General features: G+C 59.2%; 50 protein-coding genes and 1 pseudogene (1 of these 51 running past the window's edge). 16 read left to right on the top strand and 35 right to left on the bottom strand.

The window, feature by feature from the left end; all coding sequences use genetic code 11:
* Positions 1-19: 19 nt before the first annotated feature.
* The 6 genes from KRR23_RS17605 to KRR23_RS17580 form a co-directional block, all read right to left on the bottom strand.
* A complete protein-coding gene (locus KRR23_RS17605) occupies positions 20-592 on the bottom strand; it encodes a HupE/UreJ family protein (RefSeq protein WP_216743528.1) in 573 nt (190 codons plus the stop codon).
* A gap of 38 nt (positions 593-630) precedes the next feature.
* On the bottom strand, positions 631-1,245 hold the full coding sequence (gene ureG, locus KRR23_RS17600; RefSeq protein ID WP_054595395.1) for an urease accessory protein UreG: 615 nt from the start codon (positions 1,243-1,245) through the stop codon (positions 631-633).
* A 37-nt stretch (positions 1,246-1,282) separates the two neighbouring features.
* A complete protein-coding gene (locus KRR23_RS17595) occupies positions 1,283-1,957 on the bottom strand; it encodes an urease accessory protein UreF (protein WP_216743527.1) in 675 nt (224 codons plus the stop codon).
* Positions 1,954-2,454: an urease accessory protein UreE gene (ureE, locus tag KRR23_RS17590; RefSeq protein ID WP_216743526.1), complete on the bottom strand. Its 501-nt coding sequence runs from the start codon at positions 2,452-2,454 to the stop codon at positions 1,954-1,956. The genes KRR23_RS17595 and ureE overlap by 4 nt, the downstream gene beginning before the upstream one ends.
* A gap of 212 nt (positions 2,455-2,666) precedes the next feature.
* Positions 2,667-3,299, bottom strand: coding sequence for a TetR family transcriptional regulator (locus KRR23_RS17585; protein WP_054595398.1), 633 nt, complete (start codon positions 3,297-3,299; stop codon positions 2,667-2,669).
* A 157-nt stretch (positions 3,300-3,456) separates the two neighbouring features.
* Positions 3,457-3,975, bottom strand: coding sequence for a hypothetical protein (locus tag KRR23_RS17580; RefSeq protein WP_216743525.1), 519 nt, complete (start codon positions 3,973-3,975; stop codon positions 3,457-3,459).
* Between the two features lie 389 nt (positions 3,976-4,364).
* On the opposite strand from KRR23_RS17580, the gene KRR23_RS17575 reads away from it, so the two are divergent.
* Positions 4,365-6,434: an AsmA family protein gene (locus KRR23_RS17575; RefSeq protein ID WP_216743524.1), complete on the top strand. Its 2,070-nt coding sequence runs from the start codon at positions 4,365-4,367 to the stop codon at positions 6,432-6,434.
* Between the two features lie 86 nt (positions 6,435-6,520).
* On the opposite strand, the gene KRR23_RS17570 is transcribed toward KRR23_RS17575, so the two are convergent.
* Together KRR23_RS17570 and KRR23_RS17565 are read right to left on the bottom strand one after the other, a co-directional pair.
* On the bottom strand, positions 6,521-7,270 hold the full coding sequence (locus KRR23_RS17570; RefSeq protein WP_216743523.1) for a hypothetical protein: 750 nt from the start codon (positions 7,268-7,270) through the stop codon (positions 6,521-6,523).
* Positions 7,271-7,314: 44 nt separating this feature from the next.
* Positions 7,315-8,073: a hypothetical protein gene (locus KRR23_RS17565; RefSeq protein WP_216743522.1), complete on the bottom strand. Its 759-nt coding sequence runs from the start codon at positions 8,071-8,073 to the stop codon at positions 7,315-7,317.
* A gap of 389 nt (positions 8,074-8,462) precedes the next feature.
* Here KRR23_RS17565 and KRR23_RS17560 point away from each other — a divergent pair, with 389 nt between their 5' ends.
* On the top strand, positions 8,463-9,353 hold the full coding sequence (locus tag KRR23_RS17560) for a triacylglycerol lipase (protein WP_216743521.1): 891 nt from the start codon (positions 8,463-8,465) through the stop codon (positions 9,351-9,353).
* Positions 9,354-9,458: 105 nt separating this feature from the next.
* On the opposite strand, the gene KRR23_RS17555 is transcribed toward KRR23_RS17560, so the two are convergent.
* Complete coding sequence (locus KRR23_RS17555) at positions 9,459-10,334, bottom strand: DMT family transporter (RefSeq protein WP_216743520.1); 876 nt, start codon at positions 10,332-10,334, stop codon at positions 9,459-9,461.
* A 96-nt stretch (positions 10,335-10,430) separates the two neighbouring features.
* On the opposite strand from KRR23_RS17555, the gene KRR23_RS17550 reads away from it, so the two are divergent.
* The 4 genes from KRR23_RS17550 to KRR23_RS17535 all read left to right on the top strand — a co-directional run bounded on the left by KRR23_RS17550 (position 10,431) and on the right by KRR23_RS17535 (position 17,448).
* Entirely contained in the window at positions 10,431-11,213 is a 783-nt protein-coding gene (locus KRR23_RS17550; protein WP_216743519.1) for a helix-turn-helix transcriptional regulator, read from the top strand.
* Between the two features lie 189 nt (positions 11,214-11,402).
* Positions 11,403-15,791, top strand: a complete 4,389-nt coding sequence (locus KRR23_RS17545) for a DUF6543 domain-containing protein (RefSeq protein WP_253912150.1) — start codon at positions 11,403-11,405, stop codon at positions 15,789-15,791.
* Positions 15,792-15,952: 161 nt separating this feature from the next.
* Positions 15,953-16,258 carry a PsiF family protein gene (locus tag KRR23_RS17540; protein ID WP_019693799.1) on the top strand — a complete coding sequence of 102 codons (306 nt, stop codon included), beginning with the start codon at positions 15,953-15,955 and terminating at the stop codon, positions 16,256-16,258.
* Between the two features lie 176 nt (positions 16,259-16,434).
* Positions 16,435-17,448 carry an AI-2E family transporter gene (locus tag KRR23_RS17535; protein WP_216743518.1) on the top strand — a complete coding sequence of 338 codons (1,014 nt, stop codon included), beginning with the start codon at positions 16,435-16,437 and terminating at the stop codon, positions 17,446-17,448.
* 128 nt (positions 17,449-17,576) lie between these two features.
* Here the strand turns inward: KRR23_RS17535 and KRR23_RS17530 are convergent, their stop codons facing one another.
* Positions 17,577-18,851, bottom strand: coding sequence for an Hsp70 family protein (locus KRR23_RS17530; protein WP_123583264.1), 1,275 nt, complete (start codon positions 18,849-18,851; stop codon positions 17,577-17,579).
* A 296-nt stretch (positions 18,852-19,147) separates the two neighbouring features.
* Here KRR23_RS17530 and KRR23_RS17525 point away from each other — a divergent pair, with 296 nt between their 5' ends.
* Both KRR23_RS17525 and KRR23_RS17520 read left to right on the top strand, forming a co-directional pair.
* A complete protein-coding gene (locus KRR23_RS17525; protein ID WP_216743517.1) occupies positions 19,148-20,098 on the top strand; it encodes a DnaJ C-terminal domain-containing protein in 951 nt (316 codons plus the stop codon).
* A gap of 23 nt (positions 20,099-20,121) precedes the next feature.
* Positions 20,122-20,427 (top strand): chaperone modulator CbpM, encoded by a 306-nt coding sequence (locus KRR23_RS17520; protein ID WP_216743516.1) that lies wholly within the window; start codon positions 20,122-20,124, stop codon positions 20,425-20,427.
* Between the two features lie 230 nt (positions 20,428-20,657).
* Here the strand turns inward: KRR23_RS17520 and KRR23_RS17515 are convergent, their stop codons facing one another.
* Complete coding sequence (locus KRR23_RS17515; RefSeq protein WP_216743515.1) at positions 20,658-21,797, bottom strand: sensor histidine kinase KdpD; 1,140 nt, start codon at positions 21,795-21,797, stop codon at positions 20,658-20,660.
* Positions 21,798-22,048: 251 nt separating this feature from the next.
* On the opposite strand from KRR23_RS17515, the gene KRR23_RS17510 reads away from it, so the two are divergent.
* On the top strand, positions 22,049-27,337 hold the full coding sequence (locus KRR23_RS17510) for a DUF6543 domain-containing protein (RefSeq protein WP_216743514.1): 5,289 nt from the start codon (positions 22,049-22,051) through the stop codon (positions 27,335-27,337).
* A gap of 71 nt (positions 27,338-27,408) precedes the next feature.
* On the opposite strand, the gene ureC is transcribed toward KRR23_RS17510, so the two are convergent.
* From ureC to cbiE, 23 genes and pseudogenes are all read right to left on the bottom strand, one after another.
* Positions 27,409-29,109, bottom strand: coding sequence for an urease subunit alpha (gene ureC, locus KRR23_RS17505; RefSeq protein WP_216743513.1), 1,701 nt, complete (start codon positions 29,107-29,109; stop codon positions 27,409-27,411).
* A gap of 76 nt (positions 29,110-29,185) precedes the next feature.
* Positions 29,186-29,494, bottom strand: coding sequence for an urease subunit beta (locus KRR23_RS17500; RefSeq protein ID WP_216743512.1), 309 nt, complete (start codon positions 29,492-29,494; stop codon positions 29,186-29,188).
* Positions 29,491-30,024 carry a GNAT family N-acetyltransferase gene (locus KRR23_RS17495; RefSeq protein WP_054595412.1) on the bottom strand — a complete coding sequence of 178 codons (534 nt, stop codon included), beginning with the start codon at positions 30,022-30,024 and terminating at the stop codon, positions 29,491-29,493. The genes KRR23_RS17500 and KRR23_RS17495 overlap by 4 nt, the downstream gene beginning before the upstream one ends.
* Before the next feature lie 6 nt (positions 30,025-30,030).
* A complete protein-coding gene (locus tag KRR23_RS17490) occupies positions 30,031-30,564 on the bottom strand; it encodes a GNAT family N-acetyltransferase (RefSeq protein ID WP_216743511.1) in 534 nt (177 codons plus the stop codon).
* A 9-nt stretch (positions 30,565-30,573) separates the two neighbouring features.
* Complete coding sequence (gene ureA / locus KRR23_RS17485; RefSeq protein WP_019693787.1) at positions 30,574-30,876, bottom strand: urease subunit gamma; 303 nt, start codon at positions 30,874-30,876, stop codon at positions 30,574-30,576.
* Between the two features lie 241 nt (positions 30,877-31,117).
* On the bottom strand, positions 31,118-31,969 hold the full coding sequence (locus KRR23_RS17480; RefSeq protein WP_216743510.1) for an urease accessory protein UreD: 852 nt from the start codon (positions 31,967-31,969) through the stop codon (positions 31,118-31,120).
* Positions 31,970-32,000: 31 nt separating this feature from the next.
* Positions 32,001-32,699: an urea ABC transporter ATP-binding subunit UrtE gene (urtE, locus tag KRR23_RS17475; RefSeq protein WP_216743509.1), complete on the bottom strand. Its 699-nt coding sequence runs from the start codon at positions 32,697-32,699 to the stop codon at positions 32,001-32,003.
* A gap of 13 nt (positions 32,700-32,712) precedes the next feature.
* Positions 32,713-33,555: an urea ABC transporter ATP-binding protein UrtD gene (urtD, locus tag KRR23_RS17470; RefSeq protein WP_216743508.1), complete on the bottom strand. Its 843-nt coding sequence runs from the start codon at positions 33,553-33,555 to the stop codon at positions 32,713-32,715.
* Between the two features lie 38 nt (positions 33,556-33,593).
* Positions 33,594-34,673 (bottom strand): urea ABC transporter permease subunit UrtC, encoded by a 1,080-nt coding sequence (gene urtC / locus KRR23_RS17465; RefSeq protein ID WP_216743507.1) that lies wholly within the window; start codon positions 34,671-34,673, stop codon positions 33,594-33,596.
* Positions 34,673-36,175, bottom strand: a complete 1,503-nt coding sequence (gene urtB / locus KRR23_RS17460; RefSeq protein ID WP_216743506.1) for an urea ABC transporter permease subunit UrtB — start codon at positions 36,173-36,175, stop codon at positions 34,673-34,675. Before urtB ends, urtC begins: the two co-directional genes overlap by 1 nt.
* Positions 36,176-36,395: 220 nt before the next feature.
* Positions 36,396-37,661: an urea ABC transporter substrate-binding protein gene (gene urtA, locus KRR23_RS17455; protein ID WP_216743505.1), complete on the bottom strand. Its 1,266-nt coding sequence runs from the start codon at positions 37,659-37,661 to the stop codon at positions 36,396-36,398.
* A 359-nt stretch (positions 37,662-38,020) separates the two neighbouring features.
* A complete protein-coding gene (locus KRR23_RS17450) occupies positions 38,021-39,031 on the bottom strand; it encodes an iron ABC transporter permease (protein ID WP_216743504.1) in 1,011 nt (336 codons plus the stop codon).
* A complete protein-coding gene (locus KRR23_RS17445) occupies positions 39,028-39,987 on the bottom strand; it encodes an ABC transporter substrate-binding protein (RefSeq protein WP_216743503.1) in 960 nt (319 codons plus the stop codon). Before KRR23_RS17445 ends, KRR23_RS17450 begins: the two co-directional genes overlap by 4 nt.
* Before the next feature lies 1 nt (position 39,988).
* A pseudogene (locus KRR23_RS17440) lies at positions 39,989-40,771 on the bottom strand (ABC transporter ATP-binding protein); the annotation flags it as partial.
* A gap of 226 nt (positions 40,772-40,997) precedes the next feature.
* Entirely contained in the window at positions 40,998-42,380 is a 1,383-nt protein-coding gene (locus KRR23_RS17435; RefSeq protein ID WP_216743502.1) for a PepSY domain-containing protein, read from the bottom strand.
* A gap of 150 nt (positions 42,381-42,530) precedes the next feature.
* Positions 42,531-44,660 (bottom strand): TonB-dependent copper receptor, encoded by a 2,130-nt coding sequence (locus KRR23_RS17430; protein WP_216743501.1) that lies wholly within the window; start codon positions 44,658-44,660, stop codon positions 42,531-42,533.
* Positions 44,661-44,751: 91 nt separating this feature from the next.
* Complete coding sequence (locus tag KRR23_RS17425) at positions 44,752-45,171, bottom strand: DUF2946 domain-containing protein (protein WP_103316991.1); 420 nt, start codon at positions 45,169-45,171, stop codon at positions 44,752-44,754.
* Positions 45,172-45,225: 54 nt separating this feature from the next.
* Entirely contained in the window at positions 45,226-45,705 is a 480-nt protein-coding gene (locus tag KRR23_RS17420) for a copper chaperone PCu(A)C (RefSeq protein WP_216743500.1), read from the bottom strand.
* 47 nt (positions 45,706-45,752) lie between these two features.
* The gene (locus KRR23_RS17415) at positions 45,753-46,154 is read right to left on the bottom strand and encodes a DUF2946 domain-containing protein (RefSeq protein ID WP_216743499.1); all 402 of its coding nucleotides are present in this window, start codon (positions 46,152-46,154) and stop codon (positions 45,753-45,755) included.
* Positions 46,155-46,192: 38 nt separating this feature from the next.
* Entirely contained in the window at positions 46,193-46,600 is a 408-nt protein-coding gene (locus tag KRR23_RS17410) for a DNA-binding protein (RefSeq protein WP_216743498.1), read from the bottom strand.
* A 100-nt stretch (positions 46,601-46,700) separates the two neighbouring features.
* Positions 46,701-47,423 carry a cobalt-precorrin-6A reductase gene (locus KRR23_RS17405; protein ID WP_216743497.1) on the bottom strand — a complete coding sequence of 241 codons (723 nt, stop codon included), beginning with the start codon at positions 47,421-47,423 and terminating at the stop codon, positions 46,701-46,703.
* A complete protein-coding gene (locus KRR23_RS17400; protein ID WP_216743496.1) occupies positions 47,420-48,517 on the bottom strand; it encodes a cobalt-precorrin-5B (C(1))-methyltransferase in 1,098 nt (365 codons plus the stop codon). The genes KRR23_RS17405 and KRR23_RS17400 overlap by 4 nt, the downstream gene beginning before the upstream one ends.
* A complete protein-coding gene (gene cbiE / locus KRR23_RS17395) occupies positions 48,510-49,721 on the bottom strand; it encodes a precorrin-6y C5,15-methyltransferase (decarboxylating) subunit CbiE (protein ID WP_216743495.1) in 1,212 nt (403 codons plus the stop codon). Before cbiE ends, KRR23_RS17400 begins: the two co-directional genes overlap by 8 nt.
* Before the next feature lie 278 nt (positions 49,722-49,999).
* Between cbiE and KRR23_RS17390 the strand changes: the two genes are divergently transcribed.
* The 7 genes from KRR23_RS17390 to KRR23_RS17360 all read left to right on the top strand — a co-directional run bounded on the left by KRR23_RS17390 (position 50,000) and on the right by KRR23_RS17360 (position 57,152).
* On the top strand, positions 50,000-50,653 hold the full coding sequence (locus tag KRR23_RS17390; RefSeq protein ID WP_216743494.1) for a hypothetical protein: 654 nt from the start codon (positions 50,000-50,002) through the stop codon (positions 50,651-50,653).
* 59 nt (positions 50,654-50,712) lie between these two features.
* The gene (gene cobG, locus KRR23_RS17385; protein WP_216743493.1) at positions 50,713-52,092 is read left to right on the top strand and encodes a precorrin-3B synthase; all 1,380 of its coding nucleotides are present in this window, start codon (positions 50,713-50,715) and stop codon (positions 52,090-52,092) included.
* Positions 52,085-52,711, top strand: a complete 627-nt coding sequence (locus KRR23_RS17380) for a precorrin-8X methylmutase (RefSeq protein WP_123423700.1) — start codon at positions 52,085-52,087, stop codon at positions 52,709-52,711. Before cobG ends, KRR23_RS17380 begins: the two co-directional genes overlap by 8 nt.
* Entirely contained in the window at positions 52,711-53,442 is a 732-nt protein-coding gene (locus tag KRR23_RS17375; RefSeq protein WP_216743546.1) for a precorrin-2 C(20)-methyltransferase, read from the top strand. The genes KRR23_RS17380 and KRR23_RS17375 overlap by 1 nt, the downstream gene beginning before the upstream one ends.
* A complete protein-coding gene (cobJ, locus tag KRR23_RS17370; protein WP_216743492.1) occupies positions 53,442-55,142 on the top strand; it encodes a precorrin-3B C(17)-methyltransferase in 1,701 nt (566 codons plus the stop codon). The genes KRR23_RS17375 and cobJ overlap by 1 nt, the downstream gene beginning before the upstream one ends.
* 420 nt (positions 55,143-55,562) lie before the next feature.
* Entirely contained in the window at positions 55,563-56,375 is an 813-nt protein-coding gene (locus tag KRR23_RS17365) for a hypothetical protein (RefSeq protein WP_216743491.1), read from the top strand.
* A 63-nt stretch (positions 56,376-56,438) separates the two neighbouring features.
* On the top strand, positions 56,439-57,152 hold the full coding sequence (locus tag KRR23_RS17360) for a hypothetical protein (protein WP_216743490.1): 714 nt from the start codon (positions 56,439-56,441) through the stop codon (positions 57,150-57,152).
* A gap of 73 nt (positions 57,153-57,225) precedes the next feature.
* Here the strand turns inward: KRR23_RS17360 and KRR23_RS17355 are convergent, their stop codons facing one another.
* Positions 57,226-57,671 carry the 3' portion of a MarC family protein gene (locus KRR23_RS17355; RefSeq protein ID WP_216743489.1) on the bottom strand. 151 nt of this gene lie beyond the right edge of the window, so 446 of the gene's 597 nt are visible here — the last part of the coding sequence; its start codon lies off the right edge, out of view; it ends in the stop codon at positions 57,226-57,228.

Below are 57,671 nucleotides of genomic sequence, written 5' to 3'. Positions count from 1 at the left end.
AAGCCCCCTCGCCACAGAGTCAGCCGGCGAGCAGCCAGACTCCAGTCGCTGCCGAAGCTGCACCCGCAACCCGAACCAGCGGGGCAGCGGACTGAGGCAATACGCGCACCAACGCGTAACCGGCAGCATGCAGGGCTGCGGTCGCGGCGACGAAGCCAGCGGCATACGCCCAAGGGCTGGACATCTCCGGCAGCTCCAGGCCATGCGCCACGCCGTGGAACAAGGCAAACAGTGCCGTCGCGCCAATCGCCAGGCTCAACGGTGGACGCACCGCCAATGCCACCGCCAGGCCCAACGCGAGCACCGAAGCGGCAATCCCGCTTTCCAGCGCTGGCAGGTTCAAACCCTCAAACCCGAGCAGGCCGCCGATCAGCATGACGCCGACGAAGGTACACGGCAGCGCCCAGCGCGCCGCGCCTTTTTGTTGCGCGGCCCATAACCCCACGGCCAGCATCGCCAGCAAATGGTCGAGACCGCCAATCGGATGGCTGATGCCGGCCAGCAAACCGTTGTCGCCATGGCCTGGGTGGGCGAAGGCCAGTGCGGGCGTGAGCAGCAGGGCTGCGGCGGCGAAGATGCGTTTGAGTGTCATGAGTAAGCTTCCTTGTTGATAACGCCTGTGGATAAGTTTCAGGCTGCGGTCAGCAGCCCCTGGCGCTCGATGAAGGCGATGATTTCCTCAAGGCCCTGGCCGGTTTTCTGATTGCTGAAGACGAACGGCTTGCCGCCGCGCATGCGTTGGGTGTCGCTGTCCATCATCGATAGCGACGCGCCTACCAGCGGCGCCAGGTCGATCTTGTTGATCACCAGCAGGTCGGATTTGCAGATCCCCGGTCCGCCCTTGCGCGGCAACTTGTCGCCGGCCGAGACATCGATCACATAGATCGTCAGGTCCGAGAGTTCCGGGCTGAAGGTTGCCGACAGGTTGTCGCCACCGGACTCCACCAGAATCAGATCGAGACCGGGAAAGCGCCGGTTCAACTGATCCACCGCTTCGAGGTTGATCGACGCATCTTCGCGGATCGCCGTATGCGGGCAGCCGCCGGTTTCCACGCCGATGATCCGTTCGGGGGCCAAGGCCTCGTTGCGCACCAGAAAGTCGGCGTCTTCGCGGGTGTAGATGTCGTTGGTGACCACTGCCAGGTTGTAGCGATCACGCAACGCCAGGCACAGGGCCAAAGTCAGCGCGGTTTTGCCGGAACCGACCGGGCCGCCGATACCGACGCGCAGAGGTTGTGTGTTCATGTGCTTCTCCAAAATAACAGGGCCAAAATAACAGGCCCTAGGAACGGAACAGACGGCTGTACTGGCGCTCATGGGCCATGCACGCCAGGGACAGGCCGAAAGCCGCGCTGCCGTAATGTTGGGGTTCGATGCTTGTGGCGTTGTGCTGCGCCTGTTGCAGCAGTGGCAGCAGTTCGCTGGTGAGGCGTTGCGCGGCTTGCTGACCCAGTGGCAGCGTCTTCATCAACACCGCTAATTGATTCTCCAGCCAGCTCCAGAGCCAGGCGGCGAGCGCATCTTGCGGGCTGATCTGCCAGGCGCGGGCGGCCAGCGCCCAGCCGAGGGCCAGATGAGGCTCGCTGCGTTGTGCGAGAAAGCTGCGGGCGACGTCATCCAGTTCCGGTAAGCCGTTGAGCAGTTGCTGCAGCGAATAGCCCATTTGCCGGCTTTCCTGATGCAACTCGCGGGTTTCCCGACTGGCCCGGTGTTCTTCACAGCGTTGCAGCAACTGTGGCCAGTCTTCATTGGCGGCGGCGGTGCAATGGGCAAGCAACAGCGGCGCTTCGAAGCGCGCCAGGTTCAGCAGCAACTGATCGCTGATCCAGCGTTTGGCGGATTCCGGATCGCTTACGCGGCCGTTATCCACAGCCATTTCCAGGCCTTGGGAATAGCTGTAGCCGCCAATCGGCAATTGCGGGCTGGCCAGACGCAGCAGCGCCCAGGCCGGGTTCATATGCGTACGCCGAACTGATGCAGTTTCGGCGGATAGTTGAAGTCCTCGTCGCCGTGCCGCGAATGGTGATGGCCACCGCCGTAGGCGCCGTGCTCCGGCTGGAACGGTGCTTCGATGTTTTCGGTCTGCGCCCCCAGCTGTTCGAGCATGGCTTTGAGCACGTAATCGTCAAGTAGGCGCAGCCAGCCATCACCGACTTGCAGGGCAACGTGGCGGTTGCCCAGGTGATAGGCGGCGCGGGTCAATTCGAAGGCGTTGGTACAGGTGACGTGCAGCAGTTGCTCGGGACGGGCACAGACACGGACGATGCGGCCGTCTTCGGCCTCCAGGCATTCGCCGTCGTACAGCGGCGGCTGCCCGCGCTCCAAAAACAACCCGACGTCTTCACCTTCGGCACTGAAACAGCGCAGACGGCTTTTACTGCGTGCCTCGAAGTTCAGGTGCAATTCGGCGGCCCAGACGGGTTGAGGGTCGATTCTGCGATGAATCACCAGCATTGGAAGGCTTCCAGCAAAGGACAATGCTCAGGCTAGAGCAAGGGGCTTGCCAATCGGACGAGACGTAGGAAAACCCTGTCAGAGCGTAGAAGATGTTTCTGAATGTTGCGGGATTTTGAGTGAGTGCGGGTGGGTTTGGTGCGTGCGGATTCTTGTGCGCACCATTTTGTGGCGGTCTTGATCGTTCCCACGCGCGTGGGAACGATCACTGGCTACTCGGTACTGCCCAGTCCTTGCCAATGCTTCAAGCCGATAAAGATAAAGCGCAGTTGTTGAGTGATCTTCGCCTGTGGCGTCAGGTGTGCGGGTAAGGCTTCGGCTGGCGGGTCGATGATGTCGGGGAGGGTGGCGAACACGCTTTTGACGATCAGGTCGGCCATGACCGACAACCCGGCAAAATTGAGGTGTTGCAGTTTGGGCATCAAGGACAGGTCGGCGGCCAGGTCCGAGCTGATGTTTTCGCGCAGTTTGCCGATGGCCAGGCGCACTGGCAGCGAGCCGCCATATTGTTCGCGCGCCAGAAACAGGAACTGCGAACGGTTGGCAGCGACCACATCAAGGAAAATTCGCACCGAGGCATCGATGATCCCGCCCATGACGAATTCATTGTGGCGCACCAGGCGGATGGTTTCGCGGAAGGTCTGGCCGACTTCGCTGACCAGTTCCAGCCCTAGCTGATCCATATCGGTAAAGTGCCGGTAGAAACCGGTCGGGACAATACCAGCGGTTTTCGCCACTTCACGCAGACTCAGGCTGCCGAATCCTCGGCCGCATTCCATCAGGTGGCGGGCAGCGTCCATCAAGGCGTTGCGGGTCTGTTGTTTCTGTTCGGCGCGGGGCAGCATCAGGCGGCTGACTTCTAATCAAGGACAGCGGCGCACTCTAGCAAATCAGCTTTGCTGGCGTCGAACTTGAGTAAAGGAAGGTGAGGCGGGGAGTTCGGCTTACATAAAGTCAAAGCCCGATCCAGGAGATCGGGCTTTTTTCCGGGCCAGCATGGGCTTAGCTCAGGCTAGCGTTGCGTTCGATCACGCGGTCACCACCACCTTCGGCCAGGGTTTGGCCTTGTGGGGTGCGGTCGGAACCGTCAGAAGCCAGGGTTTGACCTTGTGGAGTGCGATCGGATCCGTCAGAGGCAAGGGTCTGGCCTTGTGGAGTGCGATCGGAACCGTCGGAAGCCAGGGTCTGACCTTGTGGGGTGCGATCGGAACCGTCGGAAGCCAGGGTTTGACCTTGTGGAGTGCGATCGGAACCGTCGGAAGCCAGGGTTTGACCTTGTGGAGTGCGATCGGAACCGTCAGAAGCCAGGATCTGACCTTGTGGTGTCTTGTCGTAGCCGTCCTGAGTGATCAGGCCTTTTTCTTTCAGGCGTTCGTTACCGTTGGCACCGTCGGTAACCGTTTGGCTGTAAACCGAGTGGCTGGATTTGACTTGCGGAGTTGCCTGATCGGCAGCTGGCAGGGCAAAAGCGGTGCTGGCTAACATCGAAAGGGTCAGGCTAAGCAGTATTTGGCGTTTCATGATCGGTTGCTCCTTGGGAGGGCTATAAAGTGGGTACGAAGCTAATGCTACTCTCGATAAGTCGATATAAAAGTTCATAAAGACAATGGTAATAATCAACGGAATTGATTGTTCGGTGGAAAGCCTCTAGAACGGACGTTTCCGGGGAGCGCTTTTGCACTGAGGTGGGTATTTTCGACTCACTTGCGGATCGAAAAAGTGCGGGGGCGGGTAACGCGAGCTGTCTGGTCGGTCAGGAAAGTTGGTTTTTTCATGTCTGAATGGACGGAGCGTTAAACCTGCGGGCCATTTGCCAGTCGTAGCTCCTATAATCGGCCGATTTTTGGCCTACCGTTTTCCATGCAGGCGTCGTAGTCAGGGCGCTGAGTCGCAATCAGGAGCTCTGTGCAATGACGCGCACTCGTAAAATTCTCGCTTGGGTTGTTGGCAGTCTCTCGCTGCTGATGGCGCTGCTGGTGGTGATCATCGCGTTCTTCGACTGGAACCGGATCAAACCGCCGCTCACCACCAAAGTCTCCGAAGAACTGCACCGCCCCTTTGCCATCAACGGCAACCTGACGGTGGCCTGGAAACGTGAAGTCGATGAAAGCGGTTGGCGCGCCTGGGTGCCATGGCCGCATGTGGTGGCCGAGGACTTGAGCCTGGGCAACCCGGACTGGTCGAAAAAGCCGCAAATGGTCAGCCTCAAGCGCGTCGAGTTGCGGATCTCGCCGTTGGCGCTATTGGCGCAGCGAGTGGTGATCCCGCGCATCGACCTCACTGAGCCCAATGCCGACTTGCAACGCCTGGCCGATGGCCGCGCCAACTGGACCTTCAAATTCGATCCGAAAGACCCGAACGCCGAACCGTCCCGCTGGGTGGTAGACATCGGAGCAATCGGCTTCGACAAGGGCCACGTCACCCTCGACGACCAGACCTTGAACACTCAGCTCGACCTGCTGATCGACCTGCTGGGCAAGCCGATTCCGTTCAGCGACATCGTCGGTGATAAAGCCGCGAAGAAAGCTCTGGAGAAGGGCTCGGCGCCGCAAGATTATGCGTTCGCGCTGAAGGTCAAAGGCCAGTACCACGGTCAGAAACTGGCGGGCGAAGGCAAGGTTGGCGGGCTGCTGGCATTACAGGACGCGGCCAAGCCGTTCCCGTTGCACGCGCAGGTGAAGATTGCCGACACCAGCGTCGAGTTGGCCGGCACCCTGACCGATCCGCTGAACCTCGGTGCGCTGGACCTGCGTCTGAAACTGGCCGGCACCAGCCTGGGCAATCTTTATCCCTTGACCGGTGTACCCCTGCCGGCTTCGCCGCCTTACACCACCGACGGTCACTTGATCGCCAACCTGCGCCAGGCGGACGGTGCAACGTTCCACTACGAGGCATTCAACGGCACCATCGGCAGCAGCGATATTCACGGCGACCTGACATATGTCGTCAGCCAGCCACGGCCCAAGCTCAGTGGTGCGCTGGTCTCCAATCAATTGTTGTTCGCCGACCTTGCGCCGTTGATCGGCGCCGACTCCAACGCCAAGCAAAAGGCCCGTGGCGGTGAAAGCAAGCAGCCGGCGGACAAGGTGTTGCCGGTCGAGGAGTTCCATACCGAACGCTGGCGCGATATGGATGCCGATGTCGAATTCACCGGTAAACGCATTGTTCAAAGCGAGAAGCTGCCGTTTACCGATCTCTATACGCACCTGGTGCTCAACGATGGTCAGATCAGCCTGGAGCCGCTGCGCTTTGGTGTCGCGGGCGGCAAGCTCGATGCGCAGATCCGTCTGAACGGCCTTGCCACGCCGTTGGAAGGACGGGCGAAACTGACCGCGCGCGGCTTCAAACTCAAGCAGCTGTTCCCGGGCTTCGAGACGATGAAAACCAGCTTCGGTGAGCTCAACGGTGACGCCGACCTTGCAGGTCATGGCAACTCGGTGGCGGCGTTGCTGGGCAGCGCCAATGGCGATCTGAAGCTGTTGATGAATGATGGTGCGATCAGTCGTCAATTGATGGAACTGGCCGGGTTGAACGTCGGCAATTATGTGGTCGGGAAAGTCTTTGGCGACCAAGACGTGAAGATCAACTGCGCAGCGGCAGACTTCGACGTCAAGACCGGTCTGGCGACCTCCCGGCTGTTTGTGTTCGACACCGAGAGCGCGATCGTCTACATCGACGGCACGGCGAACATGGCCAGTGAGCAGCTGGACCTGACGATCACGCCAGAGTCCAAGGGGGTACGGCTGATCTCGTTGCGTTCGCCGCTGTATGTGCGCGGTAAGTTCATCAAGCCGGATACCGGTGTGAAGGGTGTGCCGCTGATGTTGCGGGGCGCGGGGATGGTGGTGCTGGGCGTGATTGCCGGTCCGGCGGCCGGGCTGCTGGCACTGGTGGCGCCGAGTGGCGGTGAGCCGAATCAGTGCGCACCATTGTTGGAGCAGATGAAGGCGGGTAAGGTACCGAAGACCGTCAAGGGTTGAAGAAGGCCCCGACAGCGGCTTTGAGCGTCAATGGCGTTCGAAACGCCATTAATGCACTGCATGCCTTTGGCGCTTCAGTCTTTCATTTAGTGTATTAGTGCAGTTGGATCTACATGAAAAAGGTGGGTGTCTACCTTGCTACCCAGCTTTTCAGTCACCTGGTTTCTGATGGCGTCGTACTTGTCTTCCAGCAGATGGGTAGACCATAAGAAGGTCTCGGGGTCGCCGAGAATAGTCTTTTGGGAGATCACTTTATCGAGAATCGTGATGTCAACGGAGCGGGAAGTTTCGAACGATATTTGAAGTGAAAGGGTTGTTTTGTTTTCGCGGACTATTGTCAGAAGCGTGCTGATGCTGAAGGTGGAATTTTCACTGGGTAAAAAATTGTCGGGGTTAGCGGCGGGAATGTGTTCTCTTTGAATTTTATTCAATATCGCCTCAATGATCGGGGAGTCATCAGGCAGCTGTTTTATGATGGTAAACGCGTTGCTGAGTTGTTGTAATTGCTCTTCCGTTAATGCGCTGGATAAACCTGCCTTTGCAAGAGTCAAAAGGCTCGAAGGTTCTTTCTTGATCGTTCGGTTTTCGAAGCTGTTGACTGTCCAGAACAAGGTGTTCAGGGTTTTTCGGTAAGCATTGAGCTCAGTGTCGGGAGTGCCGTTGGCGATCAGTTGTGCCAGTAGACTGGAGTGCAAAATGTCTTTTTTATAGCCTTCGGAATGTGAGCCGTAAAAAAGTGTAATGTTTCCGTCGACGACGTAAATGTCGGGTGTCATAGACTTCATAAAAGCTCCGGGAAAATGAAATGAAAGCGTATTGGCGGTAACGGAGGCCATGAGTGCTCACTGGCCTCGGCTTTGATCAATTTACTTGAATGTAATTATTGAAAGCCCGGAATGCTGTCCAGGAAGTCTTCGGCAGCCTGGCCAAGCTTCTTAAGAACGGAAGCACGTACTTGGTCATAGATATCCACGTTGAGATAAACGGCCGATGCTGCCGATTTTACAGCGGTGGATTGACTGGTCGACTTCCACCAGAGAATGCCCCGAGTGCTTTCCCTGACATCCACGGATGTGCAGTTAAGAATCATCATTGGCGAACCTTCGCGGGTTTGCCAGACTGGCGACATGTCAAACTTGGCTTCATAGCCAACTTTGGCATTGCGATTGTAAATATTGATCAGCCCTTCATTATTTTTCACGCCTTCCACGGCTTTGCCAGCGAGCGCCAGCAATTGGGGGGCATTTGCACCCACCAGGCCCTGAAGTATCTCAAAGGCTACAGCATCCATGGAGAGGCCGGTTTTTCTGATGGTTATATCCTTGACTTGGGACGCCTGGGTGACCCAGCCAAGTTTGGCGAGGCTCTCGGTGTAGTACTTGTACCACTCGTGCAGTTGCTTGATTGGATCATACAGTTGTGTGGCGGCGTTTTGAACTAGCAACTTGCAGTTGTCAACGTCTTTACGGTTTTGCTCCGAGACGCCGGGTATGTAAATGTTCATCATTTCCGGACCGACTGTGCCGCTTTCTTTGTTTGGGTCGATCGGTGGACTGAACGTGGCGATTCGAGGTGTGAAGTTCGAAGCTGGTAAAGCAGGAAGCGTATCAAGAAATTCGAGGCGTTGTTCAATATGCATAAATAGAGTCCTTGTTGTTGGATTGCAGACCTCTTGTCTGTGATTTGAAATATAAACAACTGAGGTGTTAAGTCGAGTGTGCGTTTGTAACTCTATGATTGCGGCGGGGGTGCTTTTATGGTTGTTGGTATAAGGAGGCGTTGTTTCTCGGGGGTGCATTAATAATGTGTGTCGTTATTTGACTGCGGTAAGACCACTGCTGTTACACGTCGCTGAATATCATCATGTCGCCGGTGTGTCCGCTACTTAAGTGTGAGTGACAGGTGTGAAGTAGCGAGCCGGGAATGTCATAGACTGGTAGTGAAGGTGTCATCCTCGGTGGCGATGCTCAAGACCGACGTCTTGCATCCCTCCTTGGGCCTTTTCATCGATTACAAGGATGTCCACCCATGTCGCAAGAGACCGCTACGCGTTACCCCTTGGTGCTGGTCCCGGGAATGCTCGGCTTTATTCGGCTGCTGTTCTATCCATACTGGTACGGGATCATTTCGGCGCTGCGCCGGGGTGGGGCGACAGTGATCGCGGTACAGGTTTCGCCGGTCAACTCCAACGAAGTGCGCGGTGAAGAGTTGTTAGTGCAAATCGATGAAATATTGCGCGAAACCGGAGCCGGCAAAGTCAATCTGATCGGCCACAGCCAAGGTTCGCTGACGGCCCGTTACGCGGCCGCCAAGCGCCCGGACCTGGTAGCCTCGGTGACGTCGGTAGCGGGGCCCAACCATGGCTCGGAGCTCGCAGACTATCTGCACAAACACTGTCCGCCCGACAGTGCGAAAGGCCGTGTGCTGAGCGCGTTGTTGCAACTGGTTGCGTGGTTGATGGGTCTGCTGGAAACCGGTTATCGCAGGCACAAATGGCCGGTGGATGTGCAGGCCTCGCACAACTCGCTGACCAGCGAAGGGGTCGCGCTGTTCAATCAGCGTTATCCACAGGGATTGCCCGAGACCTGGGGCGGGCATGGGGCGGAGTGGGTCAACGGCGTGCGCTATTACTCATGGTCCGGGACCTTGCAACCGGGCAAGACCGACCGTGGCGGCAACCTGTTCGACGGCACCAACCGCAGCTGTCGCTTGTTCGCCACCACCTTCGTCCGCGAAGCGGGGCATTGCGACGGTATGGTCGGGCGTTACAGCTCGCATTTGGGCACGGTGATTGGCGATGAATACCCGTTGGATCACTTCGACATCGTCAACCAGTCGCTGGGGCTGGTGGGCAAAGGCGCCGATCCGGTGCGGTTATTCGTCGAGCATGCGCAGCGACTGAAGGCGGCAGGGGTGTAGTCGCTTTTGTGGCGAGGGAGCTTGCTCCCGTTGGGTTGCACAGCAGCCCCAAAACAGGCGACCGCTTCGCGGTCGAGCGGGAGCAAGCTCCCTCGCCACAGGGGATCAGGTGCGGCCTAACACCGTGGTCCAACGCTCCGAAAGAATCACTCCGCCCAGCGTCAGCACGCCACCCACCAGGTGATACAGCGCCAGTTGCTCATGCAGCACCACCGCCGCAATCAATGCGGTAATCAGTGGCAGCAGGTTGAAGAACAGCGTGGTTCGGCTTGGCCCCAGACGCACCACCGCTTGCATCCACGCCAATGGCGCGAGCATCGAAGCCAGCAGGCAGGCATAGAGCACCAGTGGAATGTTCTGCAAGGTCGGGCCGACTTTGGGCGAGGCCAGGAACAGCGGAAACAACACCACCACCGCCACCAGCACCTGCAAATACAGCAGCACCAGCGGCGGCAAACGCAGCTGCCATTTTTTCAGCAAGGTACTGTAGACCGCATAGGCCAGGGTCGCGATCAGCATCATCGCATCGCCTAGGTTGACTCCGTGTTCCAGTAGCGCACCCAGGCTGCCGGACGAAACCACCACCAGCACGCCGGCAAACGACAGCACCGCACCGGCCAGCGCGCCGGCGGTCAGCCGTTGGCCGAGGCTGATAATGGCCATGGCCAGCGACATCAACGGCATCAGCGACAGGATGATGCCCATGTTGGTGGCCGAGGTCAGCGTTGCGGCGAAGTAGGCCAGGCTTTGATAGACCGCCATGCCAAGCACGCCGAGGACGAAGACCTTGCCCAGGTTCGGGCGAATGACCGCCCAATGACGTATCACCGGTTTGAGCATGAATGGCGTGAACAGCACTCCGGCGAGCAGCCAGCGATAGAAACCGATCTCGGCGGGGAAGATCGCGCCGACCGCCAGTTTGTTGATCACGGTGTTGCCGGCCCAGATGAAAATGGCCAGCAGGGGATAAGCGTATTGCATGGGAAAAACCAGAACGTTAATGACGGGGTGATTATCGCCTGTCTGGATACGCGCCTATACTTCGATCCAGACAACCTGCCCCTGATGACAGACAGCATGAACAGTAAACACATCGATCTGCTGGATTTCAGCGAACTGCCGGCCCCTGTGTACTTCCGCTATGCCGACTTTGATGCCCACCGCTTTGCCTCGGCTCACCGTCATCCGTGGGGCACGCTGGAGTACTCGGCCCATGGCGTATTGCATATGGAAATCGGCGGTAGCCGCTTCATGTCGCCGCCGCAATACGCGGTGTGGGTGCCGCCGCAGACCGAGCACAGTTTCTACAGCAACCAGCCGATCAATTACCGCGCGGTTTGCCTCGCGCCGCCACTGTGTCGCGATCTGCCGCAGCAGGCCTGCACGCTGGCGATCAATGACATTCTCAAGGCTATCCTCAAGGACTTCGCTGCCCGCGACGTCAAGATCCCCGAGCGCCCGGCAGACAAGCGCCTGGCCGAGGTGTTGGTCGATCAGCTTCAACAAGCGCCGGTGCATAACTGTTATTTGCCTTACGCCAGCAGCGCCGGATTGCTCAGTGTGCTCGAAACCTTGCAGGCATCACCGGGCGACAATCGGCCACTGGCGCAGTGGGCCGAGCAGATCCACGTCAGCGAACGAACCCTGGCCCGGCAGTTTGTTCGGGAACTGGGCATGAGCTTCGGTGAGTGGCGCCAACGCCTGCGTTTCCTCGCTTCGATCGAAGCACTGGACAGCTCGCGCAGCATTCAGGAGATCGCCTTCGATATGGGCTACAGCACGTCGTCGGCGTTTATCGCGATGTTTCAGCGCCAGGCTGGTTGTACGCCCGAGCACTACCGTCGATACAACGTTTTTTGAACGGTTTGATGACACGTTGAGTCGGCTGTTGGTTATATCGATTCGTGAAACTTCAGCAAGAAATATCTTACGGTCTAATCAGACTTGCACTCCATTAATGGGGCGCCGAGCGTTGTACGCTTTTAGCGATGCGGCGCCACTATTTATTAAGGGGCTGTTCATTCAAATAATTAATTCAGGTAGTGTCAGATGGTTTCGTCGTCAACAAACAGTACGTCGCCTGCTAACGTTACTCAGGCAAGTATTCACCACGAATTTATAGAACGTGCGCTTCCTGCCTGGCTGACCCTGGCGACGCCGCAAAGGCTTCGGATGCTAAGAGTGGGCGGTGCAGGTATTCCCGGGTGGATCAGGAACGCTTCCAAAGCCGAACACCTCAGCATGCTCAACGTCCTGGAGGCAAGCTGGTCATCGCAGAATGATGTCGACAAAATGCTGATGGATTTGCAAGACGTCCGTTCATTTGCCGAGCCATTGCTGCGTCAGGCGTTAAAGGAAAAGTACGGGGTTGAAGATGACGTCAGGGAAACGTTTCTGAAGTTGTACTCCGAGGTAAAGTTGTCTCCGTGGGGCCATAACTTTGATGGCGGTGCGAGCAGTCGTACTGTTTCCTTGCTGGATGCGGCGCTGCACAACTTTTCAAGTTCCGAGGTGTTTTTGTCGGGGTCGGCGTTTATCTCCCGGCCCGATGCGCAGGGACACTTTGATATAAAGAAGATACGAAACACTATGTCCATTGAGCAATTCACGGCACTGTGTCGCGAGTTGGATATTGGCGCCAGGTACAAACACTATTTGGAAAGTTACTTGCGCCCCACCGATGGTCTGGCCCGCGGGGTGTTGCAGCACAGAGTCATAAAAAGCCAGCAAGCCGCGCTGAAAATCGCCCTGCAAATGGCGCTCATGAGAAAAGACATCGGGGCGCAGGCATATCTCGTTGTGCAGGGCGTGATCAAGGGGCTTAAAGGCCTGACCCTGGACGGTATTCCCGTTCGTTACTATCACCTGACGATGCTCGACACGCTCCTGAAAGGCATTGTGCTCATCGCCGCTGATCTCGATGCGCCTTATGGCGCAAACAGGCGAATCATTGCCTATGTGCCGCACGATCCCGAGCATCCATTGAAAGAGTACCCGTCGCTCGTCGAATTCAGCCGCGAGCTGACTCGCCAGTTACGTGATACCGGCCAGGCGTCGTCCCCTGCACAGCCCTCGTCCGGGTTCAGTTATCAGCAGTTTTTCAGTCGCTTTGTCGACCATCAGCAGCGTGGGCATTTTTTTGCCGCGCTCAATGGTCAACTGGTGCGGGTCACCCAGCACGATAAAGAATGGGGAGTGGACCTGCCCGTATGGCGAGAGACGCCTGAAGAAAACCCACGCCTGCGCTATGGCGTCATGCGGTTCGAGAACGACGCCGAGACCCGTTTCAATGGTGACCTGTGGGTTTATCTCTATCAGCAACAGCAAAACAAAATCCTCAACGACGCCCGGACGTTGGTCATTTCCACTGCCGATGCCGATCGTACGGAACGTTGGGCGTGGGTTGAAAATCTGCAAAAAATGCTCTCGGACATCTTCAATGTCGCGTTATTGGTGGTGACCCCCTTCGTGCCTTTTCTGGGTGAATTGATGCTGGCCTATACGGCTTATCAGCTGGTCAGTGAAGTTGTTGAAGGCGTACTCGATCTGTCTGAAGGATTGTATCTGGAGGCTGCTGAACAACTGATCGGTTTCACCGAGAGCGTGGTTCAACTGGCAGCGTTTGCTGGCGGCATCAAGATTGGCGACCTGGCGTTCTCCAGGCTGTCACCGTTCATCGAAGGGGCAAAACCGGTCACCCTGCCCACTGGCAAACAACGTCTGTGGGGGCAGAATCTTGAGCCTTACCAGCAAAAGGCACTGGTTCTGGCCGCAGATTCAAAGCCTGACGAATCGTGGCTGCATCAGCACGACGGCAAGCCGATCCTGCGCCTCGATACGTCTCACTTCGAACTCAAAAGCGACCCGCAAACCGGCAAGCACCGGGTGCAGCATCCAACCCGGCCGGATGCCTATCAACCTGTGGTCGAGAGTAACGGGGCAGGGGCATTCGTGATCGAAGGCGAACAACCTCAGTCGTGGGATGAGCAGACATTGATGGCGCGGATGGGGCCGCCGCTTGACGGTTTGACCGATTCGTTCGACGACATCCGCACGGTCAGCCGCACCCATGTCGACGCGATGCGCCGGATGTACATCGACAATGAGCCTCCATTGCCCTTATTGAGCGATACCGTTACGCGATTCAGGATTGATCGGGATATTCAGACGTTCATCGATCAGATCAGCAGTGAACAACCACAGCACTACCTGAAGGCCGATGTACGCACACAGTTGCAACTGCTGGATGGAGTGTGGCCCGGAGAAAGGCCACTGCAACTTGTCGCGCGCGATGGAAGCGTCATTTGGCAGACAGGCTCCAACGATTCTGTTCCTGTGCGGATAAACGAGGACCGCTTGAACGATGGCGACCTGATTGCAACCTTGCTTTCGCACCTTGATGAAGGTGAAACAAAAACACTGATGGAAGACGTTTTCGGCGCGTCGGTCACGACTGCGGGGGCTCATGCAAAAATCCTGCGGGCGGAAATCGCACGGCGTGCCAGCGCCAAGCGAAACTTCATGTTCAATGCTCGTTACAAAGAGCACGAGTTGCGCTGGAGTGCTCAGGTACAAGCGGTTCAGTCCGAAATGCCGGGTCTGCCTGGCGCTGTTGCGCAAGAGTTGCTGGCGGTCGCCACACCCGAGGAACTGCAAATAGTCGCCCAAGGGCGCTTGCCATCGCGACTCAAGGGGCTGGCGCTCTATGCGCGTGAAGAAGTGAGGGTTGCTCGTGCTTATGAGGGGCTTTACCTGGCGTCGGTCGAAAGCTTCGATACCGAAACGCTGGTGCTGCATTCGCTTGAGAACCTGCCGGGCTGGCCCTCGGATGTGTCCATTCAAGTCAGGCTGTTCGAGTACGAAGGCGGGGTGTTGGACAGTATCGGTACAGAGCACGCCAAGCTTAAACGCACGATAGTCTCGCGCGTAGATGGCAGCTTCCAGGCTTACGATGATCAAGGTAATGCCTTGCACGCAGAGACTGACCTCTACTCCTCGATCTTGCAGGCACTCCCGGATGCCGAACTGAACGGTTTGAATATTCGCAGGAGTGACATTCGGACACTGAAGCAGGCCGTACGTGACCACGCGGTAAGGCCTGACAGGTTGTCCACGATACTTGCGCAGTCCCCGGCCCCGATACCACCGGCTTTCAATCCCACCTTGCTTCGTCTGCGTGGAGGTGCATCCAATGGAGAGGGTGTGGAGTCGGATTCGCTGAATACCCAGGAGGTTTTTAAAGACCTTGTCGAGCGGGCCTATTCTTCTGAACCTTTGCCGTCGGTAAAAAACGACTATTTGAATGGGTTGGAATTAATACACGAGAACCTGTCGGTACTGGACCTGAATTATCTCCAGTGGGCGTTTCACGACGCAGTCGACAGCCCTTTGGTGACTGCAACAATGCGCCAGAGTGTCGAACTGTTGCCCGAGCTGAAAAAATTGCTGTCCCCTGAGCAATTCACCGAACTACTGAACAACATGTTCATGGACGGTGAACCAACGCCCTTGTCGGATTCGCAGCGGGAGCTGGGAATGACCGCTCGTTACCTGAAGAGAACAAAACGTACGGATCAATATGAATCGCTGGCCCTCGCAGCGAAAGCAGGCAACGCCCCGTCGGGCACGCTGGCTGATTTGTATAGCTACGTGGAGATACTGGGTGAGCATATGAGCGCAGCCGAGAAGGTCATTGAAGTCTCGTCGCAGACCATGGCTGATTTGAACATGGCGCAGCGTGCGATCACCCGCGCCAAGGAGCTTCTCCCGTTGTCCGGCAACCAACTACCGAGCATCTGGGAAAAGGGCGGATCGGCTATCGCCGCACTGAAAAATCTCCGAAAGATCGACTTGGTTACCGGTTTGCCTACGGCCGAGCTCACCACTGCCGAAGCTGCACAGGCCGCTATCAACATCAAGGGCGGGAACTGTTCGGAGAATTCGAAAGTGACGTTCTCGATCCTCGCGAACCAGCCCCGGACATCTGAAATACATATTGTCAAAGCCACCAATTTTGACCATCAGTATGTTGTCATTGGTGACTTGAGCCACCCGGAGCAATTGGTCGCTGCCGATTCCTGGCCAGAGTTTCCCAGTGCCCATCTGACCAGCGAGGGCTACTTCACGTTCGATCCTGAACCGGTGCTGACCCTGAAGCCTGGCCCTGCCGTCGCCGAGTATGCGTTTATCGACGATGCACCTGCTGGCACTGCCGTTATTCCGCCTCGAGGCTCGGATGATTCCTCACTCAGGGCGATAAAAATTGCCAAGCTGCATCAGAAAGGCGGTTATGCCCAATGGACTTCATTGAAAGAGCTAGGCGCTACCTATGTATCGCCTGATGAGCGAGCGGTTTCTTTCGAGCGACACAGTGCCTCGGTTATCGAGAATCGCCTCGAGACGTTTGAGGGCTACTACAAAGCGATCTCGTCCCGTTAACGGCCATTCTTGAAGCGTTGTTCGAGCCGGGAGCGAGTCACTGATAACTCGCTCTCGGCTTTTTTGCAGGTCGTCAAAGTTGAAAGGTGAAGGTGTAACGGCATTTGTCTACACTCCGTTCGAGGCCGCGCCCATCGGCGCGGTAACAAGGAGAAAACTCCATGAAGATGCTGCGTATCCCTTTGTTGATGATCGGTCTGCTGCTCTGTTCCCAAGGCTTTGCCGCCACGGCTCAACAGAACAAAATGGCCACCTGCAATGCCGACGCCACCGCGAAAGCCCTCAAGGGTGATGAGCGCAAAGCCTTTATGAGTACCTGCCTGAAAGCCGCGCCGGCAGCAGAAGCGGCCAAACCCATGACCCCTCAACAAGAGAAGATGAAAACCTGCAACGCCACCGCTACCGCGCAGGCGCTTAAAGGTGATGCACGCAAAACCTTCATGAGCGATTGCCTGAAGAAAAAATAATCCGTATCCCTGAGCGCGGCTTGCCGGCGCTGAACGATGACACGGTCTGTCAGTTCCACCGCGGTGACTCTATCGCGGGCAAGCCTTGCTCCTACGATGGTGAAGTCATCCGCTCGCTTCAATGTCGGAAGGCTGGCAGACTGCCAATCCTTTAACGCCGTTTGTTTTGAGGCTGTATGCCAACGTTTTCTCAGCGTCACGTGTTGCTGTTGGTCAGTTGGGTGATCATTTTTGGTGGGCTATTGCTGGTGATACCGCTGCGACTGTTGCCCAGTCTGCTGGCCGGGTTACTGGTGTTCGAACTGGTCAACATGCTCACCCCGCAGTTGCAACGACTGATCGAAGGGCGGCGTGCACGCTGGCTGGCCGTGGCCTTGCTCGGCACGCTGGTGGTCAGCGTACTGGCGCTGATTTTTGCCGGTGCTATCAGTTTTCTGCTGCATGAAGCGGAAAACCCCGGGGCTTCCCTGGACAAATTCATGCTGGTGGTCGACAAGGCGCGTGGCCAGTTACCGCCATTCATCGACGCTTACCTGCCCGCTAGCGCGGCTGAATTTCGCGTGGCCATCGGCGAGTGGCTGAGCAAACACCTGAGCGACCTGCAACTGGTCGGCAAAGACGCCGCGCACATGTTCGTCACGTTGCTGATCGGCATGGTGCTGGGGGCGATCATCGCCTTGCAGCGCATCCCTGACCTGACCCAACGCAAACCCCTGGCGGCAGCACTGTTCGACCGTTTGCACCTGCTGGTTCAAGCGTTTCGCAATATCGTCTTTGCGCAGATCAAGATTTCCCTGCTCAACACTTTTTTTACCGGGATCTTTCTGGCAGTGATCCTGCCGCTGTTCGGGATCAAGCTGCCGTTGACCAAAACCCTGATCGTGCTGACCTTCCTGCTGGGCTTGCTGCCGGTGATCGGCAACCTGATGTCCAACACGCTGATCACCATCGTCGGCTTGTCATTGTCGATCTGGGTTGCGGTGGCGGCGCTGGGTTATCTGATCTTTATCCACAAGCTGGAATACTTCCTCAACGCGCGGATCGTCGGCGGGCAGATCAGTGCCAAGTCCTGGGAGTTGCTGCTGGCAATGCTGGTGTTCGAAGCCGCGTTCGGCCTGCCGGGGGTGGTGGCGGGGCCGATTTATTACGCGTACCTGAAGAGCGAGTTGAAGCTGATCGAGATGGTTTGATCCGATGTTGATCTAATTGTGGCGAGGGAGCTTGCTCCCGCTGGGCCGCGAAGCGGCCCCTTATCCCGAAAAAGAGGGGACTGCTACGCAGTCCAACGGGAGCAAGCTCCCTCGCCACAGGGGTTGCGTCAGGCCAAGGTGCCGTAACGCTTCATCGCCTCGATCGCCAGGCCGCTGCCGATGCTGCCGAAGATGTTCCCTTCAACATGCTGCGCGTTCGGCAGCATCGCCGACACGCTGTTACGCAGCGCCGGAATCCCGCTCGAACCACCGGTAAAGAACACCGTATCCACTTGGTCGACGCGCACATTGGCATCGTTGAGCAATTGGGTCACGCTGTTGCGCACCCGTTCCAGCAGGTTATCGATGGCCGATTCGAACAGCGCCCGGCTCAGTTCGACGCTCAAACCTGGTTCGATCCGGTCCAGCGGCACATGGCGACTGTCGGCATGGGTCAGTTGGATCTTGGTTTCTTCCACTTCCATTGCCAGCCAGTGCCCGGCGCGCTGGTCGATCAGCTTGAACAGGCGATCGATACCGCCGGTGTCTTCGATGTCGTAACGCATGCTGCCCAAAGCCAGGGTCGATTTCTGCGAGTAAACCGAGTTGATGGTGTGCCAGGTCGCCAGGTTCATGTGGTGGCTGGTGGGCATGTAGGCGCCACTTTTCATCCGGCTGCCGTAGCCGAACAACGGCATCAGACCCTGGAGGCTCAATTGCTTGTCGAAATCGGTCCCGCCGATGTGCACGCCGCCGGTGGCGAGGATGTCGTCGTGACGGTTGTCGTGGCCGCGTCGCTCAGGCGACAGACGCACCAGGGAGAAGTCCGACGTACCCCCGCCGATGTCGACGATCAGCACCAGCTCTTCCTTTTCGATGGTCGACTCATAGTCGAACGCTGCGGCAATCGGTTCGTACTGGAACGAGACGTCCTTGAAGCCGATGGCGCGGGCTACGTCCACCAGGGTGTTTTCGGCTTCCTGGTCGGCCATTTCATCGTCATCGACGAAAAATACCGGACGCCCCAGCACCACTTCTTCGAATTCTCGACCGGCGGCGGTCTCGGCACGCTTCTTCAGCTGGCCGATGAACAGCCCGAGCAGGTCCTTGAACGGCATCGCCGTGCCCAGGACGCTGGTATCGTGCTTGATCAGCTTGGAACCCAGCAGGCTTTTGAGCGAGCGCATCAAGCGGCCTTCGTAGCCTTCCAGGTACTCGTGCAGCGCCAGCCGGCCGTACACCGGGCGGCGTTCTTCCATGTTGAAGAAGACCACCGACGGCAGGGTGATTTTGTCGTCCTCCAGCGCGATCAGCGTTTCCATGCCAGGGCGCAGCCAGCCGACAGTGGAGTTGGACGTGCCAAAGTCGATGCCGCAGGCACGGGCCGGAGATGCGTTTTTCATGTCTTTCAGGTTCCGGTTAAAAAACGGCCGCGCAGTGTATGTCAGAGCGGCGCAGAATCGAAGGCCGACTATCCGCTAAATTCAAGGTCTTCGCTCACTTGAAAGACTATCCTTACTCCCCAAACTTACAGGCATGAGCCTGGCAGCCACTCTGCGATCAAGTGATCCGCCCCGGCTGCCGATAAACTTCTGATGCGCTGCCCGCTCCCAACCTTGAGATCGGTCAAGCCCGCGACCGCCAATCGGCGCAGGCTGTGCAGGTGGCGCGATATCGATAACGGATGGTGATTCCCTCGATGGACTTCAAAGACTATTACAAGATTCTCGGTGTGGAGCCGACTGCTGACGATAAGGCGATCAAGGCCGCCTATCGCAAGCTGGCGCGCAAATACCACCCCGACGTCAGCAAGGAAAAAGACGCCGAGGCCAAGTTCAAGGACGCCTCGGAGGCCTATGAAGCGCTGAAAAGCGCCGACAAGCGCGCCGAATACGACGACTTGCGCAAATACGGCCAGCACGGACAACCGTTCCAGGGTCCGCCGGGTTGGCAGGGGCGCGGTGGTGCGGGTGGTTTTGGCGGTGGTCAGGACAGTGGCGATTTTTCGGACTTCTTCAGTTCGATTTTTGGTAACCGTGGCCCGGGTTTCGGGGGTGGACAGTCTGGTCGCAGTGCCGGTCGTCGAGGGCAAGACGTGGAAATGGAATTACCGGTTTTTCTGGAAGAAAGCCTCTCGAACGAATCGAAGAAGGTCAGCTTCCAGGTACCGCAGTACAACGCGGCTGGCCAGCATGTCAGCAACACCAGCAAAAGCCTGAACGTGAAAATCCCGGCCGGTGTGACCGATGGTGAGCGCATTCGGCTCAAGGGCCAGGGCGCACCGGGTGTCGGTGGCGGCGCCAATGGCGACCTGTACCTGACCATTCGTTTTGCGCCGCACCCGAAATTCGACGTTGAAGGTGAAAACCTGATCATCACCTTGCCGCTGGCCCCGTGGGAGCTGGCGCTGGGTGCAGAGGTCGCGGTGCCGACCCTGACCGGCAAGATCAACCTGAAAGTTCCAGCCGGCAGCCAGAACGGCCAGCGCATGCGCGCCAAAGGCCACGGCCTGCTGAACAAGGCCGGGCAGCGCGGTTACCTGTTCGTGCAGCTCAAGGCGGTAATGCCCAAACATATCGACGATGACGTCAAAGCGTTGTGGCAGGAGCTGGCGAAGAAAGCCGCTTTTAATCCGCGGGAGCATTTTTGAGTCAAGAAAAGGAGTAGCCAATCATGAGCAACCCCCTGATCGTTCAACTGGACATGGCAGAGTTCTGTGAGGCGACCGATTTGTCGGACGTCTACGTGATCGAAATCGTCGAACACGGCATCCTCGAACCTCAGGGCGCGCAGCCCAAGGATTGGCGCTTCAACGACTATGAACTGGCGGTCGCCAAGCGCGCCGCCAAGTTGCGCCGCGACCTGGAACTGGAATGGGAAGGCGTCGCCCTGGCGCTCGACCTGCTGGAAGAAGTGCAGCAACTACGCGCCGAGAATCGCATGCTCAGGCAGCGGTTGGGGCGGTTAGTCGTCGAGTAGCCCCATCTCGTAGCAGCCTTGGTTAAGGGACGAACACCGAACCTGTGGCGAGGGGGCTTCTGTGGCGAGGGAGCTTGCTCCCGCGGGTCGGTCCGCGTTCGGGCGTAGCGACCCTAATATCGGCCGCCGCGAGTATTCAGATGGAAAGCGATTGCTGGATTACGACCGCTTCGCGGCCGAGCGGGAGCAAGCTCCCTTGCCACAGTCGTGGTCTTCACCCACGTCCACCACTACAAAACCACCCGCGACACCCTCGGCAACACCACGCTGAACGTCGTGCCCTCGGCCTCGCTGGAACTGACTTCGATCGTGCCCTGGTGGGCATCCACCACTTGTTTGACGATGAACAAACCGAGCCCAAGGCTGGTGGACGGGCCGGCGAGTTCTTCGCTGGCGCTGCGCACCAACGGGTCGAATATCGTCGGCAGTGCCTCGGCGGGAATCGGCTCGCCATGGTTGTGCATGGTCAGCGTCACCTGATCTTTTTCTCCTATGATTCTCAGCGTCACAGGGTGTCGATTGGCACCGTGCTGCAAGGCATTACCGACAAGGTTTTGCAGCAGTTGGCCGAGGCGCGTGCGGTCCCAGATGCCATGGGTGTCGCCTTCGACGATCAGTTGTGAGTTGCAGTCCGGCTGTCCGGCGCCGGCTTCGTCCAGCGCAGCTTTTGCGGCGGCGGCCAGGTCCATCGGTGCCGGTTCGATCGGCAGGCTGCTGCCCAGCCGGCTACGTACCAGCTCCAGCAAGTCGCTGACCATCGCCGCCATGTGCCGGGCACTGCTCTTGATGCTTGTCACATAGGTCTGGGCGTCGGTATCCAGTTTGGCCTTGCGTAGCAACATCTCGGTGGACATGTTCACTGCCTGCAAGGGGGTGCGCAGATCATGGCCCAGAATGGCCAGGAAGATGTCCCGTGAACGATTGACCTGCTCGGCGTACGCTGCGGTGGACTCGGCCAGGGCTTCGTCGATGGCTTCGTTGAAACGGATCATGTCCTGCATGTACGCCACGTCCGGCGACTCCAGGCTGTTGACCCACAGGCGAATCACGCTGGCCCGCAAATGCCGGAACTCCGAGGTCATCTGCACCAGATCAAACCCCACGTTATGCCGAAGCTCGCCATGGCTGGCCGCGGCCTTGTCCAGACTTGGTGTTTTTTCCGGGCCTTCGCCCCTGGCCTTGGCCGCTTGTTCAAGGCCGGTTTGGGCGGTCTTCATGTCGCGGGAAGCGGCCAGCAGGATCAATGTGGCGTGGTCGCGCAGGAGCGTCCGGTCCATGGAGTCAGGGTCGGGGGCTATGGTTCGGGCGAACAGCTCCCATTCGTCGACGATACGCTCGACGTGAGTCACGATGAATTCGGATAGACGCATGGTCGAAGGCTCCACGCAGTAAGCGCTTGACGGTCTCGCATTTTAGCGCCTTTAAGACCGGCTCAAAACTACCGTTGACGAGCAGGATCAGCCACGGTGGTTGTCAGGGTGGTATTTAATTATTGTTCAGGTTCTGAAGTTGAATGTTATTGGGCGTTTATGCTGGTTTTACAGCAGTTATTTAATCTTTTGTTATCTGCGGTATTGAATAAGCTGGTCGTTCTTATGAGCGCACAGGGACAGTTGCGAAAATGAATGAATTACCGAAAAAGTCGATCTCGGCAATGTCTTCGGTGGCCGTTGACAATAATGCCGTTATTCATCAGGAATATTTAGCGGGCAGCCTTGCAACGCTATTGAAAGATGCATCGATTTCGACGCTTGCATCGATGACTGATCTGAAACCAGCGGTGCCCGAGTGGTACATCAACGCACGTCGTATCGATCGCCAATACCTGAACGAACTCATTAATGAACGCTGGCGCTTGCAGGACACGCTGGACAAGACACTGGGTGAATTACAAAAGGACATCAATGAATTTGCCGAGCCGTTGCTGGTCGAGGCGCTGAAACAGCAGTTGAACCTGGAACTGGATGTCAAGGCGACGTCACTGCGGCTTTATGTTCCCGCCAAACTGGGGTTTGGTACCATCGATACGAATGCCAGTCGACTCAGACACTCCACACTGCTGGAAGCCGCCCTGCATAACTTTGAAGAGCCTGAAACCCATGCGGGGGCGTTTCGCGATGGTTCTGGCGTCTTTACTACGGACGCCGAAGGCGCTCCCCTGCGTCATGAACTGACCGTCGAGAAGTTTGCAGCCCTGTGTCGGACCCTGGACATCGGAGCGCAGTATCAACAACACGTCACGGCGTTGCTGAGGCCTGTAGATGCCAAGGCCAGGGCGATACTTGAGCGACAGTCCATTGCCAGTGAAAGAGCCGCTTTCAACGAGTCGGCGCTCATTGCCTATTTGAAGAAGGACATAACTTTCGATGTGTATGGAAAGTTGCAGCAGGTGCGCGATGACCAGCAAAACATACAGCTGGGCAATCGCCCCTTGCACAGTCATCGACTGTCACTCATGGGGTTCAAGCTGACCGGTATCGTGCTGTTCAGTGCAGTGGCTGATCCGTCGACAATCAAAACGACCTTTGACAGTCTGGTTCCAGAACATCAGCGAACGATGATGGAGTGGTCGGATCGGCTGATGCTTCTAGCGGGACAGGAGTTTGAGCAATTCAAGTTGCTCAAGGCGTTTTTTGCCAACGGTCCCAGCGGTATGGCCGAAGAAATGTTTCGCCGTGAGGATATTCATGAGCAAAGTCGTCTGGACGGCACGCTGATCGCTTATGTTCCCGGCGACCCCGATCATCCGCTCAAGGAATATGCCTCGTTCACCGACTTCATGAAAGAGCTGACGAGCCAGCTGCGCACCTCGGACTATCAACAGTTTTTCAGTCGATTTGTGGCGCAAAAAGACCAGGGCAGATTCTTCAGTCGGGTCCGGGAGCGGTTCACTACCTTTACATGGAGGCAGCGCGAACCGTTGGACATGGGCCCGTGGTGGCGAGAGACCGCGGTCGAGAACCCCGACGCGGAGCCCATTACCAACGTCATTTCAGGCGAGCTCTGGCCGCAGCTTGGTCGGTGGCGGGGGGACAAAGCGATTGCGGATGCGCGACAGATCGCCGTGCCGACCGACGATGAAGACAGGGCCACCCGCTGGAGTCGGCTGACCAGCTACCTGGACATCGGCTGGAACGTGTTCAGCTTTGGTGCCCTGTTGGTCCCGGGTCTTGGGGAGGCGGTGCTGGCCGTCATGGTCGGGCAGATGCTGTTCGAAACCATGGAAGGGATTGAAGAGTGGAGCAAAGGGGACAAGGAAGAAGCCGCTGCCCATCTCACTGGCGTCATGATCAATTTCGCCCAGTTGGCAATCATGGCTGCCGGGCATGTGTTGCCGGGCGGTGCGCCTGCGCCTGTCAAACCATCGTCCTTTATCGACCAGTTGAAACAGGTTGAGCTCCCTGACGGCAAGACCCGCCTCTGGAATGCGGACCTGACGCCCTACGCGCATGACATGATCTTGCCAAAAGAGGCAAAGCCGAGCGAGCAAGGCCTGTATCGACACAGCGAAAAAGACATCCTGAAGCACGAGAACAGGTATTTCGTCGTCAGTGAGGATCCACACACTGGCCAGCCACACCTGCGGCACCCGAATCGGCCGGAGGCTTATCAGCCGAAACTTGCGCACAACGGTGCCGGTGCCTGGAAAACCGAGCTGGACCACCCCATTGAGTGGGACAAAACCACACTCATGCGTCGCATGGGCCCGGCGGTCGAGGGTTTCTCCGATGCCACGCTTGAGCAGATTCGTATTGCCAGTGGTGTGGAGGAAGACCTCCTGCGAAGGCTGCACATAATCAGCGAACCGCCACCAGCGCTGATGACCGACGCGATCGAGCGCTTCAATGCGTGGGTTGATGTGCAGAAGTTGCCCGAGCAGATTTTGGCCGATGAGGTTCCGCAAGCTTTTGTCGAGCAGGTGCCACGTTTGCTGACGGAGTTGCGGGGATGGCCAGCACAAAAAACTATCGAGGTATTTGAAGGGCCCGAACATCGGGGGCGTTCGATCAAGTATGGCAACATCGACGCGTCACCGGCCAACACACTGAAGATAACCCACGCAGAGATCCGCGCAGGGAAGCTTCCAGAGCTCGCCGTGAAGTTCGTTGACGAGACAGACATCCGCGGACTGCTCGGGCAGCGGATCTCCACGGATAAACAAATCCGTATTGAAGCCTTGAAAAGCAGGCTTGCCATGCACGCAGACACGCGTCGCGCAGGTCTGTTCGATACGCTAAACCGTCGGCAGCAGCATACAAACAATCCTCAAGTGCTGGTGCTTCAAGACGCTTTTAGCGGGCTACCCACCTCAGTTGCCCGGGAGTTGCTGGCCAGTGTCGATGCCGAAGGCCTACGCAAAATAACGGAGCCATCGCGCATACCCTTGCAACTCAGAGAGCGTGTGCTCGTGGCCTTGCTGGAGTTGCGTGTAGCACGCGCCTACGAAGGCCTTTTCCTCGACTCCGTGGACAATGTGGATACTGAACGGCTGGCGCTGCATTCATTGCAGATTTTGCCGAACTGGTCCGAGAACGTTCGGATCGAAATCCGTGATGCTTCATTCGATGGGCCGTTGCGTGACAGTGTCGGTCCGGCAGATGCCTCCGTGCGCAAAATCCTGGTCAGCGAGGACGGCCAATACCAGGCACGCGATGACGAAGATAATCACCTGCATGGGCCCGATAACCTTTATGCATCCGTGCTGCATGCCTTGCCTGATGTCGAAAGAAACGCGCTGGGGTATGAGATCAATCAAGGTACGCAGTTGAGACATGCGATTCAAAAAGCGCCGTTGCCACGGGACACCCTCAGCTCTCTTCTGGCAGATAACCCAATCCGCAAGCCGGCCTATGACCCCGCCACGATGAAACTGCGTGGTGGCATGCAGGGCATCACTCAAGGTGTCCGCCAGATACCCGCAAGACTGACACCGCAAGAACGGGTCCGCAGCATTCGCCCCGGCTGGACAGAGGCTGAGGCCCAGGTCTATCTGGAGGGCGGCGGCAGCGAAAGTAGCGTGGAAGAGCAGGCGAGCGCGCTCGAAGCAGAATTCAATCGGCTAAACGCCAATTTTCAACGCTGGTTGAAGTCGCCTACCGAGGCCTTCGGGTTCAGCGCTGCCGGCATCGCCGAATGGCAGTCCAGAAACGCGTTGTACAAAGCGATCAGGGAATCCTGGCAGCGAATCGGCCAGCGGGATGTGGATTCATTCGGGAATCTGCATGGCGTGGTACTCGACCTTGAACATGTTCCGCTGGGGCGTCATCTGGGGACCATGCCGGCCCTGGAAGGCAACTTCAACCATGTCACCCGACTCAACTTGAAGCGAACCGAGTTGATCGATGCACAGGTTTCTTTTCTCGATCACTTCCCGCGGCTTCGGTCGTTGAGCCTCGATAACAACTCACTTACACGGTTTCCTCACGTCATCGGTCGAATGCGAGGGCTGACGGAGTTGACCCTGCGTGGGAATCGAATCGTGCTGGATGGGCAATCGGTGGCCGACCTTAGAAACCTTACCCGGCTTCAGACCCTGGACTTGCAGGGAAACCCGTTGGGGCGCGTTCCCGACATTGGCCAAATGCGCAATTTACATTCGTTGTACCTGGCTGATACCGGCATTCGCACCTGGCCCGACGGTCTGTTCTCCCAGCCCCGGTTCCGGCATTTTTACCTGGATATGCAGCGCAACGTAATCACCTACATTCCTCTGGTTGCGCCAGGCTCCGTCCAGGCAGAGCTGATGGCTCGCACGCTCTTGAACCGTGAGCCGCAGTGGTTGCCGGAATTCGATCTCCAGACGCTCAGGCAGTACATCCGATCCGTCGGTCTGGACCCTGATCGTCCCTATCCGCCTCGCGGCGTGCGCGACAGTCTTGACTGGGAAGAGGGCATGACGCGACCTGAATGGGTCGCTCGGCAGTCCATCTGGAATAGCGTCGAAGACGAGTTCGACTCGGTGCCGTTTTTCAACCAGATCAGGAAGCTCACCGAGTCCGTCCACTTCAAAAACGATCCGGCATTCAGAGTGGACATGACGAGCAAGCTCTGGCGAATGCTGGAGGCCATGTCCAAAGACAGCGAACTGCGCAAGAATCTTTTTGTCCTGGCGAAAGAGACCACCAATTGCGTCGATGCCGGCGCGCAGCTGTTCAATGCGATGGGTGTTGAAGTGCTGATTCATGAAGCCTATGGGCTCGCCAACCCGAGTCTGGTAGAGGCCGAGCTGGTGCTGTTGGCCAGAGGTAAATCGCGTCTGGATGAACTGAGCAGGATTGCCCACAAGGTCATCGCCGAGCAACTGCAGAGCGGTGAGACATTCAGGGTTTTCGATCCGGAAACTGGCCAGTACACGGGGTCCATTGATGAGGTCGAGACCCATCTGGCCTACATGACGGACCTGGCCGGTCGACTGGATCTACCCTGGCAGTCACGTGACATGCAGTTTCGAACGCACTCCGGTGTCACTCCCCAGATGATCGAAAGTGCCTATCGGCGTGTGCTCAGTCTGGAGGAGGGGGATCTACTCTGCGATTCGATCATCGAGCAGCCGTTCTGGGAGTCTTATGTCCAGGGCTCCAATCGGAGTGCTTTCAAAGCCTTCAGGCGCCGAATCGATGCGACCACAGAGTTCTACACGGCGCTGGAGAGAAGGACGACTGAACCCACCCTGTCACTTGAGGAAAAAGCCCGGCTGAAGGAGGACATTCGGGTGCTCGCCGCAGAGTTGGGCAAACAGGAAAGCGAGTTTGCTCCGGGGCGGATCATGACGGAAGAGGAGTATGCCGCCGAGCTGAGTTTGATAGACGCCGAGATGAAGGCGTTGCTCAAGATATTGACTCAGCAGGCAATGGATCGGGCAAAGCTGCAACGGGTTGAAATCCCCTTTACGGTCGAACCATCCAGCTGATCACGCACAGGCTGTCATCCCGGCACGAAGACTGACGACCTTCGTGCCGGTTTTTTATGCGTGTATGAATCTCAAAACAGGAAATACCGCTGCGCCATCGGCAATACATCCGCGGGTTCACACCACAGCAGCACGCCGTCGGCCTTGACCTGATAGGTCTGCGGATCGACATCGATATTAGGCAGATAGTCGTTGTGGATCAGGTCGGTTTTCTGCACCTCGCGGCAACCTTTGACCACGACGATTTTCTTTTTCAGCCCCAGCGCTTCGGGAAGGCCCGCATCCTGCGCCGCCTGGCTGATGAACGTCAGGCTGGTGGCATGCAGCGAACCACCATAACTGGCGAACATCGGGCGGTAATGCACCGGTTGCGGCGTCGGGATCGAGGCGTTGGCATCGCCCATCAGGCTGGCCGCGATGGCACCGCCCTTGAGGATCAGCGTCGGTTTTACGCCGAAAAACGCCGGGCGCCAGAGCACCAGGTCGGCCCATTTACCGACTTCGATCGAGCCCACTTCATGGCTGATGCCGTGAGTGATGGCCGGGTTGATGGTGTACTTGGCGATGTAGCGTTTGACACGGAAGTTATCGTTACCCTCGCCATCACCTGCCAGCGGGCCACGCTGCTTTTTCATCTTGTCGGCGGTTTGCCAGGTGCGGGTGATGACTTCACCGACGCGGCCCATGGCCTGACTGTCGGAGCTGATCATCGAGAACGCGCCGAGGTCGTGGAGGATGTCTTCAGCGGCGATGGTTTCGCGGCGAATGCGGCTTTCGGCGAAGGCCACGTCTTCGGCAATGCTCGGGTCCAGGTGGTGGCAGACCATCAGCATGTCGAGGTGTTCGTCGATGGTGTTGCGGGTGAACGGCCGGGTCGGGTTGGTCGAGCTCGGCAGCACGTTGGCGAAACCGCAGGCCTTGATGATGTCGGGCGCGTGGCCGCCTCCGGCGCCTTCGGTGTGGTAGGTGTGGATGGTCCGACCCTTGAAAGCGGCGAGGGTGGTTTCGACAAAGCCCGATTCGTTCAGGGTGTCGGTGTGGATCGCCACCTGTACGTCGAACTGGTCGGCGACGTTCAGACAGTTGTCGATGCTCGCCGGCGTAGTGCCCCAATCCTCGTGCAGCTTGAGGCCGATAGCACCGGCCTTGACCTGTTCGATCAGCGGCTCTGGCAGGCTGGCGTTGCCCTTGCCGGTGAGGCCGATGTTCATCGGGAACGCATCCACCGCTTGAAGCATCCGCGCCAAATGCCATGGGCCGGAGGTGCAGGTGGTGGCGTTGGTGCCCGTCGCCGGTCCCGTGCCGCCGCCGATCATGGTGGTGACGCCGCTCATCAATGCTTCTTCGATCTGCTGCGGGCAGATGAAGTGGATGTGCGTGTCGACACCGCCCGCCGTGAGGATCATCCCCTCGCCGGCGATCACTTCGGTGCTGGCGCCGACCGCGATGGTTACATTCGGCTGGACGTCCGGGTTACCGGCTTTGCCGATGGCCGCAATGCGCCCATCCTTGAGGCCGACGTCGGCTTTGACGATGCCCCAATGGTCGATGATCAGCGCGTTGGTGATCAGCGTGTCGACCACTTCCGCCGCCAGTAACTGGCTCTGACCCTGGCCATCGCGGATCACTTTGCCGCCGCCGAACTTCACTTCTTCACCGTAGGTGGTGAAGTCTTTTTCGACTTCGATCCATAGCTCGGTGTCGGCCAGGCGGACCTTGTCACCGACGGTGGGGCCGAACATGTCGGCGTAGGCTTGTCTTGAGATTTTCATGCGTGTGCCTTCAGATTGATCGTTCCCATGCTCTGCGTGGGAATGCCGCCATGGACGCTCTGCGTCCGCCGTTCAGTTAGTCGAGGTCGCCCATGATCCTGCCGGCGAACCCGAACACCCGGCGATGCCCGGCCAGGTCCACCAGCTCGACCTCGCGGCTCTGCCCCGGTTCGAAGCGCACGGCGGTGCCGGCCGGGATGTTCAGGCGCATGCCACGGCTGGCGGCGCGGTCGAACGTCAGGGCGTCGTTGGTTTCGAAAAAGTGGTAGTGCGAACCGACCTGAATCGGCCGGTCGCCGCTGTTGGCCACGGTCAGGTTCAGGGTGCGACGGCCGGCGTTGAGCTCGATGTCGCCTTGCTTGATCTGATATTCGCCAGGAATCATTCGGGTTGTCCCAGGGTCTTGTAGTAGATGGCGGTCGGGGTGTAACGACCGTCCGGGCTTTGGCAGTAGTTCGGCAGCTCACCGACACGGGTGTAGCCCAGGGATTGATAGAACGCTTCGGCCGCCGACCCCGCTTCGGTGTCGAGGTACAGCAGGCCACGTTTGTGCTGGCGCGCGGCAAGCTCCACAGCATTCATCAGTTGTTGAGCCAGGCCGCGTCGCCGCGTGTCATGGCGCACCTGGAGCTTTTGCACTTCGGCGCGATTGCGGCCGTTGGCTTTCTGGCACAGGGCCAGTTGCACGCTGGCCAGGACCTTTTCATCGTGAACCACTACCCACAGCAACAGACTGCCGTCCTCGAGCCCGGCCTGGACACTGTTGATGTAGGCGCGGGCCTGGGCATCATCAAGGTCGGCCATGAAGCCGATCGAGGCGCCGTGCTGCACGGCGTCAAACAGCAAATCGATCAAGCCCTGACGGTAGTGCGCAAAGCTTTCGGTGTTCACGCGTCGCAGTTGGGCAGTGTTCATGACATATCACTCCTTGTTGGCGACGGGCGGCTCCGCGCCCGGATTGAGGATCAGCTGCATGAAGGTCAGGTCGAGCCAACGGCCGAACTTGGTACCGACTTGCGGCATGTGCCCGGTGGTGGTGAATCCGGTCCGTTCGTGCAGGCGAATCGAGGCGGCGTTAGCGCTTTCGATGGCGGCGACCATCACGTGCTTGTTGCAGCCCCTGGCGCGTTCCATCAGCACGTCCATCAGCTGTGGGCCGAGGCCATTGCCGCGCTGATCGCTGCGCACGTACACCGAATGTTCGACGGTGTGGCGGAAACCGTCGAACGGCCGCCAGTCACCGAATGAGGCATAGCCGAGCACGCTGTTGTCGGCGTCGACAATCACCAGAACAGGGTAGCCCTGGGATTGCCGGGTGTTGAACCAGGCCTGGCGGTTAGCGAGGTCGACGGCCTGTTCGTTCCAGATCGCGGTCGTATTGAGGACAGCGTCGTTGTAGATGTCGCGGATCGCCGGCAGGTCGGCGTATACGGCATCACGAATGTGATAAGTCATGGCGCAGCCTCAGACGATGGGTTGGTGGACGGTGACCAGTTTGGTGCCGTCGGGAAAGGTCGCCTCGACCTGGATCTCCGGGATCATTTCCGGGATGCCTTCCATCACTTGCTCGCGGTTCAGCAGGGTGGTGCCGTAGTGCATCAGTTCGGCGACCGTCTGGCCGTCACGCGCGCCTTCGAGCAGCGCCGCGGAGATGTAGGCCATCGCTTCCGGGTAATTGAGTTTCACGCCACGGGCCAAACGCCGCTCGGCGACCAGGCCGGCGGTGAAGATCAGCAGCTTGTCTTTTTCGCGTGGGGTCAGGTCCATTTGGAATCCGTCAGGGCAGTTTTGTGGGTTTTTTGCGGGTGAGGGGTGTCAATTAAATCCACCCCTCACCCTAGCCCTCTCCCCAGAGGGGAGAGGGGACTGATCTCGGTTGTTTGCTGTGGCCGGGTCAGTCAGTTGCATTTTTGTGCCTGGAACATATTTGCAAATCGCATCGGACAAGCTCCCTCTCCCCCCTGGGGCGATACGGCGTTCCGGGAGGGCGGGGGGTGAGGGGTGGCCCTCAAGTACTCCATATTCTTGGTGGGACTGCTTCGCGGCCGAGCAGGGCCGGTCTGAGCAATTTCCACAAATCAATCAACCAGCCTCGCGCCAACAGCGCTTCACTGGCCAGGCAACGGGCGATTAACAGCCCCGGCAACTGCGTCAGATCCCCGCGCACCTCATTGGGCAACGAGCGGCATTTCTCCAGTAAATCGCTATCGATTTCACCCGTCACCAGCAACGTCGCAAACACCGGCTGGCCATCCAGCCCTATCGGCGAATCAAGCAAGCCGTCATCCCCGACAATGCGCTGGCGTTCGTGCCAGAGCAACTGGCCGTCGCGGCGGATATCCAGCTGTGACTGAAAGTGCCCGCGCTCGAAGCGTTCGCCGCTGGCCGGGCGACCCAGCGCCACGACGTCCCAAAAGAACAGCCGTGCGTCACCTTGCAGTTCAATAGAAGTGCGGAGTTCAGCCTGGGCGGCGCTGAACACGATGGTTTCTTGCGGCAGCCACTCCAGCGTGGCACCGGCCGCGACGTTCAAGTCGAGTTGCTGGTAGGCCGGCCCGGCGGCGCGATACCACTTGGCAGCGCCAGGGCTGGTCAGCTGCGCCCAGGCATCGGCACCGACGCAGGCCGTAATGTCCAGCCGATCACCACCGGCAATGCCGCCGGGCGGGTGAACGATGATGTGCTGGCACACCTCGGGGCCTTCGGCGTACAGGTGTTTTTGTACGCGCAGCGGACCCTTGTGGCGGCGCTGGACCGGACGCGTGCTGTCGCCGAAGCGGGCGTAACCGAGCTCCAGCTCGGCGTGCCAACTGGGCGTGAACGGTGTTGCAGTGATTGAAGTGGGAGCAAGGACAGTCATATGTCTTTATTTATCGTCAGGACGTTACAGACTAGATCGTAACCAACCCGCGCACACCCTCGGCTTCCATATTTTCTCCGCGGCCTTGCTGGACGATCTCGCCCCGGGACATTACCAGATACTGATCGGCCAGCTCGGCGGCGAAGTCGTAGAACTGCTCGACCAGCAGGATCGCCATGTCACCTCGTGCGGCGAGCTTTTTGATCACCGCGCCAATTTCCTTGATCACCGACGGCTGAATGCCTTCGGTAGGCTCGTCGAGGATCAGCAAGCGTGGCCGACTGACCAGCGCGCGACCGATGGCCAATTGTTGTTGCTGGCCGCCCGACAAGTCGCCACCGCGACGCTGCTTCATTTGCAGTAACACCGGGAACAGCTCGTAGATGAACGCCGGGACTTCCCTGGCCTCGGAGCCCGGGAAGCGCGACAGGCCCATCAGCAGGTTTTCTTCCACGGTCAGCCGCCCGAAAATCTCCCGGCCTTGCGGCACGTAAGCGATGCCGGCATGAACCCGTTGATGCGGCTTGAACGAGGTGATCGGTTTACCTTCCCAATTCACCGCGCCTTCCTTGGCTGGCAACAGACCCATCAGGCATTTGAGCAGGGTAGTCTTGCCGACTCCGTTGCGCCCGAGCAGGCAGGTGACTTCACCGACCTTCACCTCAAAGCTCAGGCCCCGCAGGATGTGGCTACCGCCGTAATACTGGTGCAGCTTGTCGACTTGCAGCATGTTCAATTCCCTCTCAGCGACCGAGATAAACCTCGATCACCCGCTCGTTGTCCTGCACCTGTGCAAGTGACCCTTCAGCCAGCACGCTGCCCTGATGCAATACGGTGACGTGGTCGGCAATCGAGCCGACAAAGCCCATATCGTGCTCCACCACCATCAATGAATGCTTGCCGGCCAGGCTTTTGAACAGCTCGGCGGTGAACTCGGTTTCGGCGTCGGTCATGCCCGCCACCGGTTCATCGAGCAGCAGCAGTTGTGGGTCCTGCATCAGCAACATGCCGATTTCCAGAAACTGCTTCTGCCCGTGCGACAGCAGACCGGCCGGGCGATTGACCGAGGTGGTCAGGCGAATGGTCTCCAGCACCTCACAGATGCGATCTTTCTGTTCGCCACTCAGGCGAGCCCGCAGGCTGGCCCACACCGACTTGTCGGTTTTCTGCGCCAGTTCGAGGTTTTCAAACACGCTCAAGGCTTCGAACACGGTTGGCTTCTGGAACTTGCGGCCAATCCCGGCCTGGGCGATCTGCACTTCACTCATCCGTGTCAGGTCCAGGGTTTCACCGAACCAGGCCTTGCCGTGACTGGGCCGGGTCTTGCCGGTGATCACATCCATCAGCGTGGTTTTGCCGGCGCCGTTGGGGCCGATGATGCAGCGCAGTTCGCCGACACCGATGTACAGGTTCAAATCGTTCAGTGCCTTGAAACCATCGAAGCTGACGCTGATGTCCTCAAGGGTGAGGATGGTGCCGTGGAGGGTGTTCAGGCCTTTTTCGACACGTTGCCCGAGACCGATGGCGTCGCGGCTGCTACCGGCGTCCTTGTTGGGCTCCGGTGGAAAAAAGACTGGTTCGAGCATGAACTCGGCTGTTGGAGCTGCTCTCATTTCTATAAGCCTCATTGTTCGCCCCTTTTCTTCAGCAAGCCGATCACACCTTTGGGCAGGTACAGGGTCACGATGATGAACAGCGCGCCGAGGAAGAACAGCCAGTATTCGGGAAAGGCCACGGTGAACCAGCTCTTCATGCCATTGACCACACCCGCGCCGAGCAGCGGCCCGATCAACGTACCGCGCCCGCCGAGCGCGACCCACACGGCGGCTTCGATGGAGTTGGTCGGCGACATTTCGCTGGGGTTGATGATCCCCACTTGCGGCACGTAGAGCGCACCGGCGAGGCCGCATAGCACCGCGCTCAAAACCCAGACAAACAGCTTGAAACCGCGTGGGTCGTAGCCGCAGAACATCAGGCGGTTTTCCGCATCACGCAGGGCGGTCAGTACCCGGCCGAACTTGCTTTGTGCCAGGCGCCAGCCGATGAACAGACTGGCCACCAACAGCAGCACCGTGGCGACGAACAGCACCGCGCGCGTGCCCGGTTCGGTGATGCCGAAGCCGAGAATCGTGCGGAAATTGGTGAAGCCGTTGTTGCCGCCAAACCCGGTCTCGTTGCGAAAAAACAGCAGCATCCCGGCGAAAGTCAGGGCCTGGGTCATGATCGAGAAGTACACGCCCTTGATCCGCGAACGGAAGGCGAAGAAGCCGAACACCAGCGCCAGCAAACCCGGCGCCAGCACCACCAGGCACATGGCCCAGATAAAGCTGCTGGTGCCGGTCCAGTACCACGGCAGTTCGGTCCACGAGAGGAAGGTCATGAACGCCGGCAGGCCATCGCCCGAAGCCTGGCGCATCAGGTACATGCCCATGGCGTAACCACCAAGGGCGAAGAACAGGCCATGACCCAGGGACAGCAAACCGGCGTAACCCCAGACGAGGTCCAGGGCCAGGGCGACGATGGCGTAGCAAAGAATCTTGCCCACCAGCGTCAGGGTGTAGGCAGAAATGTGTAGCGCACTGTCCGGTGACAACAGCGAGAGAAGCGGCAGCGCCAGCAGCAGCGCGAGAATTACCGCGCCCAGCACTATCGTGACTTTGGGGCCGGCCTTTTGTGTGGCCGTGAGCATCAGGGGCTGGTTCATCAGTCGATCACCCGTCCTTTGAGTGCAAAGAGTCCTTGCGGGCGTTTCTGAATGAACAGAATGATCAGCGCGAGGATCAGGATCTTGCCGAGTACGGCGCCGATTTGTGGTTCAAGAATCTTGTTGGCGATCCCCAGGCCGAAGGCGGCGAGCACGCTGCCGGCCAGCTGACCAACACCGCCGAGCACCACCACCAGGAACGAGTCGATGATGTAGCTCTGACCGAGGTCCGGGCCGACGTTGCCGACCTGACTCAAGGCCACGCCGCCAAGCCCGGCGATGCCCGAACCGAGGCCGAAGGCGAGCATGTCGACGCGCCCGGTAGGTACGCCGCAGCAGGCGGCCATGTTGCGGTTCTGGGTGACTGCGCGCACGTTCAGACCGAGGCGGGTCTTGTTCAGCAGCAGCCACGTCAGCACCACCACACACAGTGCGAACGCGATGATCACGATGCGGTTGTACGGCAACACCAGATTAGGCAGTACCTGAATCCCGCCCGAAAGCCAGGCCGGGTTCGCCACTTCGACGTTCTGCGCACCGAACAACAAACGCACCAGTTGAATCAACATCAGGCTGATGCCCCAGGTGGCGAGCAGGGTTTCCAGCGGTCGGCCATAGAGGTGGCGAATCACCGTGCGCTCCAGCGCCATACCGACGCCGGCGGTGACAAAAAACGCCACCGGCAAAGCGATCAGCGGATAGAACTCGATGGCTTGCGGGGCGAAGCGCTGGAACAGCAACTGCACCACGTAAGTGGAGTAAGCCCCGAGCATCAGCATCTCGCCGTGGGCCATGTTGATCACCCCCAGCAGGCCGAAAGTGATCGCCAGACCGAGGGCCGCCAGCAGCAGGATCGAGCCCAGCGACATGCCACTGAAGGCCTGGCCGAGGAGCTCACCGATCAGCAGTTTGCGTTTGACTTGCGCCAGGCTGGTTTCGGCAGCTGTGTGCACCGTGGTGTCGGCTTCGACGCCGGGTTGGAGCAAACCTTCGAGACGGGTACGGGCCAGCGGATCGCCGGTTTCCCCCAGAAGGCGCACTGCGGCGAGGCGCACGGCCGGATCGGCGTCTACCAGTTGCAGATTGGCCAACGCCAGGCTCAGGGCGGCGTGAACGCTTGGGTCTTTTTCGCCAGCCAGTTGCTGGTCGAGGAATTTCAGTTGCGCCGGTTTGGCGCTTTTTTGCAGTTGCAGCGCGGCACTCAAACGCACTTTGACGTCAGCGGCGAGCAGTTGATGACTGGCCAGTGCAGTGTCGATCAAGCCCCGCAAGCGATTGTTCAGGCGCAGGGTCTTGGCTTCACCGTCGACGGTCAATTGGCCTTGTTGCAGGGCATTGATCAGTTCGATGCGGGCCGGGTCGGGTTGCGCGGCCCAGCTTTCCAACAGCTTGGCTTGCTGTACGGGATTGGCCGCGACGAAGTCTTCGGCGTCCCCGGCATGGGCGGCCATCGGCAACAGCAGTGCGATGGCGAGGATGAAGCGGTAAAGGGCAGTGGGCATTAGCGGTGTTCCTGTTCAATCGACCCCTCACCCCAACCCTCTCCCCAGAGGGGCGAGGGGGCTGACCGAGGTGGTTGGCCGAGCAACTGCGACCTGCAAGTAGGGAGCGAACTCGGGCTTTGAAAAGCATGGAGATCGGCTCCCTTTCCCCCTCTCCCCCTTGGGGAGAGGGCTGGGGTGAGGGGTGGATCTCAAACCCACCCGAAATTCCAGATCCGCCTCAGTTGCTCTTCACCGCATACTCCGGCTTCTTGTCGTTACCCGGTATGAACGGGCTCCACGGCTGGGCGCGGATCGGGCCTTCGGTCTGCCAGACCACGTTGAACTGACCGTTGGCCTGGATCTCGCCGATCATCACCGGTTTGTGCAGGTGGTGGTTGGTTTTGTCCATGGTCAGGGCGTAGCCCGACGGCGCGGCGAAGGTCTGGCCGGCCAACGCTTCGCGGACCTTGTCGACATCGGTGGACTTGGCTTTTTCTGCGGCCTGCGCCCACATGTGGATGCCGACGTAGGTGGCTTCCATCGGGTCGTTGGTCACCGCTTTGTCGGCGCCCGGCAGGTTGTGTTTCTTGGCATAGGCTTTCCAGTCGGCGACGAACTTCTGGTTCACCGGGTTTTCCACCGATTCGAAGTAGTTCCACGCCGCGAGGTTGCCTACCAGCGGTTTGGTGTCGATGCCGCGCAGTTCTTCTTCGCCCACCGAGAAGGCCACGACCGGAACATCGGTGGCTTTCAGGCCCTGGTTGGCCAGTTCTTTATAGAACGGTACGTTGGAGTCGCCGTTGACCGTGGAAATGACCGCCGTCTTGCCGCCCGCCGAGAATTTTTTGATGTTGGCGACGATGGTTTGATAGTCGCTGTGACCGAACGGCGTGTAGACCTCTTCGATGTCCTTGTCGGCCACGCCTTTGGAGTGCAGGAACGAGCGCAGGATCTTGTTGGTGGTGCGCGGGTAGACGTAGTCGGTGCCGAGCAGGAAGTAGCGCTTGGCGCTGCCGCCTTCTTCGCTCATCAGGTATTCCACCGCAGGGATCGCCTGCTGGTTCGGCGCGGCGCCGGTGTAAAAGACATTCGGCGACATCTCTTCGCCTTCGTACTGCACTGGGTAGAACAGCAAGCCGTTGAGCTCTTCGAACACCGGCAATACCGATTTACGCGACACCGAAGTCCAGCAGCCGAACACTACCGCGACCTTGTCCTGGGTCAGCAACTGCCGGCCCTTTTCCGCGAACAGCGGCCAGTTCGATGCCGGGTCGACCACCACCGGTTCGAGCATCTTGCCGTTGACCCCGCCCTTGGCATTGATTTCGTCGATGGTCATCAGCGCCATGTCTTTGAGCGAGGTTTCGGAGATCGCCATGGTCCCGGACAACGAATGCAGAATCCCGACCTTGATGGTCTCGGCGGCCTGGACAGTCCAGCTCATACCCATCGCGGCAATGCTTGCCGAGAGTGTGAAAGCCTTGATCAAACTGCGACGCTTCATTGTGCGATCTCCATGAACTTATGAGTTTTCTTGGTTGGCAGATGCGAACTACTGAAGGGTCTTTAGCAAGGGCTGTGCCTGGTCGGAGAAAGGCAGGGAAATGTCGTGTTAGAGCGGTTGCGCGGTTTGGTGATGCACCATGAGGTGACAGGCTCGATGTGCTGGTGCGTCGCCATGCGCCACCTTGGAGCAAGAACCGAGCGCCGACCCTGTGGCGAGGGAGCTTGCTCCCGCTCGGCTGCGAAGCAGTCGCAAACCCAGCGCATGCGTTGTATCTGATGGAGTGCGGTCGCAGGTTTTAGGGCCGCTTTGCAGCCCAGCGGGAGCAAGCTCCCTCGCCACAATTGATCGCGCCGACCTTAGCGGCGGCGCATCAGGCCGATGAAGAACAGTCCGCCAATCGCCGCCGTAGCGATGCCAATCGGCAAGTCCTCCGGGGCGATCAGAGTCCGTGCCGCGACATCGACCCACACCAGAAACACACTGCCGAGCAACACGCACACCGGCAGCAATCTGCGGTGTTCCGCCCCGACCAGACGCCGGGCAATGTGCGGCACCATCAGCCCGACAAAACCGATCGAACCGCTGATCGACACCAGTACCCCAGTCATCAGCGACGCTATCAAAAACACCCGCAAACGCACGGTGCGAGCATTCAGGCCGAGTGTGACCGCGGTTTGCTCGCCAGCCATCAAGGCATTCAGCGGCCGGGCCATGCCCAGCAGTAAAACCAGCCCGAGCAGAACGCTGGCCGTCGGCACTGCCAGCAATTCCCAGCGCGCCAGCCCGAGGCCGCCGAGCATCCAGAACATCACCGCAGAACTGGCGCGGTGATCGCCGAGAAACAGCAGCAGGTTGGCGATCGCCATCATCACGAATGACACGGCCACCCCGCACAGCAGCAGTCGATCACTGTCCAGCCGACCGTTGCGGTTGGCGATTATCAGCACGACCAGCATGCTCAGCAACGCACCGATAAACGCGGCGATCGGTAAGGTCAGCAGGCCGACGATCTCGCCCACATGCAGCACCACGATCACCGCACCAAGGGTCGCGCCGGACGTTACGCCGAGCAAATGCGGGTCGGCCAGCGGATTGCGCGTGACCGCCTGCAGCACCGCGCCGATCAGCGCCAGCCCCGCGCCCACCAACGCCCCGAGCAGCATGCGCGGTACGCGAATCAGCCAGACGATATGCTCTTGCCCGGCGCTCCAGTTCACCTCGCCAATCCCGAATGCCTGATGCAGCAGAATCCGCCAGACCACGTCCACCGGCACCCTTGCTGCTCCAAAGCCCAGCGACACCACACAAGACACCAGCAACAGCGCGCCAAGGGCAACCAGCAACAAGGCATAGCGACGATTGATCATTCGCCGTGGAAACCCTTGGCCAGGGTTGCAACCGCCTGTACGTTGTCGATCCCCGGTGTGGCTTGCACATAAGGAATGACGATGAAGCGCTGGTGCTTGATCGCATCCACCGATTGCAGGGCCTTGTTGTTGAGCAAAAACTGCTCCTTTTGCTCGGCACTGACTTCGCCGTAGTCGACGATCACGATCACCTGCGGGTTGCGCTCAACCACGTTCTCCCAGTTGACCCGGGTCCAGCTCGCGTCGACATCATCGAGAATATTGCGCCCGCCCGCGGCGTCGATCAGCGCTTGCGGCATGCCCAGGCGACCAGAGGTCATCGCCCGGTCTTCACCGCTGTCGTAGAGGAACACGCGCGGTTTTTCCGTTGGCAGGTCCTTGCGAGCTTCGGCCACTTGCGCCTGCATGTCGCTGATCAACCGGTTGGCGCGATCCTGCACGTCGAAGATCTTTCCAAGGTTGCGCAGGTCGTTGTAGGTGTCATCCAGGCTGGCCGCCGGGCGCTTCATCACGAAGGCGCAGGACTCGCTCAGTTCATAGACGTTGATCCCCAGCGGCCCGAGGGTTTGCGGGGTCAGGTCGCCGCCAATGCGCATGCCGTAATCCCAGCCGGCGAAGAAGAAATCGACGTTGGCGTTGAGCAGGGTTTCCACCGATGGGTACTTGGCCGCGAGTTCCGGCAGGCCGTCGAGAATGCTCTGCATCTCGGGTGTCACGGCTTTCCAGCCACTGATCCCGCTGTAGCCGACCATCCGGGGCTTGAGGCCGAGGGCGAGCATCATCTGGGTCATGTTGATGTCATGACTGAGGGCGTGTTTCGGTGCCTCCTTGAAGGTCACTTCACGGTTGCAACTCTGAATCGTCAACGGGTAACGGGTCGCTTCGGCGAATGCCTGGGCGCTGCCCAGCAGCAGGGCGATGGACAGGCTGGAGCGGAGCAGGGTGCGCAAAGTCATGTTGGGTTATCCAGGTAATTCGGGGGTAGCCGGACAGCGGGTGTTCATCGATCAGCGCTTCGACGCCGAACACCTCACGCAGCAGCGTGGTGGTCAGCACTTCTTTTGGCGTGCCGCTGGCGACGATGCGTCCGTGGTCGATCACGTACAGCCGATCGCAGAAGGCAGCGGCCAGGTTGAGGTCGTGGATGCTCGCCAGGGTGCCGATCTGCAAGCGCTTGACCAGTTGCAGCAGTTCCAGCTGATAGCGTGGGTCGAGGTGGTTGGTCGGCTCATCGAGGATCAGCAATTGCGGTTGCTGAGTCAGGGCGCGGGCGAGAATGACGCGTTGTTTTTCGCCGCCCGACAGCGTGGCAAAGGCGTGATCTTCGAAGCCTTTGAGGCCCACTGATTCCAGTGCCTGCCCGGCGATCCGACGGTCTTCCAGCGTATCGCCATCGAACAGGCCTTTGTGCGGTGTGCGGCCCATGGCGACCACTTCCTCGACGGTCAGGCCGAAGGCATCGGGGAACTCCTGCAACACCACGGCGATACGTTGCGCACACCAGCGCGACGACTGCTTCCAGACGTTGTGATGAGCCAGGTGCACCTCACCGGATTCGGGTTTACTGAACCGGTAGGCACAGCGCAGCAGGCTGGTCTTGCCGCTGCCGTTGGGCCCGATCAAACCGACGAACTCGCCGGCTGCCACGTGCAGGCTGGCCTCACGCAGCTGGAACTGGTGATGACAGTGACCATGGCCCAGCGGTGTCCAGGCGAGATGGGTGAGGTTCAGCGAGGTCATGCAATTCCTTTCGATGGTTCCCTGTGGCGAGGGAGCTTGCTCCCGCTCGACTGCGAAGCAGGCGCCATGGCCTGTTTCACGATCAAATGGAGGGTTTCGATTTTGATTTAAGGGCCGCTACGCGACCCAGCGGGAGCAAGCTCCCTCGCCACAACAGCCCTAGAGCCGCAACAGTGCGTTGGCCGGGCATTCTACAGCGCCAGTCGCTGCACGCATCTCGCTGTATTCAGGATGAAGATGAGGCCGATTCAGGCTGGCGGTTCAAGCGCGACAGCAGCACTCGGTCCAGCAGCCACACCGCGATCAGCGAAGCGCCCACCAACGGGAATATCACCGCCAATGCGAGGATGACCACCACCCCGGTTTTCCAGGTCGGCAGGTCATGGCGCAACGGCGGAACACCGAGCTTGCCCTGGGGGCGGCGCTTCCACCAGATCACTACACCGCTGACGGCGCTGAGCAGGATCATCAGGCAGATCAGCAACACGACGATCTGGTTGAACGGCCCGAACAGTTTGCCTTCATGCAGCATCACGCCCATTTCCGTGGCGCGGGCAACGTTGCCGTAATGCTGCCAGCGCACGTCGGCGAGGACTTCACCGCTGTACTGGTCGACATGCAGGGTGGCGTCGTTGCGTGGGTCGTCGGCGAACACGGCGATGGTGAACACGCCGCTGGCGGTGGTCGGAAAGGTGATGCTGTAACCCGGTTCGACCTTGCGTTGAACGGCGATGTCCTGCACGTCTTGCAGGCTGATGGTCGGCGGCGCCGGGGCGCTGCTGCCGCCGTTGTGCGCCATGTGTTCGGCGTGGTCACCGGACATCGGCATCGGCGTGTTTTCCATGGCCCAGGGCACGGTCTGGCGCGTTGCGGTGTTGAGGCTGCGGGCTTGCTGGTCGGATTTCGGCACGTTATTCCACATGGCTGCCGGGAAGCGGTTCCAGACTTCAGCGTATTGCTTGCCCCAGAAACCGGTCCAGGTCATGCCGCTGAGCAGCATCACCAGCAGAAACGCCGCGCCCCAGAACCCGGTCACGGCATGCAGATCACGCCAGAGCACACGTCCGCGGCTGCTGAATCGCGGCCAGACGATCCCCGCGCCGGTTCGCCCGCGTGGCCACCACAGGAATACCCCGGAAACCACCAGCACTACGCCCCAGCCAGCCGCGAGTTCGACCAGCCGATCACCGACGGTGCCGATCATCAACTCGCCGTGAATCGCCCGGGCGATGGCTTGCAGGTTTTTCTTCGCGTCCTGCTCGCCGAGGATATCGGCGTGATACGGATCGATGAAGACGTTGAGCTCGCTGCCGGCATTTTTAACGACAAACTGCGCACTGCGTTCGGCATTGAGCGGTGGCAGGTACTGCTTGATCTGGCCCTGTGGATAAGCCTCTTTGACACGGCGTAGCAACTCGTCGGCGCTGACGGTGTGATGGCCGGCCGGCACATTGAGCAGGCTGCCGTACATCAGTGGGTCGAGTTGCGGTTTGAACAGGTAAACGATGCCGGTCAAGGCCAGCATCACCATGAACGGTGCAACGAACAGCCCGGCATAAAAATGCCAGCGCCAGGCCAGGTTGTAGAAATTCGGTTTGGGTTGGTTCATCAGGTGCTCCGCTTGGCGTGGATCTTTGTTGTTTGTTTGCGGTCGCTGCGCAACCGATCGCAGGCGAGCCTTGCTCCTACGGGGATGTGTCGATCACGAATGTTATGAACGACACAAATCTGTAGGAGCAAGGCTTGCCTGCGATGTGTTTTAGAAGCTCATATCGACCTTGGTCCAGAACGTGCGCCCTGGTTCGTTGATCGCTTGCGGGTCATTCGCCGGGTAGCCAAACCCGGCGTTGCCGGCCAGGTTCAAGTGCTCGGCGTACGCCTTGCCAAACAGGTTGTCGACGCCGGTACTGACCTTCCAGTGTTTGTCGATCCGGTAGGCGCCGTTGAGCGAGAACACACCGAAACCCGGGCTCGTGCCGTAATCCTTGCCGACCACGTTGCCCTTGTTCTGCTCGATGCGGTTTTGCGCCGCAACCACTCGCCACAAGGCGCCGGCGCTCCAGTTGTCTTCGCTGTAGGTCAGGCCGAAACGCGCATCCAGCGGCGGCATTTGCGGTAGTGCTGTGTCGTGGGTGGTGTCTTTGCCCCAGGCGTAGGCCAGGGTCGCATCGGCTTTCCAATGGGAGGTGAGGTTGTAGGCTGCGCCGAGTTCACCGCCCATGATGCGTGCGTTGATGTTTTCGGCCCGAGAGGTCATGCCCATCATGCCGGGGGTGTAATCGAACAGGATGTAGTCGTGTACTTCGCCGACATAACCCGAGGCCCAGGCTTCGAGGTCCTGGGTTTTGTATTGCAGGCCGAAGTCGAGCTGGGTGGTTTTCTCGGGCTTGATCGAATCGAAGGCGTTGAGCGAACCGGCAGGGCCGGATTTTGGCGAGAACAGCTCCCAGTAATCCGGGAACCGTTCAGCGTGGCCGAGACCGGCGTAGAGCGTGGTCGGGCTGTCCGCCAGATCATGCTCATAGCGCACGAAACCGCTCGGCAAGGTATCGGCACGGCTCTTGTCGGCGGTCGGGTTTGGTCGGCTCATCATTCCGGAACCGATGGCCTGGCGAAAATCCTTGGCCGAGGCACGGTCCAGTCGTGCCCCGCTGATCAGGCGATCACGGTCGGCGGCGTACCAGGTCAGCTCACTGAAAGCGCCGTAGTTATGGAAGTCCGCATCTTTGTTACTCGGCACGTCCTTGTAGGTGTCGATGCCCATGGCGGCGCGCTGACGGTGTTCGTTGGTTTGCGCATCGATGCCGCTGATCAACTGCACATCGGCCCAGCGCCAGGTGGCCTTGATCCGTGCACCGAGGGTGCGGCGGTCGACGTTGGAGGCCATCGGGCCGGCCATCATCCCGGTACCGGATGGCGTGCGCAGCGTGTAGTTGTCCATCACATGGTCGGCGTAGTTGTAGTAGACCTGCGCCTCGACTTTATCCAGTACTTCGCCAAGGTTCGACTTCTCGAAACGCAGGCCCAGGCTTTCGCGCTTGAACTGCGAACCGTCCATGCCGCGGCCGGCCGAACGTGCTTCGCCGTCGCCCTTGCCGGCAGTCAACTCCAGCAGCGTGTCGGCATCCGGCGTCCAGCCCAGGGCGACATCGCCGTTCCATTTGTCGTAGCGCGACGGCACGGTGTCGTTGTTGCCGTCGCGGTAATCGTCGGCGTGAGCGGTGTTGCCGATCACCCGGATGTAACCCTGTGGGCCACCGGCAGCGGCGTCGACGAGTTTGTCGAAACGTCCGTTGGAGCCCGCCAGCAGGCTGGCGTTCACCCGGGTGCCCAGCTCGCCGAAGCTTTCCGGCTCGCGGTCGAACAGGATGGTGCCGGCAGAAGCGCCAGGTCCCCAGAGTACGGTTTGCGGGCCTTTGATCACTGTCAGCTTGTCGTAGGTTTCCGGTGAGATGTAGGAGGTCGGGGCGTCCATGCGGCCTGGGCAGGCACCGAGAATCATGCCGCCGTTGGTGAGAATGTTCAGCCTTGAACCGAACATGCCGCGCAGCACGGGATCGCCGTTGGTGCCGCCATTGCGAACCAGCGCGAAGCCGGGGATGGTCTTCAGGTAATCGCCGCCATCGCTGGCCGGCACCGGTTGGCGCGGGTCCTTGGGGTTGGTGACGATGGTCAGCGGCGAACTTGGGGCGATCGCGGTAATGACCGTTGGGCTCAGTTCTTCGGTGTGTTGGCTGTGGTCAACCGGTTGCTCGGCCGCGCTGGCCAACGGGGAAAGCAGGGCGCCGCACAGAATGGCAGTGGCCTGTTTGAAACGGGCGCGTGGCGCGTTCAGGGCGAAAAATGCTTGAGCAGCGCTCAAGCGTGTGTCAGCAGAAAACCTGGACATAAAGGTTCCATCAATCAGTCGTCAACAACACGGCCAGCAGCCTGCGGCTGTCGTTCTCTACAGTCGGCCGTATGAGTAGTGGTGTGGGTGTTTACGCGACGATGGGCGGGGCGCGGGTGCGGGCGCCGGGGAAGACGGTTTGCCGGGCATGGCCCAGGCGGGGGGAGGGGCTGATGAAACTGTGGGCGGAAGGTGTGTCGAAGGCAGCGAACGACAGGCTGCCGGGCAGCGCGGGGCAGTTGAAGAGCAGGCTGCAATAGCCGCACTTTTCCCAGAGCGCGTGGTGATCGGGTTTTGGTGCGCAGTGTTCGGCAGCCGCTTGCGCGTTTTGCTCGGCGTGGGCGTTCGCCGACATGTCCATGCTCATGTCCATCGACATGTTCATAGGCATCGGCATGCGTTGATCCATCGGCATCGACTGAGAAATCAGTGGGCCGATAAAGATCATCAACATGGCGAACAGGCTGATCCAGCTACCGCGTGCAACCTTCAACGAGGTGCGGCGCGGCACTGACCGCCTGACGCTGAGCGAGCGCCGTGCGTTCACAGGTTTTTCAGGCTGTGATTACTGAGCGTGCATGTGCGCTTCGGTGCCGGCGGGAGGTTGTTTCTGTACGGCGACCTCGACGGTCACATCGCCGGACTTTTCGAAATGCAGGGTCAGCGGGAAGCGTTTGCCGTCGCGGAGCAGGCTGCGGTCTTTGAGCTCCAGCAGCATCACGTGATAAGCCATCGGCGCGAACGTGATGTCGCCGCCCGCTGGAATCTCGACGCTCGGCACTTGCTGCATTTTCATCAAATCACCTTGCATCACATGCTCGTGCAGCTCGGCAATGCCTGCGATCGGCGAAGCAACGCTGAGCAGGCGGTCGGCGGTTTTGCCGTTGTTGTGAATTACGAAATAGGCAGCAACCGTTGGTGCGTTGGGCGGTAGCTCTTGCGACCAAGGGTGTGCGATTTCCAGTTCGCCGGCTTTGTATTCATGGGCATTGGCAAAGCACGCGGGCAGCAGCAGGGCGGCCAGAACGATGAGTTTCTTCAACATGGCAGTTCTCCAGAACGATTAGACACGCAGATCAATTGCGAGGGTAATCAGACCAGAGGAGAGGCTCGAGGATTGAGGCTTGGCCATTGCTGGCGTGGCGTGGGGATGTCGAGGGTCGGCGTCGGTCGGCTTCGATTGGCCTCGAAACGCGCGAAATACAGCTGCGGAACATGGCCCGGCAACGCCATCAGAGGCGCCGAACCTGAGCAGCACCAGCAATGCTGCATATTTGAATGATCGTCGTTTGAAGGGGCTTTTTGTTCAAGTTTGCCCAGCGAAATCGCCACCATTTTCGTCCCGCTGGACGAGCAGAAACTGCCCCACAACAATTGCTCGGCCGGCGACTGACTGGCACCTTGCGCCATCGCGCCGGACATCGGCATGGCGAGCATATTGAACAGCACTGCGAAGCAGGCGATCCAGGCAAATGCTAGCCGTTGTCGGGACATGGGTCATATCCGGTTGGGTGGGTGATCAAGCCGGGTATTTAGCCTGATCGGGGGCGATAAGTAAAAAACCGCCGTGCGGTGTGGTGTCGCAGCGCCTTGATCAACAAGTGCAAAATGCGGTGAGCGAGTTCCGGCTCACCGTTTCGAAAGAGTGTAGCGGCTTCGTTTTGTAATGCCCGGGCGAATTCCGGGTCTCGGTTGATTCGAGCAATGATTGTATGAAAGACGTTTCGGCTGCAGGCCATAATCGACACTTGATCAGTTGCGTGTTTATCTGCGGAAGTCGCGGGTGGAAGGTTTTGAGCTCGGCTTATATCTGACAGGGCTTCGCGGAAAAGCTCGCCATCGCCGCTATCTTCTTCAATGCAGGCTTGAAGATAGGCGGCAATTTCTCCAGGGCTTTGAATAAAGTCTACGGGATCGAAACGGGTAAATGTGATTGCCATTTTCATTCTCGGCGCGGTTTATGCCGAGAACCATAAGCTTGAGCAGGGAAATGAAACAGTCGGCTCGTTCCTGAGATGTTGTCCGTAAAGTCGTACAGCTTTATCCGGGTGTACTCATCGCATTTAACACCTCAGCCACACTCCCAAACTCCCGATCAACCCCCGGCAACACTGGCCGCTTGAGGATCAACACCGGCACCCGGCGTTCGCGGGCCACTTCAAGCTTGGGTTCGGTGGCGCTGCTGCCGCTGTTTTTGCTGATCAGCACATCGATCTGCCGGCGTTCGAACAGCGCGCGTTCGTCTTCGATGAAAAACGGTCCGCGTGCGCCGATCACTTCGCAGCGCTCGTTGCCTGGATAAACCTCCAGCGCGCGCAAGGTCCAGAACTGCTCGGGCGGGATTTCATCCAGGTGCTGCAACGGTTCGCGGCCCAAGGTAAACAACGGACGCTTGAACGGTTTCAGTGCTTCGATCAGTTCGGCCCAGTCGCTGACTTCGCGCCAGTCATCCCCGGCCTGCGCTTGCCACGCCGGACGGCGTAGCGCCCAGCACGGGATGCCGCTTTGTTGTGCGGCGGTGGCGGCGTTCTGGCTGATTTGTGCGGCGTAGGGGTGGGTGGCGTCGAGCAGCAGATCAATGCCTTGAGCCTCGATGAATTGCGTCAGGCCTTCAGCGCCGCCATAGCCGCCGACGCGTACTTGGCAGTTCAGGTCGGTCGGCACCCGACCCACGCCCGCCAGGCTGTAGATGTGTTGCGGGCCGAGGGTTCGGGCAATCGCCAAGGCTTCGGTGACACCGCCGAGCAGCAACAGACGTTTCATTGGAAAGCTCCGGCATGACCGACGATGCCACCCTGGCGATCGATGGCAAACACTTCGACCTGAACCTGCCTGGGCACTACGCTGCGGGCGAAATCCAGCGCGTGCTGGCACACCGCATCGCCAAGGGCGATACCGGCGGCGCTGGCCATCGCCAGGGCTTGCTGGCTGGTGTTGGCCTCGCGGATGCCTTGCTGCAATGCTGCGTCTGCGCCAATGTTTGCGGCCCATTCGGCCAGTTGCGGCAGGTCGATGCTGGAGTGGCGACTGTGCAAATCCATATGTCCGGCGGCGAGTTTGCTGATCTTGCCGAAGCCGCCGCAAATGCTCAGTTTATCCACAGGCACTTTGCGCAGATGTTTGAGTACTGCACCGACGAAGTCGCCCATTTCGATCAGGGCGATTTCCGGCAGGTCGTAAACCCGGCGCATGGTGTCTTCGCTGGCGTTGCCGGTGCAGGCGGCGATGTGCAGGTAACCGTTGGTTTTGGCGACGTCGATGCCCTGGTGGATTGAGGCGATGTAGGCCGCGCAAGAGAACGGCCGAACGATGCCGCTGGTGCCGAGGATCGACAGCCCGCCAAGAATACCCAATCGCGGGTTCATGGTTTTCAGCGCCAGGGCCTCGCCGTCCTCGACATTGACCGTCACCTCAAAACCGCCGCCGTAGCTGAACTCCTGAGCCAGCAGTAGCAGGTGGTCGGTGATCATCTTGCGCGGCACTGGATTGATCGCCGGTTCGCCGACGCTCAATACCAGCCCCGGGCGCGTGACAGTGCCGACGCCTTTGCCGGCGCTGAAACGAATACCGGGTTCGGCCATCAAGCGCACCTGACTGTAGAGCAACGCACCATGGGTCACGTCCGGGTCGTCGCCGGCATCCTTGATGGTTCCGGCTTCGGCACCGTCGGCAGTCAGTCGACAAAACTCCAGGCGCATCTGTACCTGTTTGCCTTTGGGCAGCACGATTTCCACCGCGTCGCTAGTCACCGCGCCAAGCAGCAGGCGCGCAGCCGCGAGGCTGGTCGCGGTGGCGCAACTGCCGGTGGTCAGGCCGCTGCGCAGAGGCGCGGGTTGTTCGGCGGTTTCGTCACGCATCGAAGGGTTTAACCACGTCCAGCAAGGTGATCGGCAACGCCTGGCGCCAGGTGTCGAACTCTCCCAGCGGCTGAGCCTGAGCGATATGAATCCGCGTCAGCTCGCCACCGTGTTGTTCGCGCCAGGCCATCAAGGTCATCTCGCTTTGCAGGGTGACCGCGTTGGCGACCAGCCGACCACCGGGTTTGAGCTGCGCCCAACAGGTGTCGAGCACGCCATCGCGGGTGACGCCGCCACCGATGAAGATAGCGTCGGGTCGCTCAAGACCGGCCAACGCCTGCGGCGCGCTGCCACGAATCAGTTGCAGGCCGGGCACGCCGAGGGCGTCGCGGTTGTGTTCGATCAGTTGCTGGCGGCCAGCATCGGCCTCAATGGCCAGCGTGCGGCAACTCGGGTGCGCACGCATCCACTCGATGCCGATCGAGCCGCTGCCGGCGCCGACATCCCACAACAGTTCACCGGGCACCGGCGCGAGACGGGCGAGGGTGATGGCGCGGACATCGCGTTTGGTCAGTTGGCCGTCGTGCTTGAAGGCCGAGTCCGGCAAGCCAGCCAGGCGCGATAGGCGCGGCGTGTTCGGTTCGGCGATACATTCGATGGCGACCAGGTTCAAGTCAGCGATCGCCGGGTCGGTCCAGTCGCTGGCGATGCCATCGACGCGTCGTTCGCTCTCGCCGCCCAGGTGTTCCAGCACGGTTATTCGGCTCGGCCCGAAACCGCGTTCACGCAGCAGCGCGGCAATCGCGGCAGGGCTGTGTCGGTCATTGCTCAACACCAGTAAACGAACGCCGCTGAACAATTGAGCGTTCAGCGCTGCGATTGGCCGGGCAACCACCGACAGCGTGACGACTTCTTGCAACGGCCAGCCCATCCGGGCGGCAGCGAGAGAGCAGGAGGATAGCGCGGGCAGGATCAGCATTTCATCGCTCGGCACTTGCCGTGTCAGGCTGGCGCCCACGCCGAACAGCATCGGATCGCCACTGGCCAGCACACATATAGGCTCACCGCGTTGCGCCAGTACTGGCTCAAGGGAAAACGGACTCGGCCAGGGCTGGCGCTCACCACGGACGTACACCGGCAGCAGATCCAGTTGCCGTTGGCCACCGAAAATCCGCGAAGCACCCAGCAGCGCGCGCCGAGCGTTCTTGCCCAGGCCGTTGAAGCCGTCTTCACCGATGCCTAGCACTGTCAGCCAAGGGGTCATGCCAATCCTCTGCTCAAAAACGCGGTCAATAAGGGCGCGATGATAACGCAGCTTTGCTGAGGTGATGCCGGTCAGTTCACCTTGTACATCCGGTGATGCCTATAGGCGTACCGGTAGTAGAAGTGATGAGTTGTTGGTGGGTAGTGGCGTTGATATCGATTGTTGTAGTTGCAGGATGGTGTGAAGGGTAGCGGTCGTTTAGTGTTGAACGTTCGAATGCAGTATTTATGTGTCAAGCAGATGGTCGAATATAGTTAATAACTCAAGGATGAATTTGAATGAAAGAGTTGGACAACAAAGAACCCGGTGCGTCGATCGTGGGTAATAGTCTTATTACCTGTGTGGCGGGATTGTCCCGGGAGGAGAAACGCGATGTCAGATACAGCGTACGACTGGCACGCTGGGCGGCTGATGGAAAATACGACTACGCTGCCCAGCTTGACGACTGGTTTCTGCACTTCGCGGGTACCCTGAAGTTTTTGGGGTGGGTCCCCTCCGGCGACGCCATTACCGAAATACATCACCCGAATTTTTACGGCAGCGTTGCTGAGGTCTACTTGACTTCCCTTATCGCGGGGGGTAGCACGGCACAGGCCGATGTTACACGTGCGGCCTTCGATGCATTGCACACCGATAAACCTGCCCTCAAGGAATTTTCCTCGTCAGGCCCTGAGGGGGGAGACTTTCAGATACTGCCGGTAGAACGCGATGATCAGCAACGTTTGAAATTGACCGTCAACAATTTCAGGTTGCGTTCGCGTTTAGTGCCTGAGGCGTTTCTGTTCTTTAAATGGGAAGAGCGCGTAGCGAAGTTGCTGCAGCATTATGGCCGTTTTCTTCTTGATCGCTCGGTGTTCGAACAACACCGGGTGTTCCTGGAAAGGCGTATCAAGGAAATTGCCATCTCGGAGTTAGAACTCAAACTCCAGTAGACTTATCGCCATCGGTGTCAGGGAGCGTTCATTCGTCGACTCCGTGGGCAGTCATTTTCATGGCTGCGAACAAAGCAGGCATAATACCGCGCCTCTACCTAGCCGCCGGTCGCCCAGTGACACAATCCCTGCCCCCCACCGCCTTACGCCCCTCGGCCTGTCCGGGGTTGCTGCGTATCGTCCAGGCATCGGACGGCGGCATTTGCCGGATCAAGTTGAATGGCGGGGCCATCAGCGCTGCCCAGGCTATGGCTGTGGCCGAGGCCGCCGAGCGTTATGCCGGTGGAGTGATTGAGGCGACCAACCGCGCCAATCTGCAAATTCGCGGAATTGGTAGCGAGCAGCGGCCATTGATCGAATGTCTGTTGGCCGCCGGATTGGGCCCAAAGACGGCTGCTGGCGATGATGTACGCAACCTGATGCTCAGCCCCGGTGCCGGCATCGATCGGCACATGCTGTTCGATACCCGTCCGCTGGCCGAGCAGATCCTCGCCTCCTTGCAAAGCCATGAGCGTTTCCATCAGCTGTCGGCCAAGTTTGCCGTGCAACTGGATGGCGGCGAGGCGCTGGCGATGCTCGAACATCCGCATGACCTCTGGTTGAGCGCGGTTGAACGCAATGGCGAGCAATGGCTGGCGTTTGGCCTGGCGGGTTGCCCCACGGATACACCGGCAGGGGCGGTGTTGCGCAATGACGGTCACACCTTGGTGGTGGCGGTGCTGGAGCTGTTTCTCGATCTGGCGCGGCCGGATCAGACCCGCATGCGGCATGTGCTGGCCGAGCGTTCGCTGGCGTCGGTAGTGCAGGCCTTGGCCGAGCGTGTGCCGTTGACCCCGATCAGTGACTGGCAGCGTCCTGAGTCGCGCCCAGGGTTGCACATCGGTACTTATCCACAGCGCCAGGAAGGCTTGGTCTATGTCGGCGCTGTCCCGCCTTTGGGGCGGCTGGATGCTTCGATGCTCAAAGGCGCGGCGTCTCTGGCCGAGGCGTTCGGGGATGGCAGCCTGCGGTTGACCCCTTGGCAAAGCCTGCTGCTGCCGAACATTCGCCAGCAGGACGCCTCGGCGCTCAGTGAGGGAATGCAGGCCCTGGGTTTTCTGGTGAGCGCCGATCAAGCTTTGGCCCATCTGGTGGCCTGCACCGGATCCGCCGGGTGCGGCAAAGGTCTGGCAGATACAAAGGGTGATGCCCTGCAATTGTCCACACAGCTGCAAAGTCGTGGCGACCGAGTTCACGTTCACCTGTCCGGCTGCCCGCGTTCCTGTGCCTCCGCACACATCGCGCCGATCACCTTGCTGGCAGTCAGCCCCGGTCATTACGACCTCTATTTTCGCGATGCAGGGCAGCCGGGTTTCGGCGCCCTGCAAGCACGCAACCTCACTATTGAAGCGGCCGGCGCAGTGCTTGATGCCCGCCCACGGAGCCCCCTTGATGCTTGATTACATCCGCGACGGTCAGGAGATCTATCGCAACTCGTTCGCGATCATTCGCGCCGAGGCCAACCTCGACCGGATTCCGGCCGATCTGGAAAAACTCGCGGTGCGGGTGATTCACGCCTGCGGCATGGTCGATGCGATCGACGGTCTGCAATTCTCCGAAGGCGCGGGCAAGGCCGGGCGCGATGCGCTGGCCGCCGGTGCAGCGATTCTGTGTGATGCGCGGATGGTCTCCGAAGGCGTGACCCGGGCGCGGTTGCCGGCGAACAATCCGGTGATTTGCACCTTGCGTGACGAGAGCGTTCCGGACTTGGCTCGCGAGCTCGGCAACACCCGTTCGGCGGCGGCGCTGGAGCTGTGGCGTCCGCACCTGGAAGGCAGTGTGGTGGTAATTGGCAACGCCCCGACCGCGTTGTTCTACTTGCTGGAAATGCTCGATGCCGGCGCGCCAAAACCGGCGTTGATTCTCGGCTTCCCGGTGGGCTTCGTCGGTGCCGCCGAGTCCAAGGCAATGCTTGCGGCTGACAGCCGTGGCGTACCGTTTGTGATCATGCAAGGTCGGTTGGGCGGCAGCGCCATGGCCGCCGCAGCGGTCAATGCCCTCGCCACGGAGATTGAATGATGCAGCAACCTGGACGTTTGATCGGCCTTGGCGTGGGGCCTGGTGATCCGGAACTGATTACGGTCAAGGCCTTGCGCCTGTTGCGCGAGTCGCCGGTGGTGGCGTACTTCGTCGCCAAGGGTAAAAAAGGCAATGCGTTCGGCATCATCGAAGCGCATTTGCAGGACGCGCAAACCTTGCTGCCGCTGGTTTACCCGGTGACCACCGAGACCTTGGCGCCGCCGCTGTCCTACGAGCAAGTGATCAGCGACTTCTACGATGCGGCCGGCGAACAGCTCGCCGCGCATCTGGATGCCGGGCGTGACGTGGCGGTGATTTGCGAAGGCGATCCGTTCTTCTACGGCTCCTACATGTATTTGCATGATCGTCTGGCTGAACGCTATGAAGCTGAAGTGGTGCCGGGCGTCTGCTCGATGCTCGGCGGCGCTTCGGTGCTCGGCGCGCCGCTGGTGTATCGCAATCAGAGCCTGTCGGTGTTGTCCGGGGTGCTACCGCACGAAGAACTCAAGCGTCGTTTGGCCGACGCCGACGCCGCGGTGGTGATGAAGCTGGGGCGCAACTTTACGAAGGTGCGTCAGGTGCTGGAAGAACTCGGTCTGGCAGAGCGTGCGTTGTACGTTGAGCGCGCCACCATGGCCAATCAGAAGATCGTGCCGCTGGATCAGGTCGAGCCGATGTCCTCGCCGTATTTTTCGTTGATCATCGTTCCCGGCGAAAGGTGGCAAGGCTGATGACTCGTTCAGTTCCGGCGATTGTCATTCTTGGCAATGGCAGCCTCGCGACCGCGCGCAAGATCCAGCAGCTGTACCCCGGCGCCTTGATCCACGGCCTGGCCGAACGGGTCGACGGCGCGGACCGCGTTTACCACGAGTTCGGTGCGACGCTACGCCAGCTCTATCAACAGGACACACCAATCATTGCTTTGTGTGCCGCCGGTATCGTCATTCGCACGCTGGCGCCATTGCTCTTGGAAAAAGGCGCTGAGCCGCCGGTGCTGGCCGTCGCCGAGGATGGCAGCGCGGTCGTGCCGCTATTGGGCGGTCTGGGCGGGGTGAACGTGCTGGCCCGCGAGATAGCTGACGGTTTGGGCGTGGCTGCGGCGATCACCACCAGCGGTGAGTTGCGCTTCGGCACTTGCCTGCTCAATCCGCCAAGTGGCTATGCGTTGGGCGATCTGGAACTGGGCAAGCGCTTCGTTTCGGATTTGCTGGCCGGTGAGAGCGTACGTATCGAAGGCGCTGCCCCGTGGCTGGATCAAGCGCAGTTGCCGCAAGATCCGCAAGCGCATCTGGCGATTCATATTGGTAGCGCCGAACGCGCACCTGCGGCCAATGAATTACGGATTTACCCGCAAAACGTTCTTGTCGCGGTGAGCGCCGACGTTGCAGATCTGCCGAACGCGATACGCGATGCCTTGCATCAGGCGAAAATTGCTGTGCAATCGCTGGCATGCCTGTTGGCCAGCGATCAGCAAATGGCCAGCCCGGCACTGCGCGAAGCGGCGCTGGAATTGGGTGTGCCGCTGCGTTTTGCGGTGGCTGGTTCTGTGGCTGAACTGGCAGAGAACGCCGCTGGACAATCCGTGTTTATCCGTACAAGCAACGGGATCGCCATCGCTGTTGCCGACCGACCGTTGGACCCGTCACTGATCGGTCGTCCTCGCGGCCGCTTGGCCGTGATTGGTCTGGGCCCAGGCGCTGCGGAACTGATGGTACCGGCAGTCAAGGCAGAACTGGCTCGTGCCAATGACGTGCTTGGCTACGAAACCTATGTGCGCATGGCCGGGCCATTCCGCGCCGATCAGGTGCTGCATTGCACCGACAATCGCGAAGAAATGCAGCGTGCTCGCCACGCCTTTGAACTCGCGGTTCAAGGGCGCTCGGTGGTAGTGGTGTCGTCCGGCGATCCGGGCGTGTTCGCCATGGCCGCTGCGGTACTGGAGGCCTTGCACGAGTCGAGCGATGTGAACTGGCACAGCGTCGATCTGGAAATCCTTCCCGGCGTGTCTGCGTCGCTGGCAACCGCCGCGCAGGCCGGTGCGCCGCTGGGCCACGACTTCTGCGTGATGTCTTTATCGGACAACCTGAAACCCTGGGCGATCATCGAGAAGCGTCTGGACCTGGCGGCAGAAGCTGACCTGGCCCTGGCCTTCTACAACCCGATCTCGCGTTCGCGTCCGTGGCAATTGGGCCGTGCGCTGGAAATCGTCGCCCAGCATCGCACTCCGGAAACACCCGTGGTGTTGGGGCGGGATATCGGCCGTCCGGGCCAGACGCTGCATGTCACGACCCTTGGACAGTTGACCCCCGATCAGGTTGATATGCGCACCATGGTGCTGATTGGTTCATCCACCACCTGCGTATTCCCGCGCGCTGAAGGTGGAGACTGGGTGTATACACCGCGCTGGTATGGCGAAAGACCGGCCCGTTGAGCAAGGGCCGCCTTTCTTCCCCTGACCGTGCTCGCTTGGCGGTCAGGGTGTTACGTTATCTGGCAATCGTTCGCTTTACCGCCCTTGAGCGTGTAAGACTTTTCACTGATAAATATCGGAAACGAAATCAAACGGTAGTGGTCAGTCGACGTAATAAACTTCGAATAGTTGCGTAGTCATGTAGGCCTGTTGGGCTCACTATATTCGTCATCAGAAACACTGGCGTGGAGAGCTTGCGTTTGTTGGGGGGGTGTAGGTGATAAGTCCGCGCGGGAGGTGATGATAAATGGTTGCAGTGGATTGTTTGAATTAAGTGTAATTAATTAATTGCCCGGAAGTGTGGTTGAAAGTGGGCTTTTCATCCTTTAATGTTTTTCAGGCCCAGTGAGGGCATGTCACTAACTTAAAAGGATTTGAATAATGATTGAACACGCACTTCCAAAGATTTCGGCCGCCGAGCGTATTACCTTTATTGAAACGTTGAATCGAGAGAGTTGCGTTGCCCATCCAGCAGCGCGTGTGGCCATGGCTTCTTTCGCCAGTACTCCAGCGGATACCGATGAGTTGAATGCTGCCATTATGGGCGCAGGTGTTGTTGGCTTTCTTGATGGTATGTCCAAGCGTAACAAACGCATTGTGAAAAACACCTTCATGTACGCGGACATCAAGTCGCTAATGAAGTATCCGGAGGAAAGTCAAAAAGAGGCTCGTTACAAACTTTTCATGCAGACCATGCGCAACTTGGGCTGGATGGTAAGTCGAGATAACTATATCCGCCATGTCTCGAGCGAAATGCGACTGACGATGGCAAACATTGCTGCGCAAATCATTGGTACGGTTGTTTCCGGAGTGGCCGGTGGTACTCCGATTGGCGCTGCCCTGACCGCCATGACCGGCTCCACCCTCGAGGCGCTGAAAAAGGAACCAGAGGCCTTGAAGCTGTTCGAGAAAAACGCAAAAAAACCCGAGGGTGGTTCCTTCGCGATGGCGTCCTGCACCCAGGATACGGATGGCGAAATTCTGATGGCTATCGGGGCCATCCAATACCACGCTCCTCAACAGTCCACCAGTGTGTTGTTCGGTGACTGGTACTCCTCTGATGTCAGCATCTACAAAGGTATGTCGAGCATGATGATGGACGAAGAGGACTACGCGATGACCGAAGCATTGGTCGTCAAGGAACTTGCCAACCTGCGCGAAATGGCGCTTACCCTGGAATTCGGCGTCAAGTGATTGCTGGAAGGCTGAAGATTTGGGTCTTCAGCCTTTTCTGTTGTCTGGATGCAGGGAGTACGCGTGGAAAATCATCATTCGATTACCGGTGTTTGTGCGGGAAATGTCCTGTTGTTTTCGGGCGCAATGTCCGCAGTTGAACGTCAGGATGTCTTGGATTCATTGCTTTACACTCAAGTCGCAACATCGCGGAAATTTCCTGCCGTGAGCGATTTTGACCAGTGGCAAGGTGCCTGGCGCATTGCGATGAGGGTATCGGGCTGGATGGTTTCGAAGGACAGCGACGAAGCCTTTTCAGCGTTCGAACAAGGACATTTTTCCGTCCAGGAATTGATTGAGGCTGGTCAGGCTAAACACCTGGGGCCTCAGCCAGTGTGTGACATCACTGCTAGCCTGGATGCGGTCTCATTGTCGCCGTTGGCAATCGATCTGTTGCGCGTGCACACGGTGGATCATGGCGCCGCCACACAGGGGACGGGGGAGTTCCATGACACAGATAATCTCAGTCTGACAGGTCAGACGAACTGGGTCCGGGTTCAGGCGGGTGTGGTGAGTCCCGGTGCATTATTGACGCAGGTTACGGTGTGTTTTGAAACCCGGGAAGCGGTGGATGCTGACTTCCTGCAACAAACATTCAGCATTCAGGACGTTGTCGGGAAGGTACGAGTCAATTGCTGCGTCGCGTTATTGGAAGAGATGGATCATGAGCCGCTTCGAGAGTTTTTCATCACGTGGTTGGGAGGACTGCGAGAGGAAAAAATCTTGATATTGAGCTGAACTCAATTCGGACAGCGGTGCCAACCCTGTCGTCATTGAGCGACCGGGTGGTTTTGACACCGCTCACCAGAGTCTACGGCGCCAAATACCCCTTCACTCCGGTAAAGATAATCTGCGCTGCCAGTGCACACACAAACAACCCCATCAACCGGCTGACAATCTGCAAACCCTGGTCACCGAGAATCCGTTCGATGCGGTTGGACAGGTACAGCACCACGCCGACGGTCAGGCTGGCCATGGCGATACTGAGGATGGCGGTGAGTTTGTCGTCCCAGTGCGGCTGGCTGACGCCCATCACCAGCAAGGCCCCGATGGTGCCGGGGCCGACAGTGAGCGGAATGGTCAGCGGGACGATGGTCACGTCTTGCTGCACGTTGTCGGTCTGGACCGCTGACTTGCCCTGAGCCATGCCCAGTGCCGAAATGAACAGCACACTGCCGGCGCCAATGCGGAAGGCGTCTACGGTGATGCCGAACACGCTGAAAATCACCCGCCCGAACAAATACAGCAGGACGCTGG

Source organism: Pseudomonas sp. CVAP#3, assembly GCF_018986375.1.
GTDB lineage: Bacteria > Pseudomonadota > Gammaproteobacteria > Pseudomonadales > Pseudomonadaceae > Aquipseudomonas > Aquipseudomonas helvetica.
This window is presented reverse-complemented; position numbering and strand designations above follow the sequence as displayed.

Coding starts and splice junctions, on each gene's coding strand:
- KRR23_RS17605 (WP_216743528.1), bottom strand. CDS start 592: ATGACACTCAAACGCATCTTCGCCGCCGCAGCCCTGCTGCTCACGCCC.
- ureG (WP_054595395.1), bottom strand. CDS start 1,245: ATGAACACACAACCTCTGCGCGTCGGTATCGGCGGCCCGGTCGGTTCC.
- KRR23_RS17595 (WP_216743527.1), bottom strand. CDS start 1,957: ATGAACCCGGCCTGGGCGCTGCTGCGTCTGGCCAGCCCGCAATTGCCG.
- ureE (WP_216743526.1), bottom strand. CDS start 2,454: ATGCTGGTGATTCATCGCAGAATCGACCCTCAACCCGTCTGGGCCGCC.
- KRR23_RS17585 (WP_054595398.1), bottom strand. CDS start 3,299: ATGCTGCCCCGCGCCGAACAGAAACAACAGACCCGCAACGCCTTGATG.
- KRR23_RS17580 (WP_216743525.1), bottom strand. CDS start 3,975: ATGAAACGCCAAATACTGCTTAGCCTGACCCTTTCGATGTTAGCCAGC.
- KRR23_RS17575 (WP_216743524.1), top strand. CDS start 4,365: ATGACGCGCACTCGTAAAATTCTCGCTTGGGTTGTTGGCAGTCTCTCG.
- KRR23_RS17570 (WP_216743523.1), bottom strand. CDS start 7,270: ATGGCCTCCGTTACCGCCAATACGCTTTCATTTCATTTTCCCGGAGCT.
- KRR23_RS17565 (WP_216743522.1), bottom strand. CDS start 8,073: ATGCATATTGAACAACGCCTCGAATTTCTTGATACGCTTCCTGCTTTA.
- KRR23_RS17560 (WP_216743521.1), top strand. CDS start 8,463: ATGTCGCAAGAGACCGCTACGCGTTACCCCTTGGTGCTGGTCCCGGGA.
- KRR23_RS17555 (WP_216743520.1), bottom strand. CDS start 10,334: ATGCAATACGCTTATCCCCTGCTGGCCATTTTCATCTGGGCCGGCAAC.
- KRR23_RS17550 (WP_216743519.1), top strand. CDS start 10,431: ATGAACAGTAAACACATCGATCTGCTGGATTTCAGCGAACTGCCGGCC.
- KRR23_RS17545 (WP_253912150.1), top strand. CDS start 11,403: ATGGTTTCGTCGTCAACAAACAGTACGTCGCCTGCTAACGTTACTCAG.
- KRR23_RS17540 (WP_019693799.1), top strand. CDS start 15,953: ATGAAGATGCTGCGTATCCCTTTGTTGATGATCGGTCTGCTGCTCTGT.
- KRR23_RS17535 (WP_216743518.1), top strand. CDS start 16,435: ATGCCAACGTTTTCTCAGCGTCACGTGTTGCTGTTGGTCAGTTGGGTG.
- KRR23_RS17530 (WP_123583264.1), bottom strand. CDS start 18,851: ATGAAAAACGCATCTCCGGCCCGTGCCTGCGGCATCGACTTTGGCACG.
- KRR23_RS17525 (WP_216743517.1), top strand. CDS start 19,148: ATGGACTTCAAAGACTATTACAAGATTCTCGGTGTGGAGCCGACTGCT.
- KRR23_RS17520 (WP_216743516.1), top strand. CDS start 20,122: ATGAGCAACCCCCTGATCGTTCAACTGGACATGGCAGAGTTCTGTGAG.
- KRR23_RS17515 (WP_216743515.1), bottom strand. CDS start 21,797: ATGCGTCTATCCGAATTCATCGTGACTCACGTCGAGCGTATCGTCGAC.
- KRR23_RS17510 (WP_216743514.1), top strand. CDS start 22,049: ATGAATGAATTACCGAAAAAGTCGATCTCGGCAATGTCTTCGGTGGCC.
- ureC (WP_216743513.1), bottom strand. CDS start 29,109: ATGAAAATCTCAAGACAAGCCTACGCCGACATGTTCGGCCCCACCGTC.
- KRR23_RS17500 (WP_216743512.1), bottom strand. CDS start 29,494: ATGATTCCTGGCGAATATCAGATCAAGCAAGGCGACATCGAGCTCAAC.
- KRR23_RS17495 (WP_054595412.1), bottom strand. CDS start 30,024: ATGAACACTGCCCAACTGCGACGCGTGAACACCGAAAGCTTTGCGCAC.
- KRR23_RS17490 (WP_216743511.1), bottom strand. CDS start 30,564: ATGACTTATCACATTCGTGATGCCGTATACGCCGACCTGCCGGCGATC.
- ureA (WP_019693787.1), bottom strand. CDS start 30,876: ATGGACCTGACCCCACGCGAAAAAGACAAGCTGCTGATCTTCACCGCC.
- KRR23_RS17480 (WP_216743510.1), bottom strand. CDS start 31,969: ATGACTGTCCTTGCTCCCACTTCAATCACTGCAACACCGTTCACGCCC.
- urtE (WP_216743509.1), bottom strand. CDS start 32,699: ATGCTGCAAGTCGACAAGCTGCACCAGTATTACGGCGGTAGCCACATC.
- urtD (WP_216743508.1), bottom strand. CDS start 33,555: ATGCTCGAACCAGTCTTTTTTCCACCGGAGCCCAACAAGGACGCCGGT.
- urtC (WP_216743507.1), bottom strand. CDS start 34,673: ATGAACCAGCCCCTGATGCTCACGGCCACACAAAAGGCCGGCCCCAAA.
- urtB (WP_216743506.1), bottom strand. CDS start 36,175: ATGCCCACTGCCCTTTACCGCTTCATCCTCGCCATCGCACTGCTGTTG.
- urtA (WP_216743505.1), bottom strand. CDS start 37,661: ATGAAGCGTCGCAGTTTGATCAAGGCTTTCACACTCTCGGCAAGCATT.
- KRR23_RS17450 (WP_216743504.1), bottom strand. CDS start 39,031: ATGATCAATCGTCGCTATGCCTTGTTGCTGGTTGCCCTTGGCGCGCTG.
- KRR23_RS17445 (WP_216743503.1), bottom strand. CDS start 39,987: ATGACTTTGCGCACCCTGCTCCGCTCCAGCCTGTCCATCGCCCTGCTG.
- KRR23_RS17435 (WP_216743502.1), bottom strand. CDS start 42,380: ATGAACCAACCCAAACCGAATTTCTACAACCTGGCCTGGCGCTGGCAT.
- KRR23_RS17430 (WP_216743501.1), bottom strand. CDS start 44,660: ATGTCCAGGTTTTCTGCTGACACACGCTTGAGCGCTGCTCAAGCATTT.
- KRR23_RS17420 (WP_216743500.1), bottom strand. CDS start 45,705: ATGTTGAAGAAACTCATCGTTCTGGCCGCCCTGCTGCTGCCCGCGTGC.
- KRR23_RS17415 (WP_216743499.1), bottom strand. CDS start 46,154: ATGTCCCGACAACGGCTAGCATTTGCCTGGATCGCCTGCTTCGCAGTG.
- KRR23_RS17410 (WP_216743498.1), bottom strand. CDS start 46,600: ATGGCAATCACATTTACCCGTTTCGATCCCGTAGACTTTATTCAAAGC.
- KRR23_RS17405 (WP_216743497.1), bottom strand. CDS start 47,423: ATGAAACGTCTGTTGCTGCTCGGCGGTGTCACCGAAGCCTTGGCGATT.
- KRR23_RS17400 (WP_216743496.1), bottom strand. CDS start 48,517: ATGCGTGACGAAACCGCCGAACAACCCGCGCCTCTGCGCAGCGGCCTG.
- cbiE (WP_216743495.1), bottom strand. CDS start 49,721: ATGACCCCTTGGCTGACAGTGCTAGGCATCGGTGAAGACGGCTTCAAC.
- KRR23_RS17390 (WP_216743494.1), top strand. CDS start 50,000: ATGAAAGAGTTGGACAACAAAGAACCCGGTGCGTCGATCGTGGGTAAT.
- cobG (WP_216743493.1), top strand. CDS start 50,713: ATGGCTGCGAACAAAGCAGGCATAATACCGCGCCTCTACCTAGCCGCC.
- KRR23_RS17380 (WP_123423700.1), top strand. CDS start 52,085: ATGCTTGATTACATCCGCGACGGTCAGGAGATCTATCGCAACTCGTTC.
- KRR23_RS17375 (WP_216743546.1), top strand. CDS start 52,711: ATGCAGCAACCTGGACGTTTGATCGGCCTTGGCGTGGGGCCTGGTGAT.
- cobJ (WP_216743492.1), top strand. CDS start 53,442: ATGACTCGTTCAGTTCCGGCGATTGTCATTCTTGGCAATGGCAGCCTC.
- KRR23_RS17365 (WP_216743491.1), top strand. CDS start 55,563: ATGATTGAACACGCACTTCCAAAGATTTCGGCCGCCGAGCGTATTACC.